Raw genomic sequence first — 57,671 nt, forward strand, 5'->3', positions numbered from 1 at the left:
GGTTTTTCGGAACATACTGATAAAAGAACTCACCGACTCATAACCCAGTATTTCGGCCGTGCGCTGCACGGATTCCCCTTCCGCCAGACTCTGCAACGCCACAATCAACTGCCATTGCCTGCGCCACTGGCCAAAGGTCAGGCCCGTTTCGCTTTTCACCAGTCGCGCCAACGAACGCTCGCTCATGGCGACCTCACGCGCCCAATCGCCGATGGTCGAGCGGTTGGAGGGGGCCTGCGCCAGCGCCTTGGCGATGGCACGCAATGGGGCAGCCGCCGGAAGGGGCAAATACAGCTGCTCGCAACGCGCCATTTCCAGTTGTTCGAGCAATACGCCGGTCAAGCGTGCCGTGGGTGAGTCAGGCGGGTACGCCGGGTCCTGCTCACTGAGATGAAAGATCAGTTCGAGAATCAACGGCGACAGCACCAACGTGCAGCATTGCTTCGGAAGCACAGCCACCTCCGGCTCAACCAGCAGAAAACACACTTGCCCATTCGCTGTGACCCGGTTGCTGTGCGCAACGCCAGCGGGGATCCACACGCCGAATCCCGACGGCACCATCCACACCCCATCTTCCACGGTACACACGATGCCGCCGCGACACGCCACGACCAACTGGCCCTTGCGGTGCTTATGGACGGGAAACTCCTTGTCGTTCTGCTGTGTCGTGAGCATCAGCGCCACGGCGGGCTGACAAAGGTCGTCCAGTTCGAACTGCTCCTGTGACTGGCGCTGAACGTCCTGCATTGGCATCTCTCACATTGGCTGGATTTGACTATTAATTGGCAGTGTAGTCGATATCGGCACATCAGGTTGTTGCGTAGCATTCTCATCAAGTACCGCCCGCGCCCTGCGGGCCTATCGATATCCGGTGATGAAGATGCTGAGTGAACTGTCCATTGCGAATCTCTACATCCCTCCGTTGCTGGCCTATCTGGTCGCGTCGGCACTGGCCTACCAAGCGTTGAAACATTGGGTCGGTGGTCCCTTGGCGTGGACCTGGCATCCCAGCCTGTCGCGCTTTTTTGTGCTGCTGATCATTTTGGCCACGCTGTTTCTGACGGTTTAAGTGAGGCCGCCTATGTCTGCCGTCAAATACCTGAAGACCTGCGCGACCCTGGCTTTGGGCCTTGTCGCCCTGGCCTTGTGCATACAGCTGTGGCGTGCCTACGTGCTGGCGCCCTGGACCCGCGATGGGCGAGTCAGCGCTCAAGTTATCCGCATAGCCCCGGAGGTGTCCGGCCAAGTCGAACATCTGGCGGTGGCTGATAATCAATGGGTGTCCAGAGGCGATCTGCTCTACCGCATCGACCAGCGCGACTATTTGCTGGCCCAGCGCCAACGGGCGGCGGAGCTGGCCGAAGCGCAAAGTGTGTTTGAGCAACGCAACGAACAATTCAAACGTCGCACTCGCCTAGGTGACGCCATTGCCCGTGAGGAAATCGACAACGCCGCCCGCGTACTGAATGTCGCCAAGGCTCGCCTCGATGCCGCACAGGGCCAATTGGCCAGGGCCCGGCTGGATCTGGACCGCACCACGATACGTTCGCCGGTGGACGGCTACGTGACTCAACTTCGTTTGCAGCCGGGCGATTACGCGGCACAAGGCGAGACCAATATCTTCGTGGTCGATAGCCACAGCTTCTGGGTCACCGGCTACTTCGAAGAGACCAAGCTTTCGCGTATCCGCAAAGGCGCCCCAGCGTCGATCAAGCTGATGGGGTTCACGCCATTACTCCAGGGGCATGTCGCCAGCATCGGGCGCGGGATCGCAGACGGCAATGAGCTGCGCAGCGACAGCGGATTACCTCAAGTCAGCCCGACGTTCAGCTGGATACGCCTTGCCCAGCGCGTACCTGTACGCATCGAACTGGATAACGTGCCGACAGAGGTCGAACTGGCCGCCGGGATGACCGCGAGCGTTGAAATTGTCGAGGCAACGTCGGCATCGCATTGGCGGTTCATAAGCTGGCTTCAGGAGTACATGTAATGGTGGGGCATCTGCGGCGCGTGCTCGACTCACTGCCTTTACCCTGGACGGCCGATACGTTCGCTTATGTGTGGCGCAGCATCGCCGCGGCGACGCTTGCGCTCTGGCTGGGTTTTGAGCTGCAACTGGATTCGCCGTTTTCGGCTGCGTCCACCGTGCTCCTGCTGGTGCATCCGGTGCAAGGGGCGGTGGTCGGCAAGGGTTTCAACCGTATGGTTGGAACCCTTATCGGCATCACTGCGGCATTTATCCTGCTGGGCATGTTCGCCCAGCAGATGCTGCTCTTCATTCTGGGTGTCGGTCTGTGGCTTGGCTTATGTGTGGCGGCAATGACGGTGCTGCGCCATTACCAGTCAACGGCGGCGGTCGTCGCCGGGTACACCGTGTGCCTGGCGTTGGGCCCCGCCATTGTCGCCCCCGAACAAGGCTTCGATCACATCGTGACCCGAGGCACCGCCGTGGTGATCGGTGTATTCAGCCTCAGCCTTATCGCCACGCTGGGCAGTCGTAAAACCATTGATCGCAAGCTGCTGGACACGCTTGTCGACGTGTCTGCCCGCGCTGCACGTCAACTGTCTGATCGATTCGCGGGCGAGGACACGCCTGAGCTGGTCTCACGACGCGCGCAGCTCTCGATGGACATCGGGCGAGTGGATGATCTTCTCGGCATCGGCTGGGGTGAGTCCGTGCTTATCCGGACGCGTCTGCCGGTTATTCAAACCGGCCTCGCCCAGCTGCAATCGGCGGTTATGGACAGGCGCCTGAACGATCGCGATGCTGCGGGGCATTGGTTGAACCGGATCAGTACCCCGCTCTGTCACCTGGGCCAGGCGTTGACCGACCGAACCCTCGATTTCACCGCGGCGGCGGATCGGGTGAAACAACTCATCAACGTGCTTGTAAGCGCAGGATCGGTTGACGACCTTTCAGCAGAGTCTGCCCGCGCGCCGTTACAAATGGAGCGTCTGCGTGAACAGCTGGCGGACCTGCACGACGCCCTGCGCAGCTTCTCCAGCCTTGAACGCAACACTCAAGCGCGCCACGCCGTGGCCGGGTTTCATCGCAACTATCAGGACGCCATACGCAACGGTATCCGAGCCTTGGGCGCCACCCTGGTCGCCGGCGCCGTGTGGTACCTGAGCGCCTGGAATCAAGGCCCCACCCTGCTGGCGGTGCTGGGGCCCTGCTGCACCCTGTCGGCTGCAGGGCCCGACCCGGTTCAAGGCGTCATCGGCTTCATTAAAGGGACTCTTTACGCCACGTTGGCCGCAGTGGTGTGCAAATTCTTACTGATGCCGTCGATCAATGGCTTTCCACTGCTCGCAGTGATGCTGGCGATGTTCTGGTCATTCGGCATTCATGCCACCACCCGACCTCGACAGGCCCTCACCGGGATTGCCTACCTGATTGCGTTCAACACGCTGGTCAGCACCGGCGCGACCGCTCATTACGACTTCGCCGAATTCATCAACCAAGTGCTCGCCTGGTTCGTCGCGATGGGTATCTGTCTGCTGGCGTTCAACGTCGTTCCCAAAAAGCCCCAGCACACTGTGCAGGCACTTAAACAGTCGCTGCTTACCGCCACGCGCCGGCTTCTGCGTCGAGGAGCAACGCTCAATCATCGCAAGTGGCAAGCGCAACAGCAGCACCGCATCGTCTCCTTGAAAAGCCTGTTGGGCGCCGACCGTCAGGGTGACTGCGAGGCTGGCTATTTATCGCTCCAACTCAGCCGTGAACTCGCACGGCTACAACGACACATACGTCGCCTGGCCCCCGGCTCGCCAATTGCTCGCTGCGCGGCCACGGCCACCAGAAGGCTGGCCCAGTCGGCTGACCACACCGCCATCAGCGCCGCTCAAGCACGCAGAGCAGCCAAGTCCATGCAGCGCCTGGGCGCCGAGCAGTGGGCAGCACGTTACCGAGACCTGGCCTGGTTGCTGGAGCAATACGAAAACGCAACGACCGCCATCACCTGAAGGTCGGCCGCTTTCGCGGTATTGCCGACTGCTTATTCCCACTCACGAAGGTACTTGCAGAATGAACACGTTATTCAAGTGGATCGCGCTCGCTTCAATCATCACCCTGCCGGTGTTTGCCCACGCGGAAGGCGGCGCTGATGCTTTGACGCGCTGGCATGAGCAAAACAAGACGACTCTGCCAAAAGACCACAAACACCAGCACAGCCACCTGCCGCAGACGTAAGACCTTGCCCTGATTTGCCCCTTCACCGCCCTGCAACTGGACGCCCCCCGGCCAGATGAGTATCATGGCGCCCGCATCGCATCCGTAGCTCAGCTGGATAGAGTACTGCCCTCCGAAGGCAGGGGTCGTGGGTTCGAATCCCGCCGGGTGCACCAGATACACATGAAAAAGCCCCAAGTCGAAAGACCTGGGGCTTTTTCATGTGTGTTGGGATCACATCCCCCTTCAAACCCGCGCCGGCGACACAATGATCTTCACGTTGTGTTCCTTGTTTTTAACCAATTCCTCAAAACCTTCCCCCACGATCTGTTCCAGCTGAATACGCCCCGTCACCAACGGCGTGATATCCAGCCGCCCATCGGCGATAAACGCGATGACATCCGCGAACTCGCCGTTATAGGCCAACGCGCCGAGTACCTGTTTCTCCGTGGCCACCAACTCGAAGAAGTTGAATTCGCTGGGTTCTTCGAAGATGCCCACCAGCACGCACTTGCCGGCTTTGCGGATCAGGTCGATGGCAAGTTTGGCCGTGTGTTTGTTGCCGATGCATTCAAAGCTGACATCCGCGCCGAGCCCGCCGGTGAGGCGGCGGACTTCGGCCAGGGCGTCGCATTGGTTGGGATCGAGTACGTGGGTCGCGCCTACCTCCCGGGCCTTGGCCTTGCGGGCTGCGGACATTTCCAGGGCGATCACTTGCGCCGCGCCCGCTGCTTTGGCGCACATGATGGTGCACAGCCCGATGGTGCCGGCGCCGACCACTACGACGTTTTGCCCCAGCAGGCTACCGGCCTTTTTCACCGCGTGCATGCCCACCGCCAGCGGCTCGATCAGTGCACCGGCTTCGGCGGGGAAGTTGGCGGGCAGCTTGTACAGCAGGTTGGCAGGTACGTTGACAAGTTCGGCGAAGGCGCCGTTGTTCATCAGCCCGGTGAACGCCAGGTTTTCACAGATGTTGTACAGCCCGTGGGTGCAGTAGTAGCAGGTGCCGCAATGCTGGCAGGCATCGGCCGCCACCGGTTCACCGACGCTGAAGCCCTCCACGCCGGCGCCGATCTCAACGATTTCGCCACAGAACTCATGACCGAGAATGCACTGGCCCTTGATGCCGGTCAGCGGGTGTGGCGCGTCGACCGGGATAAACACCGGGCCGGCCACGTACTCATGCAGATCGGAGCCGCAGATGCCGCACCATTGCACGCGGATCTGCACCCAGCCGGCGGGCGGCGCGTCGGGCAGGGGCACATCTTCCACGCGGATATCGTGGCGGCCGTGCCAGACAGCGGCACGCATGCTGCGTTGCGGATTGATCGTTAGGGTCATGGCAAGGCTCCTTGAAACGGCAGTGAGTGACGAACCCCGACGGGGTTGCGAGGGCCAGAGCAAGGCCGGTGCCATCTGCGCGAAAATCCTCGAACAGGCGTTTTTTAGAGCGATCCGTGGCACAACCCCCGCTGGCCGCAATCACCGTCGAATGAGACGCCTTGAATCAGCCCTCTGAGAAAGCGCTGAGCAATTGGGACGCTCCGTCTCATCGCTGCGTGCCTGTATGACGTTTTGTCGGGCCATCTGTATCTAACGCGCCGTCTTCGGCGGCCCTACCATCGTGCGCATCCAGCCACTCGCGACCACGCGCCCACGGCTGGCGTTACCTACAGGAGTTACCCCATGCCCGAACTGTCGAGCCTGCTGGCGTTTGGTCTGATTTGCCTCGGGATGGTGCTGACGCCAGGCCCGAACATGATCTATCTGATCTCCCGCTCGATCTGCCAAGGGCGGGTCGCGGGCTTGATTTCCCTGGGCGGCGTGGCGTTGGGTTTTGTGGTTTATATGCTCTGCGCGGCGCTGGGTATTACCGCTCTGCTGATGGCGGTGCCCTTTGCGTATGACGCGCTCAAGCTCGGCGGCGCATTGTATTTGCTGTACCTGGCCTGGCAAGCGGTGAAGCCCGGTGGTCGTTCGGCGTTTCAGTTGCGCGATCTGCCTCGGGACGGGCCGCGCAGGTTGTTTATGATGGGCTTTGTCACCAACCTGCTGAACCCTAAAGTCGCGGTGATATACCTGTCGTTGCTGCCCCAATTCATCGTGCCCGACGGCCACGGCAGTGTGCTGGCGCAGTCCCTCGTGCTGGGGTTTACCCAGATCATGATCAGTGTGAGCGTTAACGCGTTGATCGCCCTGTCGGCGGGCTCCATCGCCACGTTTCTGGCGGCCAAACCACTATGGCAATGGGTACAGCGCTGGTTGATGGGGACGGTGCTGGCAGGGCTGGCTGTGCGCATGGCGCTGGAAGGGCGGCGCTGAAGGCGCAGCGTAAAAAAGCCCCAGGTTGAAAGACCTGGGGCTTTTTCGTGGGCCTGGTTTCAGCGCGGCTGCAGCGCCTCCAACCGCGCCGGCAAATCCTCCTGGGGAAAGCGCTGGTGCAGCGCCAGCAGTTTTTCATCCGCCGCTCGGGTTTGGCCTGCTGCGCGCAGGTTCACAATTTCCTGCAACCCTTGCTCCAATGTCGGCAACGCCGGCGGCGCGCGCTTGCTCAACGGTTTGGCCGCTGGGGCCTGGGCCAGCGAGCCGGTGATTTCGGCCTGGGCACTCTCGGCCTTGGGTGCTACAGCCATACGTGCCATCGGCGCAGGGGCGGGTGCCGGAGGTGGAGCTTGGTCGTGGAGCGCGGAGAAGGTCGCGGGGGACACTTCGGGTTGCGGCACCGGCGAGCGCATGACCACGCCGATCATCAGCGCAACACCGGCAACCGTGGCGAACGCCATTTGCCAGCGTGGTCGTTGGCAGGCCTGCAGCCAGCGTTGCCACAGGTTCGGTTGCGGCGTCGGGGCTTCGCGGCGGGCGGCGTTGAGGATGAAGGCATCGAGGGACGCGGGCGGCTCGCCGGTGACGTGTTGACGAAAATGCTGGAGCAGTTGGTCGTCAGGTGTGTGTCGGGGGTCAGTCATACAGGTACCTCCTCAGCCAGCAGGCGACGCAGTTTCTGCTGGGCGTAGCGCAAGCGACTTTTTACGGTTTCCAGCGGGGTTTGAGTGAGCGCGGCGATTTGCGGTACGTCGAGGTCGCCATGCAGGCGCAGCAGGAACACTTCGCGCTGGTCCTCGGGCAAGTCTTGCAGGGCCGCGTCGAGACGCGCCTGGTCGCGGCTCAGGCTCAATTGCTGCTCGGGGCCGGGGCCGTGGTCGGGCTGGGCATGCAGTTGCTCATCGTAGCTGTCGTGCAGCGGGTTGTGGATGCCGTGCTTGCGCCAGTGGTCGATCAGGCGGTTGCGCGCAATCTGGAACAGCCACGTGCGAAAGCTCGCCCGGCCTTGTGGCGAAGTGGCGCTGCGGATCAGGCTGAGCCAGGTGTCCTGGTAGATTTCCTCGGCCAGCTCGGCCTTGTTGCTCAGGGACACGAGGAAGCGATACAGGCCTTGGCGATGCCGGGCGTACAAGACTTCGAACGCAGCGGCGTCACCGGCTCGGTAGCGGGCCAGCAGCGCTTCGTCGCTGGAGGGGTCATCTGGAACAGCCATGTAGGGGGCGCACTCCTTTTGTAAAGTTAACGCGGTTCAAAGGTGGGAGGGAGCTTGCTCCCGATGGCGGTGTATCAGTAACAAATATGTTGTGTTCGAGCTCAGGGCTTGAGGCTTTGGGCCAGCTCCACCAGTTGCACGAATTCGTTGCGCAGGCCAAACGGGTCGTCGCCTCGTGCCGAGCGGGCCAGTGCGGCGGTGTCTTTCAACGTCATGCCGCCAGTGTAGCGGCCATCGCCCTTGAGTTGCTGGGCGAACGCAGCCACTGCCGCCGCAAAGCGCAAATCGTCGCTGCCCTGGGTGGTTTGGCCAGGGATTGGCCGTTCGATCAAGCGGCTATCGCCACCTGCGGCAGGCTTGTAGCGCACGCGCAGCATTGCCAGTTCATCGGCTTGCCCCTCGGCCGCAGGCGCGCCGGCATAGCGTAGCGGTTCCAACCAGCCTTTCTCACCCTTGGGCACAATTTCGTACAACGCGGTGAGCGTATGGCCGGCGCCGATCTCTCCCGCGTCCACTTTGTCGTTGTTGAAATCCTCACGCTTCAGGGCACGATTTTCGTAGCCGAGCAGGCGATATTCACTGACCCGCGCCGGGTTGAATTCCACCTGCAATTTCACATCCCGCGCGACCACCGCCAGGGTCGAGCTGAGCTGGTCCACCAGCACCTTGCGCGCTTCACGCAAGGTGTCGATGTAGGCGTAGTTACCATCGCCGGCATCGGCCAGTTGCTCCATCAGGTGCTCGTTGTAGTTGTCCACGCCAAAGCCCAAGGTCGTGAGGGACACACCGCTTTTTCGCTGCTGCGCGGCCATCTGCTTGAGGCTGTCGAAGTCGCTGACGCCGACGTTGAAGTCACCGTCGGTGGCCAGCAGGATGCGGTTGATGCCGTTGTCGATAAAGCCTTCGCGGGCCATCTGGTAGGCCAGTTCGATACCGGATGCGCCGGCCGTGGCGCCACCGGCGGTGAGCTGGTCGATGGCGGTACGGATCGTAGCCTTGTCGCGCCCGGACGTAGGTTTGAGCACCACGCGGGACTCGCCGGCGTAGACCACCAGCGACACGCGGTCCTGCTCGCGCAATTGATCGACCAGCAATTTCAAGGTGCTTTGCACCAGCGGCAAGCCTTCGCGACGGTCCATCGAGCCGGACACATCCACCAGGAACACCAGGTTGGCCGGGGCCAGCTGCGCCACCGCGCGGTCGCTAGCCTTGATGCCGATACGCAGTAACTGGGTGTGCGGGTTCCACGGGGTGGCGGCGACTTCGGTGGTCACACCGAACGGTGAGCCATCGGTAGGCAGCGCATAGTGATAGGGGAAGTAATTGACCATTTCCTCCAGTCGCACGGCACCTTCGGGCGGCAGGCTGCCTTGATTGAGGAAACGCCGTACGTTGGCGTAGCTGCCGGTATCGACATCGGCGCTGAACGTGGACACCGGCGTTTCAGCCACGCGGTGCACCGGGTTATCCGCCAGGTTGGCGTAGTGCTCACGGGGTTCGCTGCGGTAGTCCATCACCTTCGATTCCTGCATCGCCAGGGGGGCGGGCATCGGCGCGGACATCGGCATGGGTTTGCTCAGTGCGCCTTGCACGGTGTCGGCTTCCAACCGGGAGATCGGGCCCGTGTCGGCGGGTGGCGTCACATCCTGGGAGGACGGCACTCCACAACCGGTGAGCGCCACCATCAGGGTAACGACAAAGCCTTGGGTAGCAGGACGCAGGAATAGCGAAGGACGGGACATGGGCTGAACCTCAAGTGTGAATGATCCGTTCACAAGGTCAGACGCACGTCATGAGGGGTTCGGGTTAAATCGCAGAACCGGTGACGTAAGCCTCCACTCACACTTGGTTAAACACGCGACGTGAACCAGGATTATCCCAAGACCACCTATCGGAAGCCCCGCTCCCTATCAGACGTTTGCGAACAACAGGGAGCCTTATCAACCGGAACCGACAACATGACGTACATAAGCCAGAGGACCGCACGTTCGGTTGACTATGCTGGCGATGCCTCGCCGCCTGCCACACCGCGCAAACCCTCCTACAGCACCGATCAAGCCGCTGACCAACTGCTGCGCATGGGCCGGCATTGGAGCGACCGTAATCTGGACGGCACCACCCGCCTGTCCTACCGATTCTTTACCCCCTCGCAAGCCAACCACCGCACGCCCGCCGGCGCCAATGAGTTCAGTACCGTTCAAAAGCAGCAGGCCAGGCTGTCCATGCAAGCGTGGGCTGATGTGGCGCGACTGTCGTTCACCGAAAAGGCAGCTGATGCCGAAGGGCACCTGGTGCTTGGAAATATTGCCGACAGCGGCTTGTCGGCGTATGCGTCCTACCCCCCAGGCGCGCTCGAAGGCGCACATGCCTGGTTCGCATCGGACGGCAAGAACCGGCCTTTTTCACACGGCAGTTTCAGTCGACATTTATTGACTCATGAAATCGGCCACACCCTCGGCCTCGCCCATCCTGGTCACTACAACAACAGCGGCAGTTACGCCCGGCACGCCCGTTATGCCGAGGACACTCGCGCCTACAGTGTCATGAGCTATTGGTGGGAAGGCCACCGAGGGCACGCTCACCGAAAGAACCAGCAAACCTACTATCCCAGCGCACCGATGATGGATGACATCAGCGCCCTTCAGAAGCGCTACGGCGCCAATCTCACTACCCGCGACACCGACACGGTCTACGGCTTCAACTCCAATTCCGGGCGCGACTTTCTCAGCCTTCACTCAGCAGCCGACGCGCCGTTGTTTTGTGTATGGGACGCGGGTGGCAACGATACGTTGGACTTCTCCGGCTTCCATCACGACCAGATCATCGACCTGCGGGCGGAGCATTTTTCCGATGTCGGCGGCATGCAGGGCAATGTGTCCATCGCCAAGGGCGTGACCCTGGAAAACGCCAGCGGCGGCACGGGCGACGACCATCTGATCGGCAACCATGTGGACAACCGCCTCACCGGCGGCCGGGGCGCCGACACGCTGACCGGTGGGCGTGGCCGCAACACGTTTATCTACACCCACGCCAGCGATTCCACGGTGCAGCGGCCGGACCTGATCATGGATTTCAAGAGCGGCCAGGACACACTCGACGTGTCCGCCGCATTGAAAAACGCCAACGTCAACGGCCTGACGTTTGTCTGGCGCTTCAGCGGCCGTGCCGGCGAAGCGGTAATCGACTACAACCCGCAGACCCGCCTGCACAGCCTGGCCATTGACCTGGACGGTTCCGCGCAGGCCGACCTGCTGATCACGAGCCACGGGGCAATCAAGCCTGGGGACGTGATCAGCCATACAGCGCGGGCTCCCGCGACGCCTATGCCACTGATTCCGCAGGCACCCGCCCCTGCCCCTGCATTGGCTAACCGGCAGGCACCGATTGCGTCACAGAACGTACCCAGCGCCGCCCTCAAAGGCACGCCCATGCACACGTCCGCGAAGGCCGTGGGCAGCCTGCGCGAGGTGAGTGTGATGCGTGACTCATGGGGGTACGAGCGCGTGCATCAGCGCTCGCTGGGCACGGGGTCGCTGATCGATGGTGGCAACAGCGTGCTGACCAATCAGCACGTGCACGCGGCACTCGCCAAGGGCAGCAGGCTGGAACTCTGGTTAGGCTGCGAGGAAGACAGCAGCGGCCGGCTAAAGGTGGCGCGCAAGGTGCCGCTGAGCGTCACGCCCCAAAGCAGCGACGCGCGGCTGGATTACGCAACACTGCGCGTGGACCTGCCCGCCGAGGCAAAAACCGCGCTGGCCCGCCAGTTCACGCCGCTCAGGCTGGCGACAAACCACAGCGCCCTGCCGGGGCAGAAGATCTTCATGCCCAACCACGGCCAGGCGTCCCTTGGCATCTCATTCCTGAACGCCAGCGGCCAGCCGACGACGCTCAAGGCCTACCACCAGGACAGCGTCGGGCAAACCTCGTTCTACCATGATGCCTTTAAGGTTCCCGGCACCTCCGGCTCACCGCTGATCAGCGTCGAGACCGGCGAAATCGTCGCGCTGCACAACGGCTCGATTATCGGCACGGTGGACGGGCGCCGCGAATCCCTGGGTCATGCCACACCCATCGACCTGATCCAAAGTCACCGCGAGGCCCTGCAACGTCCTTCCAGCAGGCCGACCTGACGCGCCGGGTCAGTCCGTGCCGTACTTGGGGTTGCGCGGACCATACAGAATCCCCGCTCGTTGCCCCGGCGACAGCAGGCGCGCGCTGGTGATACCGGCAATCGGGTGCGCGGCGTCGGTAGAGCTGTTGATCACCTGCTTGACCGCCGCGGTGATCAGCATGCCGATCAGACCACCGCTGTTGTTGTTGCCTTCTTCGCTGGAAGCGCGTGCGGTGCCGGTCCACAGGGTGGTGCCGGTGCGCAGGTCCACCAGTTTGGCCGAAGCGGTCACGGCGGTGTCGCTGGAGATCAGCATGTACTTGGTGCCGTACTCGGTGACGGTGATGTACAACGCCGCGTCCGCGCCGAAGATGTCATGCAGCTTGGTCGGCGGCACTGCCTGGATATCGTTGGCGGTGGTCAGGCCGTTCTGGCGGAAGGTTTCGTCCACCAGAGCAATCGGCAGCACGTAGTAGCCGGCTTCGGCCAGCGGGTACGTCACCTGCGATACCAGGCTGTAGGACGCCTGCACTTCCGGCGACTCATTGAGCGGCGGCAGCACCAGGATTGACTTGGGCCGCGCTTGTTTATACGCCGTGTAATCGACGGTCTTGGGGGCCGCGCAACCGCCGAGCAAGGCCAGGGCCAGCAGGGCGCCGGTGAGTTTTAACAGGCTCATTTAGTCGCGACTCCGGTCTTGGCGTTTTTCAGCAGAAAGTCCATGTAGGCGGCGGATTCGGGGAACAGCGCCTTCTCGGTGCGAAACTCCTGCACCATCTGGTCATCCTTGCCCATGCTCAGGTACAGCATGCCCAGGTGGGCGTGGTAACCCGGCGGCGCCTTGCGGCCACTGGCGTTGATCTTCTGCAGGTCGCGCTCCAGTGCTTCCACCTGTGCTTCCTTGGGCTCGCCCTTGAAGTATTCGTAGACCTGCGGCTGGTAGCTTTCCCATTGATACAGGGGTTGGGGCGCCGTCTGGCACCCGGCGACCGCTGCGATTGCTGCCAGCATCAGCGCTGACTTAACTGCCTTGCTCATCCGTGTACTGCTCCTTGAGGTGCTGCTGATCAGTTGCGCGGGTTCCAGGCACCGGCGTTGATGCCGTCGACCAGGCGATTGATCGCTTCGCGCATGGCCAGGTCCAGGACCTTGCCATTGAGGGTGGAGTCGTAGCTGGCGGTGCCGCCGAAGCCGACCACTTCACGGTTGGACAGTGCGTACTCACCGGCGCCCTGGGTGGAATACACCACTTCGGAGGTGTTGATGTTGACGATATTCAACGCGACTTTGGCGTAAGCCACCTGGGTCTTGCCACGGCCGAGGATGCCGAACAGCTGGCGGTCGCCGGTTTCTTTGCGGCCGAACTCGGTCACATCGCCGGTCACTACATAGTCCGCGCCCTTGAGCTTCTGCACGGTGCCTTTGATTTTGGCTTCCTGGGAAATTTCGCCCATGTTGTCGCGGTCCAGCACGCTGAAGCGGTTGGTCTGCTGCAAGTGGGTGATGAGGATGGTCTTGGCCTGGCCGCCGAGACGGTCGACGCCGTCGGAGAAGATGCCGCGCATGTAGCTGGAGCGGTTGTCGAACTTGCCCACGGCAATCGGCACACGCACGCCGGAATAGGCGACGTTGGCGCTGGCGACTTGTTCCACCGGCATCGCGCGGTTGCTTTCGGTGGCGCAACCGGCCACGGTCAGCAGCGCTGCGGCGGTGAGGCCGGACAGCAGGGTTTTGCAGAGTGTTTTCACAAGGTGCTCCTAAGTGGAAAATCGGGTGCAACCGATAACGCTAGCGGGACGGAATATCGCGCAGGTCATCGACAATGAAACGGCTCAATAAACCGGTATAGAACGTCTCGACGCTGGAGTTGCCCGTGTTGGTCAACACCCCGGCCAAGGTCTTCATGTTCTGCCAGTCACCTTGGTATCCGCGCGGCATCAGCCCCTCGCGCACCTGGGAAAAATGCAGCACCTCGGCACCGGCCCTCTTGACCTTCACCTGGTAGTTGAAGTCGACACTGGCGAGGATGGTGTTGTCGTCAACGATGGTCGTGATGAAACCGCCCTTGGAGTCTTGAATGCGACGGGTGTAGACCACGTTCACATCCAGCAGGTAATCGGCTTTGTCTTTGCTGGTGGCGTAGCGCTTGGCCTTGAGCAGACGGTCGACCAGATCGACGCCCAGTTGCTGGCGCACTTTGTCATCGGGCAGGAAGCGTTCGTTCTTGCCCACCACCTCCACATCGAAAGTGTCGAGCCAATACGTGGCGGTTTTGGGAATGGTCACCGGCACCGGCGAGATGTAGTAATCCGGCTTGGAGGCGCAGCCCGCCAGGAGGCAGACGGCGAGGAATACGGCAAATGCGCGCATGTCTGAATTCGTCCCTGAAAAGTATCGTGCTTTAAACAGTGGCGGCATTTTACGGAGTTGAGAGGGGTTCTCAAGATGTTTCGTGCAGGAGTGAGCTGGCTCGCGAATAAACAGAGAACACCGCAGGCATTGAACATGCCTGCGGTTTGGTTACCGACCTCAGCTCACTTGATCAGGTCCGGCCGAGAGGCCCTAAGCATGGCCTCGTTGACCGCGCCCTGCACGGAACAGGTGATCATGCCTTTGCTGGTCTTGGCCAGGTCACTGGGCGCGGGCTCGACCATCAAGATCCGCTCGGCCGTATCGGTAACCAGCTTGCCCGCGGTGTCGCCGCCCTCTGGCACCCAGGCCGATTGCTTATGCGACCAGATCTGCGGGCGGGCATAGATCCCGTTGGCCTTCTCCAGTTCGGTGCCCGGCGCTTTGCTCAGCTGTGCGTAAAGTGCGTCGGGCGCCTGCTCGGTGTAGAAGCCCCAGCCGATAATGCGCGAGCCCATCAGGTCCTGGTCTTCGGCGAAAAAGCCGGTCAGGGTTATGCCGTCGAGTGTCAGCGGCGTATCGAACATCCAGCGTTGGCCCATATCGGTCTTGGTGCCGCCGCTGAAGGTGAGCTTGCCGCTCTCCAGCCCATGGGGCACACGCTCCTTGAGGCCTGGCTGGTTCACCACCGCCAGGGAGTTCTGGTCGCACGCGAGGAAACCTTGCAGGGCCGGTGCTGCGGCGAAGCTGCTGGTGCAGGTCGCCAGCGCAGCGAGCGATATGAACAGACGATGCAGTTTCATTGAAAGCTCCTTGAATCCAAAAAAGCTTAGGAGCGAGCTTGCTCGCTCCTCGCAGTTAAAAGGCGTAGCGCGCCTTGAGCATCACGCCATCGGCATCAAAACCACTGCGCGCCTGGCGGGTGTAGCTGGCGCCGACGGTGAAGTCCGACACTTGGTAGTTCACGCCGACGCTGGCCTCATAGCTGTCACGCGCCACCGACGCACCGGTCACGGTAAACGCCGAACCGCCGGCCACGAAGCTGGAGGTTTGCGCCACGCGATCGCCCATCAGGTCGTGGTAGGCCATCAAGGTCGCTTCCGGCTGCAGGCTGCCCGCGCCCATCGGCAGGTGGCCGGCCAGGCGTACGCCGGCGCCCAGCTCGCCCACCTCGTAACGCTGCGAACGAGTGCTGAGGGAGGCCGATGAACCTTTCTCGTCGTAGCCATCCATGCGCACGTTGGAATAACGCGCAGCCACACGCGGCTCGATCACCACTGCCTGCGACGGCTTGAAGCTGTAGCCGCCGATCACACTGGCCGACAACACATTGCTGTCATAGCTGCCCTTGGCGGTGGTGCCGGCGATGTGGCGCTTGCTGTCGTTGTCGTTGTGGCCATAGCTGAGGCTGGCGTCGGCGAACCAGTTTTGCAGCGACCAGTTACCGTACAGCGACAGCGCGTGGCCTTCGACGTCGGTCTTGTTGCCCAGGTCGGAGTGGAGGTTGGAATTGAGGTAGCTGTACGCCACGCCCAGGATCGTGGTGTCGTTCATACTGCCATCCACGCCGACCGCCATGCCGCTGCTGTTGGCCGAGTAGCCGTTATCGCCGCCACGGCCATCCTGGTCCATGTTGCTGCTCAGGCCCTGCACCCACACGCCGCCGACCTGATGGCTTTCACGCTGGTCGGTGAGGCGGTTGAAGATTGCACCGTTGACCACGGTTTGACCGGACAACGCCACATCGAGGGCGCCGCGGTTGACGTCCGGCTTGAGCTGGTCACCCACCTGCGCCAATTGCTGCGCGGTGCCGGCGTTGGCCAGGGCCTGGAACACTTGGTCGTCCTGGCCGAGCTGGCCGAGTACGCCGTTCTTGAACGTGTTGACCGCCGTGGCCGACGCCGCACTGGCGCCCACACCGGCCAGGTCCTGCTGCACTTGCTGGTTGTCCTTGACCGCCACCACGGCCTTGACCGTTTGCGCATCGGCCGAGTAGCTGAGCACGTTGAGCAACGACGAAGAACTGGCCACGGACAGCCCATTGTTTTGCACGCTGGTGGCTTGCAGCAGGGTGTATTGGGTGCCGTTGTGAGTGCGCGCGAAATCGCCCGGTTGAGCGCTGACCGTAAGCTTCGACGACGGTGCAAAGCGGGCGACGCCGTTGACGGTGAGGTATGGCGTGGTCGGCACGACGCTGTCGGACAGGTGCATATCGATGCCCGCGCCGCTGGCGACGTTGAGGTTGCCGGTGATGGCGGTACCTGGGGCAGCGAGGTTCAGCGAGCCGGAATTGACCGAGACGGGGGCGATGATGCGCTGGCCGCTGAAGCCGGCCTGGCCGTCGATGTTGACCGCGTTGAGGTTGAGCAGGTCGCCGACGATATTGCCGCCAGTCCAGTTCAGGGCAGCGAGGTTGGCGGCGTCGATGGCGGTGCCGGAGTTGCTGCGGATTTCGCCGGCTTGTTGGTTGATTTCAAACGTCGCGACCTGCTTGGCCGCATCGACCTGAATCGCTGTGCCGTCCGCTGCGACGAGGCCACGGTTGACGATACCGCGCGCGCCCGTGGCGCTGTTTTGCGCAAAGCTGGCGCCGGAAAAGTCGAAGGCATTGGCAGACGCGCCCTTGGCTTCAATGATGCCGGTGTTGAGGATGTAATCGACGGTGCCGGCATAAAATGTCAGCCCCTTCGCCTCATTGCCATTGGCGGAAACCAGTCCGCTGTTTTCAATCCGCAGGGGGTTGGTGGCGGTTTCCACTTCCACGCCCCAAGCGCCGTCGCCTGTTGCGGTGATCGAACCCGAGTTGAGCAGCTTGCCACCGATAGTAGTCGGCGTTCCGCTGTTGACGTCGAGGACCAAGCCAATCGCATCCGGGCCGGCCATATCGATCACACCGGTGTTGGAAACATCACCCGCAATGGTAGTGCCATGCAGATAAATGCCTTCACCGCCACCCAGGTAACCAGGAGTCGTTACAGTACCCACCGGTGGCGTCGAGCGGATAGTGCCGGAGTTGATGACGCTGCCGCCAATCGTGGTGGCGCCGATCTCAAGCCCTTCATAACTGCCGTTGCGCATCAGAACGTTGCCCGCCTGAATCACATCTCCCGTGACAGTGCCGGGGTTCAAATTGGCGGGGCCCGTCCAGAACATCGGGTCGATAGCGATTGCACGAATAGTGTTGCCTTGTGATTCCAGCGTGATATCTGCGCGATTGATCAACGAACCCTGGATATGAGTATCGGCGACACCCAGCCCGGCTGGGGGCGAATGGGTCGGCGTGGTGATCTGCGTGGTCTGCCCGGTGAGGATCAGCGACTCGTTGTAGGTCTCGCTGACAAACTGGGTCTTACCTGCGCCAAGGTCAACTTCCACCGCCAGCACCTGCGTGCTGATTGCGCCAACCATGATTGCCAACAGACTTTTCTGGAACGGCTTACGCGTCATTTCAAACTCCATGAACTACAGGTCAAAGCCGCCAACAGGCCCGGCGGCAGTAGGTGTATCGAACGACGGGATCAAAGGTCCCGGATGCATGCCCTCGGCGCGTTTGCCGAACGCGCAGGCGCGCGCCTTAGCACCGCACAAGGCAGTGGCGAAGAAGGGAATAAAGGGGGGAAAAGCTCACATCAATCCTTAATGTCTTTGAAAACGCTGCAGTCCATGCAGCCGACCGCGTGCGGGTAGGCGCGGTAAAGACCTTCAAATGTACGAAAAGGTTCAGGTTTGTGTCGGAAAGTTGTGCGGTCGGTCACAGGGTGACGAGGTAAGTGGCGTTTGCCGAGGGGTCTGCATCCCTGCGTAATTGCCCCCAGGCTCGAAAGCTTTATGGAAAAGTCGTCCCAATGCGCGCGCTCTTTCGAGAACCCAGCAACGGCACCCGAAAGACATCCAGCATCAGCACCAGGATCAGCACGCCGCCGACGTAGAGAGCATGAACACGTTTACGCGGCACATTGGGCGCGCCGCTGTAGCGACGGGCCCCAGCCGGGTATGAGACAGGCCATCAGGAAGGCCTGGAGGGAGAGTTTTGCGGGTTTCATCAAAGGTCCTTTATCCGGCGACTGCCTACTTAAGCTCTTGCACCAGATAACGCCCGGAAATCTGCGTAATACCGGTGAGCGCCCGGCGCAGCGCCTCAGGGTCTGTGCGGTAGGTGAGCGGCGTGTAGCCATAGACATTCTGGCCATTGAACGGCGTGATCGCCTCACTGGTGCGCCAGACCATTTCATCGCCGCGATTCATCTGCGCCAGGACGTTGAGGGTGGGATAAATCACGCTGCTGAAACCTTGAGTCAGGCGAAAGCCCCACTCGGCCACGGTCAGCTGGATCTGCGCATCGGCGGGTTCATCGTCGCCCACCACCTTGAGCGTTGAAGTCTTGCCCAGCGCGTCGATAAAGCCCTGTTTGAGCAGCACGCCCAGATCGATTTTTTCTGCCTCCATCACCGTCAAAATGGCCACCGGCGTCGGCATCTCAGCCAACTGCCCAAGCTTCATGCCGGCGGCAAACCCGGCGCCGCTCAACGCTGCAGTGCCCACCTTGGACGCACCGCTGGCCATGCCGACGCCCGCACCAACCCCAGCCCCCAGGGCCGCGCTCCACGCTTGCTCACGGCCGAAGTACACCATGTTCTTTTCCCACTTCACGGGCAGGACTTTGACGGTCTTGATCTGCGCACGGTTTTCGGGGGTGAGGGGGTGGCTGACACAACCGCCGAGGATGAGAGTGGTGAGGAGGATGAAGAGGAGATTTTTCACATCAGTCCTTTAATGTTCACAGGTGAATAGCGGGGCCGGCAGAGCCTTGGGCTTCGGCCGGCGCCAAACGCGTTAACTTATTTGTTTTCTTTGACAAGGGTACCCAAGGACGCATCCTTGACCAGATAACGGCCTTCCAGGTCGCTCAGCACTTTGAGACTGTTGCGCGCCACGGCGAAACCCATTTCAACTTCCTGCTTGAGGTAAACCACCTCACCGGCTTTGACGTCGATTGGCATGTCCGCCCAGTTTTCAGCCTTGGAGCTGATCACGTGCTTGCCCGGCGTCACGAAAAAATAGATGTACTGGTTACCGCGGTTGTAACCCATCTCCGAGTCGGCTTCCTTGTCATCCAGGAACACGTTGAACCGTACCAGCATCCCGACGTTGCTCGGGCGCACGACATACACCAGGCCTTTATCGGCCACGGCGGCCTTGGGCAACGAATAGCTCGCGACGTCAGCCTGCATCTTCTCTACAGAAGGCGTCGAAGAACAGCCAAACAGGGTGGCCAGGGACAGAACGACAGCGGCTTTGCAGAACAACTTGATCATGTATTTCTTCCTTGTGGGTAGCGGGTCTTATCATTGATGCACTGGGTCGTGGCCAGCCTGTCGGCGTTGTATGGCGCGAGACAAGGCATTATGCCACTACTCTGATGCCTTGCGCGGTTTTGGGTGAGGGGCTTATAGTCCGGCCGTCGTCCAACAGGGCGATCGGATTTGGCGATCCGTTGACCGTATGCGAAAGCTATCTGCTTGATTGCAGGGGCTTCCGTACCCGCATCGCTGCTCTATGGCAGCTGTGCGTGGGAGACCTCCGGGTCTGCCGGAACTCGGTCCCGGTTCGCCAACCTGCGTACAGCTGTCACCCATTCGTTTGGCGACGATAGGCGACAGCCTCACTCTACTGACCGAGGTTGTACCCATGAACAGATACATGCCCCTAACCGGCCACGACTGCACCGTCCCTGCGCTGATCATCGACACCCAGGCGCCCCTCGACGTCCTTCACGATGCCGCCGCGCATCGCATTCGGGCCGTCACCCAACTGCTGGAAAATCTGGCCTTCCGCGAACAACTCAGCAGCGATGCCGTAGTACTTTCAGACTTCGCCCACTTGCTGGCCATTCCGCTGCGCGATGGGTGCGATTTGCTAGATGTCATCAGTCGCAGGCTTAACGCCGATCTGTCCTGAGTGAAAATAGGGCGGCCTTAGTGTCGCCCGCTTTGTGCGTGAGTAGTACAACCAAATAAATCAACTAGATAAATCCGCCCCCTTTACTCACGCTTAAATAACAAGCATTTCAATTGAATAAATCCGCCTATTTTCTAGTTTGAACTACTGACCACATGGATTGACCAGCTGCAATATTTCCGGATGGCTCGTATATACGATGCTGGGATAGCGCGAGACATAAATTGCCTCGCTGGTCCGCCCGGTGGCTGTCACAAAATTACCCTCTGGCCCCACGTATGCTTTTTTCCCTTGCGGCACCATGACATCGAGCATGAGCTTTTTTTTCTTCATATCCGGTTTACTATGCGCATCCATTGGCCAAATCTGCAGCGCATAATCTTTGGTGAATAAATAGAAATTCGGTGACGTATCTCTGGACTCGTAGAGGTGAGCACACATGACGTCACTGGCCAACACTTCTAAGTCGGGCTTATAGTGCTGACTGCTATAACTGGCAAATATCAGCTTTGTTCGCGTCTGTACCGCAAGTGCATCCTGTGGACGACACGGCGCCATGTCACCATAAGGATAGGAGCACCAACTTACCTGACTCATTATGACAATATCCTCAGCCTTTATGGAAAGGTCCTTCTGGATAGAAATCTGGTCTTCGGGCTTTTCGTAGGGAATTCCTGCGCAGCCTGTTAATAGAGTGAGCTTGAACAGGATGACTAGGTAAAGACCTTTTCGGTATACGTTCCAATACTTCATTGTCGAATTTCCTTTTCTATTGTCATGACTTTCCTGCCGCTGATAAATGGATAAACTTGAATCAGGAAAAATAGAGGTCAGACCACCAATATACATTGATGCATTAATCGCGGTCTGCCCCCTATTTTCATTCTTTTAAGATTCACACCCAATAGGTGCGAGGCCGTTCGAATAATACTCGAACAGCAGCGCGATGTGGCCCTACACAAAAAACCGCCCTCAAATCAGGGCATAAACCAGAAAGCAAAAAACACTTTCAGATGAGGGTACTTCCCAGTGTTCATAGGTTGATCACAGAACCAACTTCTGCAAGTGAACCACGAGTACCAGCGAACCCATTAACTTCAGTTTGCGAGAGGTGATGTAACTCGACTGATTTTCCATCATACCCAATTGGTGCTCGACCCGAGGCAATCCTCTCAAGGTTTGAGTCTTGAACAGTTTTACCTCGTACTCTCCAGGTCGATAGGGCCTCTGGATCAAAGAGGTCGTTACGTTGATAGACAGTCCTATCTAAAACTGTTGTTTTATTCCAAAAAGCACCAGCTTTAGGCGTTGTACTTGCAACATCACTACCCGCCGTCGTGCCCGTACCAGCAGAACCCGTCCCTTTTGGACCATCAGCCTTTTAAGCGTTCTAACAACTCGACCATCGCCTGTGGATCACGCTCCACAAGCTCTTCAACCAAATCTTCCGCTGCCCAATGCAGAATCATGTCCCCTCCCCCACCATCCTTGCAGAGGATGAGATCAGCTGACAAAGAAGAGTCAACAACATTGACTTCTCTATCACTGAGTGCCCTCAAACCGCCATAACCATCATAAGGAATGACCCAGTAAAAGCGCTCGTTCTCTATCCAGTAAATCCCAAACACCTGCACGGGCTCTTCTCGCCCAATTTCTCGAATAATCATTCCACATCACTCAATAGTCCTACCGGGCTGCAGCAAAGGGGGCAGCTGCTGCGGCGTGGTAATTTTCATATCGTATGCTTTACCGGTTGCGGAGTTGTATTGATAGTGGAGGGTTATATTTTCTCCGCTAGGCAGACGGTGACTTACTTCCATTTTTTTTCGTCCCTCACTCCGCGGAAGGTCTTTATCACCAGCTAGTTTTGATCACGACCGGCTGAAGGATTTTCTATCACCCTGTTCCACAAAGTCTCTCGTTCAGATCTCTTGGCACCGTTGACTGATAGCTCTTTGCTGTTGAATGCGTTGCGTAGTCTGGAGCAGAAAATTCATCGGCAGCATTTTCTCGACCATAATAATCTCTATTTACTCTAGAACTTTCAGTAATAGCAACCGGGCTATATGGATCATCCACAATAGTAGGTTTACCGCCACTGAAACCACCAGAACCGCCACCTTTTGCACCGTCAAGAAAGCTCTAAGAGTTCAACGGATCCCAAAGCACTCTCTTTACATACGCTATTGATTCCTCTTCAGTATCGAAGTCTTGGACTTCATAATCATCATTCAAAAGCATTTCTCTCCAACGCACACTGTTATCTTCGAACGCTGCAGCCAGCTCAGCTTTCATCTCATCCAGCTTTCCACTTGATATCAAGCCTCTTAGGTATATATTTTTAGCAGCTTCCTCCTGAAAACCAAAGTCTGCAGAAAATATAGTCTTTAGCATATAGCGAATATTTTCATACATTATAATGTCCACTCTATTTTGGCAACGGCGCTGGAAAAATAGTGATAGTCTCCAAACATTTTTGCCAGGATTAAAACAGGAACACTAGCGTATCCAGCGAGGGAATAATCAACTTCTTTACCGTCGAACCTTACATCGAGAGTATATGTGCCTGGCTCCATAAAATTAACTGGAGGATCACTGAAATGCCAGTTATCTACATGATGTACATCTCCGAGCACCCACCTATCGCAGACAGTTATATCTTGTCGCATTAAGTAGTACCTCATATCAGCCCCTCAGTAAATGAACAGATCTTTCAACTCTGATTTAAATAAATCTGTCCATTTTTCGCCGTTCACTTCCTCACAGCCCCTTATCAATCCAGCTTTCATTGCACGGATCTAGACCTCACGCTTTAAATAAAATCTTTCTCAGCATGACTTGCCTCTCAGCCTGGATTCCTACATCAGCTGTGAAACACTGCTCGCAAGCAACAATCTTCAAAACACTACCCAAATTTTCCACGGAAAAACAGTCGACATTCATCAACTCTTTTTCGTCCACGTCTAATGAGTTAAGCAGAGACTTACTAACCCACATTGGCGAACCAACAGCCTCTATATAACCTTTCCTTAAAACCCAGCGCCCAGGATTATTTGATATATCTACAACCTCTTGGGTAAGCGGGAAAGGTAATCCATTGCTTTTTTTAGGTAGATGGGAGTGCTCAACATTGGCCGCTTCGAAGAGTGTGATATTCTCGGCATTTTGCCACCGATCATACTCAGCATCGTAAACTCGAGCCTGAACGAAAGCTGGCTCATCTATTAGTGCAGCAATCAAAGAGTGCGCCATCTCAAGAGAATTTGCGAGGTTCTTTATATCTAATCGGCACAGTTCTTTATCCGCCACAAGCGAAAACTCGATAGAACCACCCGCCAACTCAACAAAAAAACTCTTGCGCTTATTTTGTTTCAAGTAGCGCAAAACTTCACCAAATAACATTTTTTTGCCGGTGAATCCATCAATTACCTCGAATTCCTTAAAGTCATTGAGCTGTTGCACCAATCGCACCCATACATTTGGCGAGCTATCGTACAAGCCTTCACTAAAAACAACTTCAATGTCAAACATATGATTAGCCGCCAAACTCTTTGATAATGACAGTAATATTACGCTGCTTACCATACTCTATAAGCTTACTCGAATCAGCCAACCCACCAGGCTGAACTCGTATATCCAGAATCTTCGTCGCTGGGATACCATCCACAGTAATTTTCGAACTTTGCAAGTTATCTATATGCGTTCTCATATCATAAGACCACCCTTTACCACGCGTATCAATTGTTTTCAAACTTACTACATTATTTTCAAGCTGAAAGTCAATGACCGGAAAATTATTGGATTTAAATGGTTGTCCTGTCTTGGGATTTATTAAATTATCCGTTCGAGCCCAGTCCTTATAATCTGTGTCTGTTAGCGTTGACTCAATCTGCCTGCCCCGAGCACGAGGCTCAAGATCCCAGACGTTTTTCCCGCCTTCCGGCATGAGATCCGGTTTAGAAGGTTGGGGCTGCTTTTTACCACTGGCAATGGCGCGTTTGTACGCCAAGGCACCAGCAGCTGTACCTAAGCCAACGGCAAGAGCGACTTTCAGATCGTTAGTGATCTCTTGCGCCTGCGCGTCACTAAGGTTCCATTTCGATTTAAGCGTATCGACCATAGCTCCTACAGTATGCTCAGTCGTCGCTGTTGCTAGCATCTCCTGGAATTCAAAGTTTGAGTTAATGAGGTTCTGTACTGCTTCTCGAGCCTTCGGCGAGCCATATTCCACAATATCTTTGATGGGGTTCAGGTCTGCCATGGTATTGGCGACTTCTTTCGATCGTGCCGCACAAGTCGAAGGATCAGCCTTACAGCCCGCTATCGCTTCAATATCCTGCTGAAGACTTAACTCCTTAAATTTACGAGTGGTGTCTTCAATGCAGGAGGTATCCGTGCACGCGGCTATTTTCTTGGCGGCTCTTTCAAGTTGATTGTGATTTAGATAGTTGTATTGCGTTCCGTTCTGAGCGACCCAACTGCCCTTCTCAAGCTTGGACGCATCGACATCCCCTTGTGCTGCTGCAGCTAGCACACCGACGATTTGCGAACTCATCGTAAGCAAGTCATCGTCGCCTTTGACCAAGGAGTCCAGATGAGTGACTAGAGCCTCGCTTGCTCCTGCTGCCAATGCTCCGGTTTTGAAGTCTCCACCAGTGGCCTCCGCTAACAGCCCACCTACCATGGCATGAATCGCGACCTTTGGTGCCGAACCATCTGCGAACACATTTTTCGTGTAATTACCCAACAAATTAAAACTGGCAGCCGCCAAAGTGTTAAACAACGCATTTTTAAGCGCATCGCTGGCACTGCCACCTTGCCCGAGCGCTTTGCTCAACAACATGGAAGTGCCACTTTGCAGCGTTTGGTTAGCCGCAAATTGGCCGACACCCCGCCAGCTATTCAGTATTCCTGGCGTTGTGATTTTCCCTGTTGCCGTGTTTGTTTCGGTTCCAGTCCAATCACCAAAATATTCCGCCGTCAGACCGGCTGTAGCACCGGCAATGACATACCCCTTCATAGCATCCGAAGAAGTAACATCCTTGAGCACAGCGCCTAGGTTGCCCCGATTGTTGACTACGCTGACAGTCGCGTTCGTAGACGCGCCCGCCGCTACAGCACCAGCGACAGCGCCCACAGTGCCACCACCTGCCGCGACTGCTGCTAGTGGCCCAACCACTGCTGCCATCACAATCGCAATAATGATCTGCGAAGCAGGCCCCAGGCCCGAGTTGCTGTACTTGAAGCTGTCGTGGATCTCCTTGACCTGCCTCCAGTCCACATCGCCACGCTTCTCAGCATCCTTGATCCAAGCTAACTGTGGATCGGCCTTAACCATCGCATCAATGGACTGGCTGACTGTCTCCTGATTGACCTGGTTAATGTCGATCTTCAAACCGGCGACAGCTTTGATTGCCACATTGCCTTCGGCGATCAGCTGACTCTGGCGGACGGTCTCGTCGGTGTTGCCCTTGCCCTTGGAAGAAACCCAGAACGCGTTGTTATTACTCTTCTCATGGCTCTCTTGATGCAGATCCTTGACCGCTTCAAAAGTAATCGCGCCACCACTGTCCAGAGTGATGTCCTTGCCGCTTTGAAGCTTGGCAAGTTGATAGGTCTGATCTCCTTCACTCTTGAGTATCAGGTCGCCGCCGGTCTTGATTTCAGTACCGACGTTGGTAATACGAGTGACCTCGTCGCGCTGGGTTTTCTTGGAACCCCAGCCGCTGTTTTTCTTCATGTCATACAACGTATGCGTACTGTTCTCAGCCGCCAACAAACTCAACTTATCCCCGCTATACAGATAAGCCTCATTCCCCGCGCTGATCCTGCTCGCCACGATCGTGGTGTCACGCCCGGCCTGGCTGACAAAATCCCCACCCGCCGTCAGTACGCTGGCCACTTGGGTGGTCTGCTCGTCTGCGGTCTTGATGCGTTTCTTGCCGTGCTTTTCCTTGCCATCGACGTTGTGCATGTCGCTGACGGAGGCGATGTTGAGGTCGCGGCCGGCGGCGATGTTGAGGTCTTTGCCGGCGGTGGCGGTGCTGCCGATGATGTTGACGTCTTGCCCGGCTTGCATGTTGATGCTGCCGCCCGCCGTGACGCTGGCGGCGAGGTTTTTGACGTCGGTGGTGATGCTGGATTTCTCGCCGCCGTCGCGGATCTCGTGCTTGACGCTGGTGTCGCTGGCGGCGATGAGGTTGAGGTCGCGGCCTGCGGTGAGGTTGGCGTCATTGCCGGCAGTGAGGGCACCCCGGTTGGTGAGGTCGCGGCCAGCGTCCATGGCCAGGTTTCCGCGGGCGACGATGGTGCCGCCGCTGCCGTCGGTGAGGGTGCGCATGCCGACGCCGTCACGCACTTGGATAGCAGTGGTGTCGTTGGTGATGTCGCCTCGCAGGGCGGTGAGGCTGACTTGCTTGCCGCGAATCTCACCGGCCATGGCGTTGCGGATGCTGTCCTGGGCCAGCAGGCTCAGGTTGTTGCCGGCCTCGACCAGGCCGCTGGTGTAGAGGCTGCCGCTGCTGACGGCGGAGAGGTTGTTGCTGGCGCGCAGGGTGCCGACGTTGATCAGGTCACCGCCGGTGACCAGGTTGAGGTCGCGGCCCTGGATCAGGCTGTTGCCGCGTACGTTGCGCGACTCGGCCTGGGCCAGGTAGAGCACGGGCACCAGGACGGTCTGGCCGTCGACCACGCGGTTTTCCATCCACACGATGTCGTGGGTCAGGGCGCCGACTTGCTGGCTGGTGAGGGTAACACCCAGGCTCAGGCGCAGCGCATCTTTGCTGGCCAACGCGTTGTCCATCAGGTAGCGGAACTGGTCGGCGTCGCTGTACAGGCCGCCGGCGAGGAAGCGTTGGCCGGTTTGGGCGAGCACGGCGTCGCGGATCAGGCGGGTTTCGTATTGGCCATCGCCGAGGCGGCGCCAGGCGTTGTCTGAGCTGAAGCCGAGTTTGCCGAGCATGTAGTCGGAGCTGAAGAAGCCCGTGAGGGAGGCGAACTCGGGGTTGGTCTCGATCAGGTAATGGCTGGTCGGGTCAGGATTTTTAACGAACAGGCCGTACTCGCCCTTGGGCAGTTGGAAGTTAGGCGAGGTGGTCGGGTCGACCGGGGCGAAGGCGGTGCCGGTGTAGTCCACGGGCACGAAGCCGCCGCCGGGGGCCGCGCCTGCTACGGGCAGGATGCTGCCGGCGGCCTTGGCGCTCGGGTCGTTGGCGTGTTTGCTCAGGTTGATGTTGATGCCACCGACGGGGATGCCGGTCTGGTCGTCGCCGAGGGTGCCGGTCAACTGGGCCAGGGTGTTGTTGTGCAGCGTGCCGTTTTGCAGGGTGCGGGCGACGTTGAGGTTGACCGTGCCGCCGGCTTGCAGGGTGGCGTCGTAGCCGGGGCCACTGTTGTTGGTCCAGGTGGTGACGTCGCTTATGTGCTCGAAAGGATAGCTATTGGGTGAGCGGTTTTTCAGCTCTTCAAAGCGCGCCTTATCGAAATGCCCAGCCGCCGTGGCCGCATTGAAAGCGGGAACGTCGACCCATTGCATGCGTTCAAATAAATCGTCGGAGACACGTCCTGGCGTGGTGACGACAATCTTGCGCTGCCCTGTGCGAGTGGCGGCACCCTGGTTAAGCAGGTCACCGGCGGCAATACTCAGGTCGCCATTGGCAGCCATCAGGCTGTAGCGATTCTGCACATTGTCGCCTTGCAGCAGCATGTTTTTGCCAGCTACCAGGCGCGCCGCTGCCGAATCCTTGGTCGCCGCCTCAAGGTAGGTCTCGTAGATGGTGATGATGCCTTTTTCCCACCAATCTTTTTCGCCGCAGTGCTGGCCACAGATCCAACTCAAGCTGCCGGTGGTCAGCGTCTGCCCGAGTTCGAATTCATCTTTGGCGTTTTCGATAAAGCCCGCATTGATACCGATCGAGCCTTCGCTTTCCACGGTGCCGGAACGGTTACTGAACAGCGCGGCACGGCCGCCATCGCGCGCGGCGAAGCTCAAGTCGCCTTTGCTGTAGACGTCGCCATGAAGGTTGCTGAAACCATTGGCGCGCAGAGTCAGGTTGCCACCGCTGAACAGCAGCGAATCGGCCGCGTTGGTGATGCCATTGACCGCAGTGAGATTTACCGCACCCTGGGCGCCGAGGGTGCCGCGGTTATTGATCTGCGCCGCGGCGATATCCAGTTGCTGACGCGCAGTGAGGAAACCGAGGTTGTCCAGGGTGCCGCCCAGGGTCAGGCGGGTATTGTTGGCCGCCAGGCGGCCGCCGTTCTGGCTGAGGTTGTTCGCCGCCACGGTGAGTGTCTGCAGGGCCGACACGCGGCCGCTGTTGCTCATGTCGCCAGTGGTGATGCTCAGGTCACCGTCGCTGAGCAGTTCGCCGCCGTTGTCCAGGCTTGCCACATTGAGGACCAGGCCCTTGCCGCTGGCCATGCGGTCGCCGGCCTTGAGGGCCAGGCCTTGAGCACTTTTGTAGGTAAGCACTTCGTTGAGTTGCAGGCGACCGAGCCCGTCGACTTTGCCGAACGCCCAGTCGGCGGTGCCCATGCCGTTGATAGTGCCCTGGCTGCCGTTGAGGCTGGCGGTGTTGATGCGAAACAGGCCGCTGCCGGCGTGCTGCAACAGGCCGGCCTGATTATTCAGGCTGGTGGCGTCGAGGCTGAAGGCCGTGCTGCCGAATTCGAGGGTGCCGCCCTGGTTGTTCACCGCGCCGCTGAGGTTGAGGCTGCTGCTGGCACCGCCAAGCGCGCGCAGTTGGCCGTTGGCGCTGTTGTCCAGGTTGCCACCGTTGAGGCTCAGCCCCTGGTTGGCTTCGATCAGGCCGCCCTGGTTGGTGAGGGTGTCGCGTGAGGTCAGGTTGAGCAGGTTGCCGCTGACCTGGCCGCCCTCGCTGTTGTCGAGGGTGGCGCCGCTGACGGTCAGCTGTTCTTTGCCGAACAGTTTGCCGCCACGGTTGGCCAGCGCTTCGACGGTCAGTTGCAGGTTGCCGACCAGGCTCGCCATCAGGCCGCCGCTGCCGTTGTCGACCTTGTCGGCGGTGACGGTCAGGCTGTCGCCTTGCACCGTGCCGCCCTGGTTATCCAGGCTGGTGGTGTGCAACTCGGTGAGGGCGCCGCCGCTGAGGATCAGACCCTTGCGGTTGCTCACATCCTGGCCGCTGAAGCTCAAGCCCCCGGCGCCGGCCAGCAGTTGGCCGTCGTCGTTGTTATTCAGGTGCTGGGCGGTGATGTCCAGGCGCTTGCCACGCAGGGTGCCGCCGCTGTTGTCGAGGGTGGTGAGTTGCTTGACCAACACACTGCGCTCGCCCGCGTCGATCTGGCCGCCGACGTTAGTCAACAGGTCGCTGACGTTGAGCACCACGTCGCCGCCATCGCTGACCAACGCGCCTTTGTTGCTGTTGGTGAAGCGCTGCGCCGTCACATCGACGGTTTGGCCGAGCAGGATGCCGGCACTGTTGTCGAAACGCTCGCCGCGCAGTTGCAGCAGGCCTTCGCTCTGGATGCGGCCCTGGGCGTTGAGCAATTGGCCCGGGCCTTTGAGCAGCAGGCTTACGCCCTGGGCGCCACCGGCGAGCAAGCCGGCGCTGCGGTTGTCGAGGCCGGAGGCGCGTACGTCGAGTTGGTCACCCAATACGCGTCCGGCGCGGTTATCGATATCGCCACCGGCGACGTCGAGCAGCAATTGTTTGCCGACGATGACGCCGCTCTGGTTATCCAGGTTCGCGGCGTGCAGTTCGATATTGCCCTGCCCGGCCTGCACGCGGCCCTGGGCGTTATTGAGCTGTTGCGCGGCGGTGAGGGTCAGCTTGCCGGTGTCGGCGCTCAATACGCCGCCGGCATTGCTGCCGAGGGTGCCGGCGTTGACGGTCAGGTCGGTGCTGGCCTGGGCGAAACCCTGGGCGTTGTTGAGGCCGTTGGTGACGGTGAGGTTGAGCGCGCCGCCGTCGGCCTGGATCAGGCCCTTGAGGCTGTTGTCGAGCTCGGTGGCATTGACGTTGGCGGTCTTGGCCACCAGCACGCCGTTCTGGTTATTGAGCTTGCCGGCGTTGAGCGTCAGCTCGTTGGCGATGATTTGCCCGCCGCTGTTGTTCAGGTCGGCACTGGTGAGTACCAGGCTGCCGCCGGCCATCTCGATACGGCCCTGGTTGTTCAGGGATGCGCTGTTGAGCGTGGCGGCCTGGCCTTCACCGAAGCGAATCAGGCCGCCGAGGTTGACGATGGCCGGCGAGTTGATCGCCAGGCTCTGTTCGCCGTACAGGCGCGCGGTGGCGCCCTGGTTGGTCAGTTTGGCGCTGCTGACGTCGACGGTCTTGGCCTGGATGATCGCGCCCTGGTTGGTCAGCGCCTGCGCGGCGGTGATCGCCAGGGCGCGGCTGGCCAGCAGGTTGCCGGAGGTGGTGACGGTTTGCGCGTTGACCACCAGGTCGCCGGTGGTATTGCGGCTGTTGTCGGAGGCGACGCCGGCTTCGACGATGCCGGGGTTGGTGACGGTCGCGGCGTTGAGTTCAATGCGCTGACCGGCCGCCACGCTCTTCTGGTTGACCAGGGCCTGGGCGCTGGTGATCTGCACGTTGCCGGTGGCGTAGACCTTATCGGTGAGGTCGACGTTCTGCGCAGTGACCTTGATGTTGCCGGCAGTGGCCGCCGCCTGCGCCATGCTCAGACGCCCATTGGCATCGAGCTGGATATCCCCACCACTGGCCGCCAGCGTGCCGTCGAGTTTCACCCCCACCCCGGCCTCGGTGCCCACCAGCTTGATCGCGCCGGCGTACATGCCGCCCAACGCGCTGGAGTCGATCGCCAGCTCGGGCTTGGCGCTGCCGTCGTCGGCGCGCGGTGTGGTTTTCAGGCTTTGGGCGTCCACATCGTTGCGCCCGGCGATTACGTTCAGTTCGCGCGCGTTGATCTGCGCGTTGATCTTGGCCGAGCGGGTGATGATGTCGAAGCGGTCGACGTTGCTGGCGTTCAAGCCTTCGCCGTCGATGGTCACCGCGCCGCCGTCGACCTGGTAGCTTTTCAGTTGGCCGTTCGCGTCAAGTACCGGTTTGCCGGTGGTGAGGGTGACGTTCGGCGTGTTGATAAAGCCGCAGCCGCTGCAGGTGACGCCGTACGGGTTGGCGACGATGACTTTGGCCGACTGCCCCGCCACTTCGGTGTACCCGCGCAGTTGGCTGGGGTTGCTGCCGGTGACTTCGTTGAGGATGACGCTGGCCGCGCCGCCTTTGAGGTTGGGGTTACCGACGATGTAGCCGCCCAACTGGGTGTTGGCCATGGTGCCGCTGGCGTTGTTGAGGATCACGCCGTTGGGGCCGACGTTGTATTGCTGGAACTGGTTATGAGACAAGCCTGCGCCGTTGGGCGTGGCGATGTTCACCACCGGCACGCCATTGCCCGCCGCGCCGACAGTGGTGCCCGGCGCGCTGACCACGATGCCTTCGGCCTGGGCCAGCAGCGGCTGCCAGAACAGCGCGTTGGCCAGGATCAACGCCAGCCCGCGCTTGGGCAGGCCGAAGAACGCGTCACGCGGCTTCAAAGCGGCGGAAGGTTGGCGGGCCAGGAAGGCAAATTGGCGAACATCCATTGTCAGATTCTCATTGCGGCGGGGCGTTGAATTACAGGAAGAAGTCCATACGGAAGTAGATCGGCGCTTCGCGCTCGCTCACTACGGCCGGTCTTTCCAAAGAATGGGCAAAGGTCACGCTGGTGCTGACGTGCTTGCCCCGGGCGAACAGCTCCAGGGAGTTGCTGGACACGCGGCCATGCACATCGCCGTTGTAGCGGTCGTTGCTGATCACGCCCTGGTCGTAGCCGACGCTGGCGCCGTACTCGGCAAAGGCCGGGCGCATCCAATCCAGGGTCACCGGGCGCGCCCAACGCACCTCGTTGCGCCAGTAGCCGCCGCTGTCGCCGGTCAGTTGCTGATCCTTGAAACCGCGTACCGAGGCCGAGCCGCCCAGGCTCACGCGTTGCGGGCTGAACAGAATGTCTTCGCTGCGCTGACCGGTGGCCAGGCTGGAAAAACTCAACGACTCGCCCCATAGCGTGAACGGCTGCAAATAGCTGACGGTGGCGGTGTATTTGCGGTAGCGCGAATTGGCCTGGCGGTTGCCGAACTGATCGCGCTCTTCTTCAGACTGGGCATCGAGCAGGCCGATGCCGTTCTGCATGCCCAGGTCGAGGTTGACGAACGCATTGCCGATGCGCCGACCGTGGTTGATGCCGAACTGGAGTTCGCTGAGGCGGTTGCTGCTCGGCGCGGTGCGCACGTCGAGGACGTAGTTGTTGGTACGCAGATGGGCCAGGCCGACGTTCACCGAGGTCTTGCTCACGTCGTCGCGGTGGATCACCCGCTCGGCGCGCAGCTGGTGGTTCTCGTTGTCGCCATTGAGCTTGAATTTGGTGCTGTCGGTCTGGCCGTACGTGCGGTAGTCGCTTTCGCTGTAGGTGTAGCTGAAGTTCCACCAACCCCATGGCACGTTGTAATAGAGCATGCTGTTTTTCGAGGTTTTCTGGTGGTCGCTGACCGCATCGTGGCCGCCGCGCAGCATCAGTTGGTCGCCCAGGCCCAGCGGGCTGTCCCATTCCAGGCCGGCGCCCCACTGCTGTTCGCCGGTGCTTTTCTGGCCGTCGTTGTTACGCGACAGGCTGGCGCGCCAGGGCTTTTGCGGGGTGTTCTTGACCACCACGTCACTGCCGCCGATCTGCTGGCCTGGGGTCAGTTCCATCTGCGCCTGCTTGGAGGGCAAGCGGTTGAGTTGGTCCACCAGTTGCTCGATTTCGCGCAGGTTCAGCGCCTCGCCGACCTTGCCGGGAAAGGCCATGGCCAGTTCGCGGTCGGTCACGCTGCTGCCCTCGGCGCTTTTCAGCGCTTCGAGTTTGCCTTCGACCACCAGCACCTGCAGGTGGCCGCTGGACAGGTCTTGCTGCGGCAAGTAGGCACGGCTGGTGACGCGGCCTTTGGCGATGTAATAGTCGGTGATGACCTTGAGCAGTTCATTGAGCTGCGACACGCCCAGGCACTGGCCGATGTAAGGTTTGAGCAGGCGCGCGCGGTCGGCGACGGACAGGCTGTCGGCGCCCTTGAGTTCGATGTCTTGGATCGGGAAGCAACGAGTGTCTGCCGGCGTCGTCGGAGCGGCGGGCTTGGTCTGTTTGCCGGGCAGGTCCTGAAGCTCCTGCAGGCGACGGCTCTGTTCTTCGAGCAGGCGATTCTGCCGGTCGCGGATCAGGTCCTGATCGCCGGGCGTAGGCGCGGCGGACGCACTGTTCACGCTTAAACAAGCGAGCAGGAAAGTGCACAGCGATAACCGAATCCGTGGCAATAACAGGGGCATGTTCGATCCGTCGAAAAATCAAGGGGGCGCAAACTAACATCGAACTTGCTCTAACCCAAGCACAGGGGTTAGTTGCACGCTCGCACTTACTTAACGCCTAACCTATTGATTATTAATAATAAAAAAACATCAAAAAGAACTAACGCCATTCGCTGGAGTGATTATTCCGACCAGTGGCGATTCTTTTTGAATATGAGCCGAGCACCTTGATAAATAGCCATTATTTCGCCATCAAGGTTCCGCCGAGATAGGTTAGTACCGAGAAAGCAGGAAAAGTTCGCGGGCGTTTTGTGAATTGGATCCCATTTGTCGGGATTGCGCTGCAAGGCAGGAAACGCTCACCGGCAGGGCCACCTGTTTTTCGTGCCCCCTTGCAGGTACAGGTGTCTACACAGCTTCGGCGTAAACATAACCTGAGAAAATGAGGTTGTTGTGGTGAGCAGGCTTGCCCCGCTCACCACAACAAGCCCGCTCACCCCATGACTGCACGGCCGGAAGCTATCCACCCAGGGGATTCAGCCGATGTCCTGGCCTTTTTCCTGGCCGGGCACGAGGGTCAGTGGCGGGCGTTCCACGTCACGGGAGACGTGCGATTTAACTTCGCCCACACCGCCGTCTTCATCGTTGTGAATCACCAGTACGCCCGGACGGCGCAGTTGTTCCAGGTCGCCCGCGCCCAATTTGAAGCTCTCACTGAGATGCTTGTCGCTCAGGCCGCTGGTTTGTGCGCGGCGCTGGGCGAATTTGCGGCCTTTGCGTTGCTGATAGCGCGCCCAGGAGACCAGGATCACCGCGTTGAACAAGGCGATCCACAGGTAGATCTGCAGGGTGTTGAGCGCTGCGAAAATCGGTGCTTCGATCCGCGGGCCGCCATGGGTGTCGAGCATCGAAGTGATGCCGCGCGCGAGCAACCAGATCAAGCCGGCCCAGGCCATCAGGGTCAACAGCACGTCGATAATCCACATCACCAGGCTTTGGCGAGTTCTGACCAGGTTCATGATCACGCCTCCTCACTGACAGGTTTGATACCACGGTCCGGGCTCACCCAGCGCGCGCGTTTCTGATGCTGGTTGAACAGCACCTTGGGGAAACTCACCAGCGTGGTAAACAGGCTGACCAGCCAGAACACCATCGGGTACCACACCGTCCAGAACAGGGTTTTCCATAGGTCTTTCTCGTAACGGCGGTCGATGATAATGCTGACCGCGAACTGCAGCAGACACACCATCGCCAGCACCAAACCGGTAAACGCCGGCGGCATCAGGGCGTCGACGGCGATTGCCTGCGGCAGCGGAATAAACTTGCCCACGCCCCAGAAAATCACCGACAGCAGGAAGGTAAACGCCCAGCCGGTGGACAGGCAGTACTCGAACAGCAACGGCCACAGGTAGCGGTGACGCCATTGCCAGATGCCGCGGATGTTCTTGAACAGCACTTCGGCGCCGCCCTGGGCCCAGCGCAAACGCTGCTTCCACAGGCCGCCGACGGTTTCGGGCATCAGGATCCAGCACAACGCGCGCGGCTCGTAGAAAATGCTCCAGTGGTCCAACTGCAGCTTCCAACTCACGTCGATGTCCTCGGTGATCATGTCGGTGCTCCAGTAGTCGATGCGGTCCAGCGCTTTCTTACGGAACGCCACCACCACACCCGACACCGTGAAGATCCGGCCGAACACGCGCTGGGTGCGCTTGATCAAACCGATGATCGACGAGAACTCGCCCACCTGCACACGGCCGATCAAAGTCGACCGCGTGCGAATCCGTGGGTTGCCGGTAACAGCGCCCAGCCGGGGGTTATCGAGCATCGGCGCGACCAGATAAGCCGCCGCGTTTTTGTCGAGCAACGCATCGCCGTCGATGCACACCAGGTATTCGCTGCGCGCCGCCACCGCACCCATGCGCAGGGCCACGGCCTTGCCCTGGTTCTGTGCCAGGTGCAGCACGCGCAGGCGTGGATGCTCCAATGCCAGGGAATCGAGCACCGCTGCGGTGTTGTCCTTGGAGCCGTCGTTGACCGCGATCACTTCAATGTTCGTGTACAGCTGGCCGAGCGCCGCATGGATGGTATCGGCGGCGTTATCCCCTTCGTTGTAGCAAGGGATGATGATCGAGATCAGCGGATTGCCGGCCAGGATCGGCGCCGGAGTGTCTTCCTGCCAGGGCCAGTGGCGTTCCCAGTGCAGCCAGAAGTACAGGCCGCCGGCAATCCACAGCGCTGACATGAACAGCGGGTAGAAGAATACGAAGTCCATCAGGAACTGCCCGGTGACCAGGAAGATCAGGCCCAGAGGCACGCCCAACACCAGCGCCAGTACGAATAAAGCCAGGATTCTGTCGAACATGGTCAAGGGTTCCATTGGTTGGAAAGGGCCGGACGCACGGTCTTCAGGTCCGGAGAGTTTTCCAGGAAGTTGTCCGGGTAATAACCAAAACTCGTGACCCCCTGGCGTTTGAGCACACCCATCCATTCGGCCATTTGCGCACCGTTGATATCGGTGGCGTCTTTGGTGCGCCAGTCTTTGGCCTGCAGTTCAAACACCGTGCGCTCCAGTGCGCCGGGGCGCTTTTTAACGGTGGCTACCAGTTTTTCCAGCCAGGCATTGGAGGTGTTTACCTGCTGTCCTTCCATCAACGGCATGGCCATCGGTGCGGTCCAGTCGTAAGCCTGGAGGAAATCGTCGAGGTTCTGCGCGAACCAGGCTTCGCTCGGCGGGTTAAGCATCGGCTCGGCGAAGATGTTGCGCGCGGTCAGCACCTGCGGGCCGCGGATGGCGCGCACCTTGGCGGTCAGTTCGTGGGTGAAGTCGATCAGGTAGCGGCTCTTGAAACGCGTCCAGCGCTGCATCACCGCCGGGTCGGCGCGCAAGGCCGCAATGCTATCGGGCAAGCCGTTGGCGGCGTAGGTCTTGAGCGCGGCGGGACTGGCGTCTTCGAAGTCGTTGAACACCGCATCGTCGTGATAAAGGATGCCGTCGATCGGCCCCACCCGCGCCAGGTCCTCGTAGATCTCGCCGATGATTTTGCGCACGGCCGGATCGAATGGCGACAGGCGCTGGTACTGGTCGGGATCGAGGCCGACGCTGCCGGTTTTCGGGTCCCAGCGCGTTACACGTGGGAGCTTGGGGTCAAGGGCAAAGCTGAGCACCGGCATCCAGGCATACACGCTGGCATGGGCGCGGGTACGCAGCTGCCAGGCAACGCGGTTGAACAGGTCGGCGCGCATCGGCAAGTGGCGGTTAGGGAAATACAGTGAATGCACCAGGCCGTCGCCCTTGGGGTCGGCGAAGGCTTGCAGGAACACTGTGCCGGCGCCCATATCCACCACGCGCTGCACCAGTTGGTCGAGGTTGCGCGCCTGCTGGGCGGCGTCCGGGTCGTACACGTTGTCCAGGTCCACATGCAGCACGCGCAACGGCGCCTTGGCCTGCACGGCCACGATGCTGTTGGCGAAGTGCTCGCCGTCCGGGTCGGAGGCCACCAGAAAGCGCGGGCTGCTCATCAGGTCGCCGAGGTTGTCGAGGCCGTCTTCGAGGGTGAGGGCCATCTGGTAACCCTGCTCGCCGACCACCGCCAGCGACGTGCCGTCGGCTGCGCCATACGGCCATACCCACACCCGTGGCGCCTTGCCGGTGACGGCGCGGATCTTGTTGGAGATCGCCACCACGTCGGCGCGCATGCGCGCCTGGAACTGCGCTTCGGTTTCGTAGCGATGGGTCGCCGGATCGTAGCGGCGGGTGGTCGCGGCCGGCTCCAGGTTGCCCTGGGGGTTGGCCAGGATGCCTTTGTGATTGGCGTCGGTGTGCGCGGCGATTTCCACCAGGCCCGATTGCGACACCTCGCGAATCTGCTCCCAGGTGAGGAACTCACCCCGGGGCCGCGGCATGCCGGCGAAGTCCACGGGTTTGTTCAACGGCGTGTCGATCCAGTAGCCCACCGGCGCCAGCAATGCCGGCCAGTGATAGGCGCGCAGAATCGGCATCACGCGGGTATAGAAGCTCGAATAGCCGTCGTCGAAACTCAGCATGATCGCCTTGGGCGGCAATGCCGGGCCGCCACGGCGGGCGGCGAGGATCTGGTCGACGCTGACCGCCTGGTAACCGTTCTCGCGCAGCCAGGCCAATTGTTCGATCAGCCGCTCGGTACGCACCGCCACCACGGCCTGGTCGGGATCGCGGTCCGACACGTCGTGGTAAGCGATCCCCAGGAAATGGTTCTTCGGCCACGCCGCTTCGTTGGCCGGGGTCGGCCGCTCGGCGGGTGGGGTGAAGGGCGCGGGTTGCTGGGCGCAGGCGCTGGCCAGCAATACACCCAGGAGCAACAAGCAACGGCTGAGAACAGTCATGGTCAGGCTCTTTTAGAAACGGTAAGTGAGGTCGACGAGCAGGCGCAGATCGCGTTCGCGATCACCGCCGTAGGGTCGGCTGATCAGGCTCAGGTTGGCGCCGACTTCCAATACGTCGTTCCAGCGAAAGCGTTGGCCATAGCCGATCAGGCCGACGCCACCGGTGGAATAATCCCGCTGGCTGTAAGTACCCGCACCGACTTGGAACTGCTGACTCCACTGGGTCTCGTAGCGGTGGTAGAGCACATGGTTGACGTTGACGGTGGGCAACACGCTGAAGTCCGACTTCGGGTTGAAATACACCGTGTCTTCCTTGCTGTTGCGGCTGGTGGCAACTTCCAGGCCCAGGTCCACTTGCACCTTCGGCGAGCTGTAGAGGCCCTCGCGGCCGGTGAGCACTGCTTCGACGCGATCATTGCCGTCACTGAAATGGGACGGGCTGACGGACAACTTCCACTCGCGACTTTCGTTGGCGCGCCAGCGGATAAAGCCGCTGCCGCCATTGGCGGTGATATCGGCGTTCAACGCCCGCAACGGAGTGGTGGCGGCGAGGTAATCGAGGCTAGCCCCGTATTGCCAATGGTCGTTGAGGTCATGGGCAAACGCCACGCGCGCGCCCTGCTTGGAACCAAAGCCGTAGGAGTGGTTGGACACCTCGGCTTCCAGGGTCAAGTCACGGGTGCGCCGTTCCACGCCGACGCGCTGCCAGCGGTGCTGACCGGTGCCTTCTTCAAAGTCGGCGGTGGCGTAACCGGCACCGGCGAACAGGCGCCAGTCTTCGTCGATGGGCGGCGTGTAGATCACGCTCTCGATGCCCCAGTCACGGCTGCCGGCCACCGCACCGGCGTCGCTGTCATTGCCGCCACCGTAGCTTTTGCCGGTGTAGGCTTCGACGCGCAGTTCGGCCATGTCATGCACATTGCGCAGGCGGTTGAGGCGCTGCACCTGGCGACTGTCGGGGTTGCGCGCGACCACGTCGTCGGTGAGCACGTCGAGCTGGCGCCACTCCTGCAAGTCCATGGCGGTGTAAGCCTGGGACACTTCCAGGCCGATGTCGCGCGGGGCCTGGGCTTCGGTTTCCTTCAGGATGCCTTCGGCGCGGCGCGGCAGGTCGCGGGCGCGGTACATGTCGGCCTGGGCCAGGCGCAGGCCGACGTTGCCCGGGGCCTTGGCCACCAGTGCATCCAACCCGGCCTCGCTGCCCGGCAGGTCACCGCCGTAGACGCCGGACTGGGCGGCCAGTTGTTGGGCGTCCATCCATGAATCGTTGGGGTTGCCGATGGGCAGGCCCTTGAGTTCAACCCGGGGTTTCTGGCTGTTGGCCAGGCCATTGGCGACTTCACGCGCTTGCTCGCCCTGATCGCTCTCCTGCAGGGCGTAGAACAACGCGGTGGTGTCTTCGACACGGTCATCCGGCTCGGCATCGGCGGCGCTCAGGGCCTGACGGTATAGCGGCTCGGCCTTTTCCGGCTGGCGTTGGTCCAGGTAGGACGCCGCCACCCAGCGCACGGCGTAGGTGGGTAATTGCACGCCTTCGCGGGTCAAGGTTTCGTATTCGCGCACCACATCCGCCGTGCGCGCCCGAGCCTTGAGGGCGCCCAGGCGATCGATGCGCCAGCGCACCACTTCATCGTGGGCGCTGGCGTCGGGGGTCCAGCGTGCGAGCAGGTTGTCGTAAGCCTGCAGCGCACGGTCGGCGATCACGTAGCGCTCCTGTTCGCTGCGGGTGGCGAACTCGGCCATGCGCACACGCTCGGCGGCCAGGTCGCCTTCCAGGCGGCGTTGGGTAACCGCATCCAGCAGGCCCGGACGCTGGGCCGACAGGCGCAACGCAGCCTCCGGCAAGCGAGCCTTTTGCAGGGCAACGATGTACTCGCGAGCAACTTCGGGTTTATCGCCGGCGCGCATAAAAGCCTGGTCGAATTCGAACAGGGCGTCGTAGTTCAAGCCGGCACGGGTCAGCGCATAACCCAGGGCCATGCGGCGGTTGGGGTCGTCAGGCTTGGCGGCCACCAATGCACGGGTGCTCTGCACCGCCTCGTTGGCCTTGCCGCCATCGGCCTGGGTGAGGGCCAGGCCCAGTTGCAGGTCGATGTTGTTCGGTTCGCGCAGCAACGCCTGACGGTACACCGCCTCGGCCTGGGCCCACTGTTTCTGGTTGCGATAGGTGCGCGCCACCGTGGCGAGCGCCTGGGTGCTGAGGTTGCGATGCTTGCCCTGGGCCTCGTAGACCTGCAGCACTTCGGCGTCCTGGCCGGCCCAACCGGCAATCACCAGGTGATCGCTGACCTGGCCGGGCGTCTGGCGCTCGGCGGACAACTGGCGCAATTGCGTAAGGGCGGGGGTGAAGTTGCCATTGCGCGCCTGAATGATCAGCGCATCGTAGGCCGGGTCGGCCAGGGCGTAAGCGGGCATCAACAATTGGCTGCACAAGGCGACCCCGATAAGCAGTCGCAACCGGCCTGATGCACTGAGTGGAGGGTTTGGCAACATATCGTGAGCTTCCTTACAGGGAAAGCTGTAACGATAGGTAGTCCTGGGCGTTTCGCTTCAGGGTGCCGACGTCTCATGACCCGGCCTAGCTTTCCTGTGGGCACTATCGCCGAGCGCGGGGCGCAAAAGCGCAAATCAGAACAATTGTTCAGATTTGGATAAGGACGTGGGATTTATACGCGGGACGGGAGGGAACGCTGCGTGTGGCGAAGGAGCAATCTCCCTCGCCACAGCATACTCAGTGCACTGACGCGATTATTGCTCGCCGCTGACCGCGCCGACTTTGGACATCACAAAGCCGATGAACTGCTCGACGGTCATTTTCTGGCCGTTGAAGGTCACTTCATTGTTGGCGTAGTGCAGTTTGGACACCACGTCGTTGCCGACCAGGGTCGCCAGTTGTGCGCCCACGGCCGTGCCGCTGACCATCTCGGCGGCCATCTGGGCTTGCTGCTCGATGGCTTTAGGGTCGGTCAGGCCAACAGCCTGGGCCTGCAGGGCCGACACATCGGCGATCATTGGCTTGGACAGGGTCAGGTTGGCGTCCAGCAGCGACACCATCTGCTTGCCCAGTTCCACCGGCGGCAATTCCATCGACGCGGGTTTGGCCAGGTCGACCACCAGGTTGAACTTGCTTTCGCCGTGGGTGGTTTTCAACGACAGGTTTTCCAGCGCCAATTGCGGCTTGGCGGCCAGCAGTTGGTTGACGTTGGCTTCGGCCAGGGCCTGCTCGGCTTCGGTCAACTGCAATTCAGGCGCGGGTTCGCCAGCGGCGGCGGCGGCTTGAACCGGCTGCAGCTTGTCCTGGTAGAGCTTGGTCAACACCAGCATGGCGGGGACGTCGACGTTTTTCATGCTCAGCGCCATGGCGGCCGATCCGACGGGTTTGCCCTTGTAGCCGATCTCGTCGATTTTGTAGTCGACGCGGCCGGCCAGGTTGTTGTCCTTGGTTTCGCTGGAGTCTTTCTGCTCAAAGCCTTTGAGCGAGATCACGTCTTTCTGCACGCCGACGGTGAACTTGGCGTCCGTCAGTTCCACGGTGTTCTGCCCGGTGTAGAAACCGAAGGTGGACTTGGCCAGGTTGCTGGCCACGGTCAGGCCGGCCAGTTCGGCTTCGAACGGCGCGCCCTGGGCATCCACGGCGGCGACCTTGAGGCTGTTCATGAAACCGTCGGCCTTGACCTTCTGGCCTTCGGCGGTGCTGTCGAAATTCATGTTGGCGCCGGAGAAGCTCACCGAGGACTTGTCATCCTTGAACTCCAGGGGCAGCAGTTCGACATTGCCGTTGACCGCGCGGGTGTAGCTGATATTGGCCACGCCCTTGAGCGGCGACACGTCTTTGGCGGCGGCAAACCACTTCTCGGTGGTAGCGTTCTTTTCCAGCTGGTAATGACTGGTGGCCATGACGGGCAGCCATTTAAGCGTGACCAGGCGCGAGAACGGCAACGGGCCGTGTTCGATATGGTCGACGAACAGCAGCTCCGGGTTCGGGTTTTCTTCGCCGAACACCGAGCCCTGCGCTTTCAGGCGGTAATGCGCGGTGCTGCTGAACACGCCACGTTCCAGCGACACCAATTCAAGGGCGACGCTGCCGTCGACGCCGGCCATGGAGGTTTGCAGTTCCTTGTTGGCGTTCTGGATTGCGGTCTGCAACACCGGCTCCAGCTGCTTGCCGGTGTACCAGGCGCCGCCTGCACTGACGACGCCGACGGCGACAACAAAACCCAAAAGAACGACTGCTGGCTTATTCATGAAGTGACCTGATCAAATCCTGTGAGAAGTGGGCTGTCTTCCTTGAACCCTGTAGGGGTTGGCTCAAGCCCGCCGAAAACGGGGGAAGATTAGCACTGGCGGCCTTAAACGGCGCAACCTTTCAGAGGCATCAGATCGCTACTGGTTCACGAATACTCCAACTCGATTTCGTCAAGCTGGTGATCGAAGCTCTTCAAACGTGCTGTCCAGGTGTACACCAGCACCTCGAACTCGCGGTGGATCACGGCATTGCCGGGGGTGTCGACCTTGGGATCGCAGAAGTCCAGCTGGTAGCGTTCGCGGGCCATCTGCGTGGCGACATCGGACAATTCCCGCGCGTTATTCAGCCAATGCCGACCTTCGGCGATCTGCTTGTCGAGCACCACGCACTGTTTTTTCAGGGTTTCGAGACTTTTTTCCAACGGCGTGCCGGTGAGGTCGCCCATGACTTCCTGGAAGGTACGCCCCGGCTGCCAGTAGCTGCCCCAGAAGTAGCGGTCGAACACGGTTTCGACGCGGCGCAGCGCGACCTTGGTGTCCCAGATGGCCACGCGGGTCTTGCCTTGTTCGAGGAGTTTTTTCTTGACGCGTTGATTCTGGTAGGACGCCCAGGCCACCACGCCGATGGACAAGGTGCCGATCACCAGGCAGGCGCTGTCGAGGAACACCATGGCCTTGTCGAGGGGGTGGGCGAGCATGACGCCGTAGAAATACGCGGCCGATAACAGCACCAGTGCGAAGAGCACGCACCAGAAAGCGGGAGCATAAGGGTTTTTCATTATTGGAATCCCCATGAGCAAACGCGAGCAGTGTCAGGCGGGCGCCTGGCTCAACAGCCACGGCGCCCGCCTGTCAAAGCATAGCTATTCGCTCAGGGTTTGCCGGGCGCGGAGGCTTGCGTTCGTCCGCTTTCCCAACCACCGCCGAGGGCCAGGAACAGGTCGATCTGGCTCATGGCGACCTGGGTGTTGGCCGCCGCCAATTGGGCACGCATATCGGTGTAGGTGCGCGTGGCCTGCAGGTCGGCCAGGAACGACGCACGACCGGCCTGGAAGAAGCGGTGCGTCTGGTCCGCCGCCTGTTGCGCCGATTGCTCGGCCTCGGCCAATGCGTCGCGGCGCTGCAACACGGCGGTGTACTGGGCCAGGCCGGTCTGGGTTTCGCGGATCGCGTTGAGCACCACCCCATCGAAATGCGCCAGGGCGCCCTGGGTGGCGGCTTCGGCCTCATGGATGCGTGCGCGGGCGCCGTTGGTCGGTACGGTCCAACTGATCATCGGGCCGAAGCCCCAGCGGTTGGTCGCCGGCTCGCCGAGGTTGTCGAGCAGGCCCACGGTGCCGACGCTGGCGCCGATGGCGATGTCCGGGTACAGCGCGCCGGTGGCCACGCCGATGCGCGCGGTGGCGGCAGCCAGCTGGCGTTCGGCCTGGCGCACGTCGGGGCGGCGCTTGAGCAGCGTGGCGCCGTCGCCCACCGGCAGCAATTGGGCGATGTGCGGCAGCTCGGCACAGTCGCCGGTGCCCGCCGGCAGTTGCTCGACGGGTTTGGCCAGCAGCATCGACAGTCGATAAAGGCCGGCCTGGCGCGCCGCCTGGTAGCGCGGCATGTCGGCGCGCAGGGACTTGTATTGCGTCTGCGAGCGGGTCACCTGGGTTTCGTCGCCCCGGCCGGCATCGCGCAGGCGCTGAGTCAGCGTGGTGCTTTGTGCCTGCAGCTGCAGGGAATGGTTGGCAATCGCCAGTTCTTCGTTAGCGGCGCAGACTTGCGTGTAAGAGCGCACCACATCGGCCACTAGGGTGATGCGTGCTATATCGGCGGCGGCCTGGGTCGCGTCGGCGCTGGCCTGGGCGCTTTCGATGCCGCGCTGCAAGGTGCCGAACAGGTCGAATTGATAAGACGTGGTGATGCCCACGCTGCCGATATTGCCCACGGGGACCTTTTCCGGCAGCAGAAAGGCTTCGCCCGATTCCTGCAGGCGTTGCGCCTCGGCCTTGGCGCCGGCGCTCCAGCCCCCGGCGGATTCGGCCTGCTGCACCTGATACCGCGCGCGTTGCAGGTTGGCCGCAGCCACGCGCAGGTCGGTGTTGGAGGCCATGGCCTGGCGTACCAGCTCATCCAGGCGCGGGTCGTTGTAGAGCTTCCACCAGTCAGCCGGCACCGGCGCCGACACTACGTTCTTGCCATCGGCCGGCAGTTGCCCTTGCAGGTCGCCGCGCTTGACCGCGGCGGTGTCCGGCACCTGGTAATCCGGGCCGACCATCTGGCAGGCCGACAGCAGAGAACCCAGGGCAACGATGGCCAACAACTGCTTCATGGCCGGGCTCCGTCCTTGGGTTGGTCGTCAATGATCGACACCGTGGCGGTACGCCCGGCGATCATGCGAAAGTCCGCCGGCACCTCGTCAAAGGCAATGCGCACCGGGATTCGCTGGGCAAGCCGTACCCAACTGAACGCCGGGTTGACGTTGGGCAGCAGGTTGGAGCCACTGCTGCGGTCGCGGTCTTCGATGCCGGCGACGATGCTCTGCACATGCCCGTGCAAACGGGCGTTGTCGCCGATCACGCGGATGTCGACGCCCATGCCGACGTGGATACCGTCGAGCTTGGTCTCTTCGAAATAGCCGTCGATGTGAAACGAGTTGCTGTCCACCACCGACAACACCGGGCGCCCCGCGGTGACGAACTCCTGGGTGCGCGGCGCGCGGTCGTTGACGTAGCCGTCCACGGGGCTGCGGATTACCGAACGGTCGAGGTTGAGCTGCGCCGAATCCACCGTCACCTGGGCTTCGGCCAGGGCCGATTGGGCGCGGGCCACGCGAGACTGGCTTTCTTCCAACTGTTCGCTGGGCACCAGGTTGCCGAGGCCACGGTTGCGCTTATATTCGCGCTGGGCCTGCGCCAGGGTTTCCTGGCGGTCGGCCACGGCGGCCTGGGCCTGACGCAGCGCCAGTTTGAAGCGGTCCTGGTCGACCGCAAACAGCACCTGGCCTTTGCTTACCAATTGGTTGTCGTGCACATCCACGCGCTGGATCAGCCCGGACACGTCCGGGGCGATCTGTACGATGTCGGCACGGATGTGCCCGTCACGGGTCCAGGGCGCAAACATGTAGTACATGACCATGCGCCACACCACCACCACCGCAAAACTCACGATCAGCAGCGTCAGGACCACACGGCCAATAGTCAAAAAAGGTTTTTTCATGTCATCAGGTATCGACTGAGTGAGTCCACCGCGCCCAGCAACAGCGCGTAGAGCCCCACATTGAACAATGCCCGGTGCCAGACCAGGCGATAGAAGTGGAGGCGGGTCAATAACCCGTGCACCACCAGAAACAGCACGTACGTAATGCCCATCAGCACCAGCAGCGTGGGCAGGAACACCCCACTGATATCCAGATCACCGATCATAAAGGCGCTCCATCGGGCAGCGGCGCTTCCATCTCCGTGCCGCCAATAAATTCCACGCCGGGCAACAACGCCAGGCGCAGGCCCGCCAGCGCATGCAGCAGGTGCAGGCGGGTGTCGTCTTCGTCTTGCAGGCCCTGACCGTTGAGGGCACGGCGAGTGCGGTCGAGGGTCATCAGCAGACCGCTGGGCGCAGGCAAGCGTTCACCCGCTTTCAGGCAGGCCTTGAAGTAACCGCCCACGCCTTCCACCACTTGGTTGAGCAGCACACGCGGCACGCCGAGGATGCGCGGCGAGTAGGCCAGCAGGTCGAGCAGGTTGAGCGCCACGCGCAAGTCGCGCAGGGCGATGCCGGTGTCCTGGTTGATCAGGGCCAGGCGCGGCAGGTGCTGCATCAAGCGGTCAAGCATTTGCACCGCCAGGTGTCGGTGTTCAGCCAATGTGGCCGGCTCGGTGAGGCCGACGATGTCGTGCCAGCTGAAACGGGTCAGGCGCTTGGCGGCCAGCTCGGCGCCGAACGGGCGGGCGATCAGCGTCCACACAAACGCGAACAGCAGGCCCACGGGCCCGGCCAGGTTGACGTTGGCGAAGTTGAGGAAGTCGGCGTCATAGGCGCCCTGGATGCTGATAAACGACGAGGTGTTGACCAGCGTCAGCAGCATGCCCAGGTAGAAGCGCGGCTGCACGGTCAGCGTGCCGATGCAGATAAACGGCACGGCGAATGCCAGTACCAGCATCGGAAAATCGTGCAGGTTGGGCAGCACCAAAAACAGATAGAGGCTGGCAAACAGCACCGACATCGCCGTCCAGAAAAAGAACCGGTAGATCTGCGGCGCGGGGTCGTCCATCGAGGCGAAGAAACTGCACGCCACGGCGGCCAGGATCACCGCGCTGCCGCCGTCGGTCCAGCCCAGCAGAATCCACAGCACCGAGGCGACGATAATCGCGGTGACGGTGGAAAACGCCGAGTAGAACATCAGGCCACGGTCGAGAAACGGCGTGAGCCGGCCCAGGCGCCAGTGACGGTAGACGGCGCGCCAGGTGTCCTGGCTTTCGCAATGGATGGCGGCCTGCAGGCTGCGGCAGTCCTGCCACAGGTCGACCCATTCGCCGAGGCGGTACAGGGCGTTGGAAAACAGCAGGGTGTGGCGGTCATCCAGCGCATCGCCCTCGGGTTGTTGAGCTTCGATCCGGTCACGCAGGGCGCGCCAACTGTCCAGCGACGGGTTGTCGGTGCTGCTTTGCAGCCACTGGGCGGTGGCGTCCAGCAGCGGTTTGAGGCGTTCGAGAAACTGCGGCGCGCGCTGTTCGACGGCGTACAAGGCGTCATCCAACTCCTCCACCACCGGCAGCAGGTGGATCATGCGCCCGCGCAGCTCCTTGGTATTGCGCACCGTCTGCGGCCGCGCGCCTTCGTGGGGCAGCTGGCCGATCATCAGTTCCAGGGTGTTGAAGGTGGCGACCATGCCGCCGCGCAAAGTGCTGATTTCGTCAGGCTGCACCGTACGCGTGAGGAACCGCTGGCTGTAGACCTGTGCGTCGGCAAACCATTTGGCCACCGAACCGTCGAACACCGGCGCCAGGCGCCGCGGCCAGAACATCGCGCCGACCACGGCGGCCACCACGATGCCGAGGAAGATTTCTTCGGTACGCGCCTCGGCCACGTCCCATACCGCCAGGGGGTTGTCCACCACCGGCAGGGCAATCAACGGCAAGGTGTAGCCGGCCAGCATCAACGCGTAGTTGTTGGCGGTGCGCAGGTGCATGGACAGAAACAGCAAGGTGCCCGTCCACAAGGCGATCACCACCACCAGGATGTACGGCGACTGCACGAACATCGGCACAAAAAACACCGCCGCCGCCGCCCCCATCAGGGTGCCGATGGCGCGGTACAGCGCTTTGGAACTGGTGGGGCCGACAAACGGGCTGGAAACGATGTAGACCGTGGCCATCGCCCAATACGGACGGGGCATCTGCATCAGCATGGCGATGTACAGGGCGATCATCGACGCCGCAAAGGTGCGTACGCCATAGAACCAGTCGCGAGCAGGCGGGAAACCGGTGAAGAATCCGTTCAAAGCGTCGCCGCCTCAAAGGCACGCAACACCCGCAGCGCCGCCTCCATATCGGCCGGCGCGATATCCGCCAGCACGTCTTTACGCAGGCGCACCAGTTGCACCTCCACCGCCTGCACCAGTTCGCGACCACGTTCGGTGAGGCTCAAGGCCTTGGCGCGACGGTCATGGACATCTTCGGTGCGGCACACGTAGCCGCCGTTGCACAGCTGGTCGAGCAGGCGCACCAGAGATGGGCTTTCCATCCCCGACGCATGGGCGACCTTGACCTGATGCACGCCGTCGCCCAGACGGCCGATCATCAACAACGGCACGGCGCAGGCTTCGGAAATACCGTAGCTCACCAGCGTGGTCTGGCAGATTTTGCGCCAGTTACGGGCGCCCACCACCATGCTGCTGCTGAGGTTCATCTGGAGTTGTTCGAGAGAGTGAGGCACTGGATAGTTCGCATACAGTTAGTTTGCTAACTATCAATATGGTGGAAGGATCGAATTGCGTCAAGTTTTGAAACAATTTCGCGATCGATGGAGCGATTCAGCAGCAACACCGCAGGACGCATGTGGGAGGGTTGGGGACGTTCGCTCCACGGTGGCGCAACAATGCAGAGAGCCCACGCCGTTGAAATCCGCCAGTGGATGTTGGCGATTTGAGCCCAGATTTTTTTACCACTCACCTTTTTTTTTTACAAAACCACAATTTCCAAAAGATTTTTTTACACCCCTCGGCCATCGCGCAACATCAGATTCAACGCATCCACTACTTCCGCCCAATCGGCGTCGTCCAGTATTTCCTCACGCAAAAACGCTTTCTGGCTCTGCGTCCAGAAAAACGCATCTGCCAATTTCAGATCCGGCTTGAGTGGCGAGTGGGCGGTCACAAACCGCTCAATGCTGACCGGGTCATGCTCCAGGCCAAGTTGTTTGAACAACGATGGCAAGCTGTGCACGGGCGATTCCATGATGGGTTCCTTAAACAAGGTCGTTAACTGAGTCTAGCGGCAGCTTTCGGGTTGCGGTTGCGGCACAGCGCACAGCACAAACAAGCGCGCCCTGGCGCCGCCGCCATCCTGGCGACTCAGCTCGCGCCAGCCCACGGGCAGCGGCGCAAACTCGTCCGGTGCATCGTTGCTGCTGATCAGCCAGACGCGGCGAGTGTCGGCGGGCAGAGCCGACAGATGGTCGAGGTAAATGCGCCCGCCGTCCTGGTCGACCAGGGTGCCGAAGCCGTACGCGTTCGGCCGGGTCGGCGTGCCGTCGGGCTTGGGCGGGGTGTAGAGCTGCAGCTGAGCATCGGTCTGGTCGTAATACACGTAACTGAGGTACCACATCATGTCGCTGAGGATGATGCGGTCGTCTTCTTGATAGTGCTGGTTAACGAATTCCACCGGCACGTTGAATTGGTCACGCTCATCCACTGTGTAGTTGTTTTTGAGCCCTGCCAGCTCTGCGACGACGAACAGCACAAACAGCGCCGCCCCCAAAAGCGAAAGCCGTGAGGGCAGGCGGTCAATGGCCATGGCAACCACGATGGGCAGACCCAAGGCATAGACGGTGAGGTAACGCTCAATAAACACGGGAGAGATAAAAGACACCCCGTACACCAGCAACACCGGGAGCAGGAAAAACAGCCCCAGCAAAACGGCCGGCCGGCCGGGCTCGCGATCCAGCCATCCAGTGACCACCACTACAGCTGCCAGCACCAACGGGAAAGCCCAGAATAAAGGGCGCCAGAGTTCAAGGCCTTCGTCCTGCAGCAGGAACTGCCAGATCATCGACGGCAGCGACAGCATGTCCACCGGCTCTTCCCAGCCTATGTCACCTCCCACCTTGAGCTGGTCGACGTGTTGCACCAGGTCCAGCAGGTTCGGTAGCCAAGGCAGGTACACCAGCACAATGGCCGCGTTGGCCGCCCACCACGCCGGGCGCATAAGCAGACGCTCGCCACTGGCTTGCCTTGCGCTCACCACCCCCAGATAAGCCCAGTGCACCAGCACACACAGCGCAGTGAAGTAATGGGTATAGAAACCGGCGCTCATCAGCAGTGCGTACAGCACCAGGTAACGTGCGCGCGTGGGCTGGCGAACCCAATACACCAGTGCCAGGGTGGCGCCTAACAGCCACACGCCGAGCAGCGAATACATGCGCACTTCCTGGCTGTAGCGCACGGCCGTGGGCAACAGCGCCAGCATGACACCGGCCAGCAACGCGGCGCGGCGGGTGGACAGTTGTCGCGTGAGCCACACGCCCAGGCCCACGGCAATGACGCCGGGCAGCACGCTCATGCTGCGTATCGAGGCGATGCTGTCACCGAAGCACTCGATCCAACCGCGCAGCATGAAAAAGTACAGCGGCGGATGCACGTCATGGGCGGCATGAAACCAAAGGTCGTCCAGTGCGTACTCGCTCAGGAGCAGACTCGAACCTTCATCCCCCCAGATCGCGGCGGCGGTCAGGTTGTACAGCCGCAGCGCCACGGCGAATGCGATGACGGGCACCCACCACAGATGACTGAGCCCCACCACGCGCTGCCAACCCGACGCGTACTGACTGATGGAACCCCAAGCACTCGTTTTTTCGTACGGTTCTGATACCGACCGACGCATACCGCCTCCGCGACTACTGCCCCACTGCAGGACAACTACTGCGCATGCGCATTTGCCGCCACTTTAGGTCAAAAGCCTGCGAATCGCTTCAGTAATCGGACAAATCGGCAATTTGTGTAGGCCTTCACCTTAGTGATCGTAAGATCACGTTATTATTGCTGTCCTCCCAGCACCCAGGATCAAGGACACCTCATGCGCATCGGTTTTTTGTCACCTCTGGCACTCGCCCTGCTGGCTGCCACTTCCCTGCAGGCCCAGGCCAGCTCCGACGACTCGTGTTACCCCGACTGGCGCATTACCCGTGACACCCTGGACCCGTGCAGCAACCAGCCGTTCCTCAACCCCGGCAACGACAGCCGGGTCAACCTGCGCCTGCTGTTGGCCGACAAAAAAAACACCGCCCTGACCCCCAACGCCCTGAGCGAAGATGACCTGGCCGAGGGTTTTGGTCCGGTGCCATTCCCGGTGTATCGCCTGACGCTGCGCGGCAGCTCGGAAACCGAGCCGGATGACGGCGGCGACAGTTCGTCGACTGCCGAACTCGACAATCTGTTGCAGCCCCTGGGCATCAAGCGCGAGGACTACACCACCGCCGGCGAGGCGTTTGTTACAGGTGAAGGCAGCCGCTGCCGCAGCAACGACGATGACAGCGCCACCGCGTTTGTGCGTCAGGCGGTCAAGGCTGACATGCCGGCCGCCGAGCGCGAACTGCTGGTCAAGGCGCGCCTGCAACTGCTCACCACCTGCGAGTGGGATGGACCGGTCGTGGCGAATGCCCAGCAACTGCAATCGACCGACGGCCAGCAGCTGTACACCTACCTGCAAGCCGCCGCCGACTTTTACAGTGGCCGGTTTGCCGAAGCCGAGCGCGGTTTCAGCGCCGCCCGCAGCAGCGCCCTGCCCTGGCTCAAGGAAGCCGCCCTGTACATGACCGCGCGCACTGCGCTGAACCAGGCCCAGGCCGATACTTACGATGCCGACGGCGTGCCGAATCTGCAGCGTGTGGATAAGTCGGCACTGGCCAACGCCGAACAGGCCTTCGACAGCTACCTGAGCACTTACCCACAGGGCGACTACAGCGCTTCGGCGCGCGGTCTGCTGCGTCGCGTCTACTGGTTGGCCGACGACGGCGGCAAACTCGCCGAGGCCTATGCCTGGAGCCTGACGCAGGCCAGCGACGCGCAGCGCAACGTGTCCGAGGATGAGTTGGTGGAAGAAGCTGACCTCAAGTTACTGATGGTCAACAGCCAGCCGGTGAAAACGCCGATGATCCAGCTGGTCAGCGACCTGATGGTGATGCGCGGCGGCAACCAGCCGACCCTTTCCCGCGCAGACCTGGAAAAGCAAAAAGCCCTGTTTGCCAGCGAGCCCGAACTCTACGATTACCTGCTGGCGGTGTGCGCGCTGTACATCGAGCATCAGCCGGATGCCGCTTTGAAGCAGCTGCCGCAAAGCGTGCCGTCCAGCCTGAATTACTTCGCCTTCAGCCAGCAGACCCTGCGCGCCCTGGCGCTGGAAGCCAAGCAGGACTGGAAAGGCGCAGAGGCACTGTGGCTGCAACTGCTGCCGCTGGCCAAATTGCCGTTGCAGCGTGATCAACTGGAGCTGGCCCTGGCGATGAACTACGAGCGCAGCGGCCAGCTGGCCAAGGTATTTGCCGCCGACTCGCCAATCAGCGCCAAGCAGGTGCGTTACATCCTGCTGCGCAATAACGCAGGACCCGAGCTGCTGCGCCAGCAGATCGCCCAGGCCAGCGATCCGGTGGAGCGCCAGACCGCGCAATTTGTATTGCTCTACAAAGACCTGCTGCGCGGCCAGTTCGCTACCTTTGCCGAGGACTTCAAGCAACTGCCGACCCCGGCGCCCGAAGACAAGCTGAGCAGCAGCCTGGGTTATGTGTACAGCGAAGGCCAGACGTTGAAGCTGTTCCAGTGGAACGGCGAACAAGCCGCCTCCGGCTACACCTGCCCGGCCATCGCGCAAACCGCCGCGACCCTGCAAACCGAGGCCAGGAACCCCCAGGCCCTGAACTGCCTCGGCGAGTTCATCCTGCGCAATAACCTGGACAGCATGCCGCTGGAACAGGCGCGCACCGCCGGCAGCCTGGGCAGCACTGCATCGGAGTTCAAAGGAGCGACGTTCTCGCGGCTCGACGGTTACAAGCAGGTGATCAGCGACGCCAAGGCCCCGAAGACTGACAAGGCCTATGCCCTGTTCCGCGCCATCAACTGCTATGCCCCGGCCGGTTATAACAGCTGCGGCGGACAGGACGTTGAGCCGGCCGTGCGTAAAGCCTGGTTCCGCCAGCTCAAAAGCGGCTACGCCGACACCCAGTGGGGCAAATCGCTGCAGTACTACTGGTGAGGCACCTGTGGCTAGGCTTGCTGCTGCTGGCAAGCCCGGCCCTCGGCGCCGTCGACGCCCACGACTATGACGCCTTCTGGCTGTGGAGTGGCGTCGCTGCGCAACCGGTGCTCAAGCAGGCCAAGACCCTGTACATCCTTCAGGGTCAGATCAACGCCTCCCGCCGCGCGCCCCAGCGCGGTGTGCAATTGATCGCCCAAGGCATGAGCGTGCCGCGCCTGACCCAGGGCGAAGTCTGGGTGGTGTACCGCGCCCATACCCTGCGCTGGCCCGAAACGGTCTACACCCGCCTGCTCGGCCAGGTGCAACGCTGGCGCGACGCGGGCAACCCGGTGGTGGGCATCCAGATCGACTTCGACGCCCGCACCCAATACCTGCACGAATACGCCGACTTCCTGCGCGACCTGCGCCAACGCCTGCCCGCCGACCTGCAGCTGAGCATCACCGGCCTGATGGACTGGAGCAGCAACGCCGACCCGGCCGCCATCGCCCAGCTCAAAGGCGTGGTGGATGAAGTGGTGGTGCAGACCTATCAAGGCCGCCACAGCATCCCGGATTACGCGGCGTACCTGCCGCGCATGAATCGTCTGGGGTTGCCGTTCAAAATCGGCTTGATTCAAGGCGGTGAATGGCAGGCGCCGGGGTATCTGCAGGGCAATGAGTGGTTTCGGGGGTATGTGGTGTTTTTGCGCAATCCCTGAATACTCGGCTAAGGCACGGTCGCCTGCAGCGGATACACCGACTCCCACCCTCCTCCCAATGCCTTGTACAACCCAACCATGGCCAGCGACACGCCGGTGGAACTCTCCACCCATTGCTCCTGCGTCGCCAGCAACGCGCTCTGCACGGTGAGCACGTTGACGAAGTCCACCACGCCCTCGACGTATTGATGCTGCGCGGTAGTGAGAGCGATCTGGTTCTGGCGCACGGCTTCGGCCAGGCTGTCGCGGCGCAGTTGGCTGGCGTTGTAGCGGGTCAGTTGATCGTCGATTTCATGCCAGGCACGCAATACGGTTTGCTGGTAGGCGATTGCCGCTTCCTGTTGCTGGGCTTCGCGCAGCTCGAGCATGCCTTGCAGGCGCCCGCCATTGAACAGCGGCAGGCTCAGCTGTGGGCCGAAGGCAAAGGCGCGTGATCCCCACGAACCGAAATCCGACAGTTGCATGGCCTGGGAGCCGAGGCTGCCGGACAAGGTGATGCGCGGGTAAAAATCGCCCTTGGCCACGCCGATGCTGGCGGTGGCGGCATGCAACCGTGCCTCGGCCTGGCGGATATCGGGGCGACGTTCGGCCAATTCAGACGGCAGGCCGATGGCGACCTGGCGCTGGGCCTGTGGCACGCCGGCGTCCTTGGACAATTGTGCGTGCAGTGCTTGCGGCGGCTCGCCCACCAGCAGGCTCAGGGCGTTGATCAACTGGTCCTGGCGCTGCTGCAGGTCGGGCAGGCGCGCTTCGATGGCAGCGACTTGGGCGGCCGCTTCGGCCACATCCAGGTCGGTCGCCACGCCGTCGGCCAGGCGCAATTGCGAGAGCTTGAGACTGTGCCGCGCCACGTCGAGGTTTTGCTCGGTGACGGCGCGGGTATTCTGCACGCCGCGCAGTTGGATGTAGTCCTGGGCGGTTTCAGCCAGCACCGACAGCAGCACGGCGCGGCGGTCGTTCTCCGCGACTTGCAGCGTGGCGTCGGCCGCTTCGGTTTCGCGTTTGATGCGGCCCCAGAAGTCCAGCTCCCAGGCGGCGGAAAATCCGACATCCCATTGGTTGAACGCGGCGCGGCCGTTTTCGCCGGACGGGTCGTTGAGGCCTTTGGCGCTGTTGCGTTTGCGCTGGTAGGCGCCGGTGGCGTTGGCGCTGGGGTAACGCTCGGCGGTGGTCACCTGGCGCACCGCGCGGCTTTGTTGCAGACGGCTGCTGGCCAGTTTCAAGTCGAGGTTATCGCTGAGGGCGCGCCGGGTCAGGGCCGACAATTGCGCGTCGTGGAACACATCCCACCAACGCTCCTGCAACGGATCGCTGACGGCATGGCTGGCAGCCTGACGGCCTTGGGGTTCGGTCCACTGCGCGGGCTGCGGGCTTTGGGGGCGCTGGAAGTCCGGGCCGACGGTGCAGGCGCTCAGGCTGACGAGGCCGAGGGTGAGCCAGGCGAGGTGTCTCATTGCTGGGCCACCTCGCGCTGTGGTGCTGCGGCTTGGGTGTCGACGCTGGCTTCCACCGACATACCGACCCGCAGACGCTCGGTCAGCGGCTGATTGGGCTCAAGCACGATCTTCACCGGAACACGCTGCACGACTTTGGTGAAGTTGCCGGTGGCGTTGTCCGGTTTGATCGAGGCGAAGGTCACTCCGGTGGCGGGCGCCAGGCTTTCCAGGTGGCCGTTGAGCACTTCACCGTCGAGGCTGTCGACGCGCACCTGCACAGCCTGACCGGCATGCATGTGGGACAGCTGGGTTTCCTGGAAATTGGCCACCACATACGCCTCGGCCAACGGCACCACCGCCAGCAACTTGCTGCCCGGTGTCACGTAGGCACCGACCCGCACAGCGCGCTCACCGACCATGCCATCCACCGGCGCGACGATGCGTGTGTAGGACAGTTGATAACTGGCCATTTCCAGCGCCGCCTGGGCGCGTTTGAGCCCGCCCTCGGCGGCATCGCGCCGGGCCATGAGGATTTCCACCTGTTTGCGCTCGGCCGCCAGCACGGCCGTGGCCTTGGCCAGGCGAGCGGTGGCCTGGTCGATGCGGGTCTTGGCCTGCTGGGCGTTCTGCACGGTGCCGGCGCCGACACCGGCCAGATGGTTGTAGCGGTTCAGTTCGTGTTCGGCGAAGGCCACTTCGGCGCGATCCGCCGCCACCGTGGCCTGAGCCTGGGCGATCACCGAGGTTTGCCGCTCCAGTGTCGCGGTGGCGTTTTTCAGTTGGGCTTGGGCCACCAGTGTGTCGGCATCGGCGGCCTGAGCGGCAGCGCGAAAATCGCGGTCGTCGATCAGCGCCAGCAGTTGCCCGGCTTTGACGCGCTGGTTGTCTTCGACCAGCACTTGCTTGATAAAACCGGCCACGCGCGGTGCGACCAGGGTGAAGTCGGCGGCAACGAAGGCGTCGTTGGTGGTCTGCTGCCGGCTGCCCAACAGGCCAGGCGCGGCCAGGTACACCAGCACACCGACGGCGAACAGGGCGATTACGGACACGGCAACTTTGTCTTTGCGTTTCATGGGGAGTCCTTTGAACTAGGTCGGTGCGCGCGGCGGAAAGATCCGCGTGGGCATCCAGAAAATCAGCAGGATCAGAGCCGCCGCGACCGCAGCCATGACGTAGTACAGATCCGACGAGGTGAGCACCACGGCCTGTTCGTGCAGGCGGTGCGCCAGGCCCAGTGCATCGGCATCGGCCAGCGGCGAGTTGCCGAGGCCGTCCACCAGTGTGCTCGAGTGGAAATGCACGCGGCGGGTGGTCAGCACCTCCAGCACACCGGTGGCGATCACGGCGGCCAGGCCTTTAACGGTGTTGAACCAGGCCGAGGCGAACGGCCCTTCCACCGGTTGGATACTGCCGGTGGAGAGCATTAATAACGGCAACACGGCCATGGGTTGCCCGAAGATCTGCAGCAGGTACAGCACGTAGAAGTCGTCGCGGATCCACGCCGATGTCAGATGTGCGCTGCCCACGCAGGACAGCACCAGCAGGCCCAGGCCCGTGCCCAACACCCAGCGGCAATCGATCCAGCGCAGGTTGCACAGCGCCGCCACCAACGGCAGTGCGATCAATTGCGGCAGCGCCATCAGCAGCATCAGCGGTGCGGTTTGCAGTGGCCGGTAACCCTGCACCTGGGCGAGAAAACTCGACGGAATGAGGATCACCGAGGTCAGCACCATCAGCACGCCCGCCAACACGATCAAGGCAAACGCGAGGTTGCGCAGGCCCAGCATCTGCAGCTTGAAAAACGGCAGCGGATGCGACCATTCGTTGAACAGGAACAACACCAGCAACAGGCTGCCACCACTGAGCAGGAAGGTGATCAGACCGGACTCGAACCAGTCCAGGCGATTGCCTTGCAGCACGCCGATGACCAGCATGCAGATCGCCGGGAAGCCCAGCAGCAGGCCGCGCCAGTTGAACTGCTTGAAACGCTCCAGGCGCAACGGGTCCTGCGGTAACCCGTAAGCCACGGCAACCATCGCCAGCAGGCACGGTGCGACGATTTGCCAGAACGCCCACTGCCAGCCGACGTATTCGGTCCACAGCGCCGCCAGCGGCGTGCCCAGGCTCGGGCCGAAGGTGGCGGTGAGTGCGTAGCCGGCCAGGCCGTACAGCTTGACGTTCGCCGGCAGGAAGCGCAGCGCTACGGTCATCAGCATCGGCGGCAATGCACCGCCCGCCAGGCCTTGTACGGTGCGCAACAGCAGCAGGCTTTTGTAGTCGGGCGCAAAGGGGCAAAGGATGCCCAGCACCGTGAACAAACCGATGGCGCACAGCGTGAAGCGGCGCAGCGAGAACGTCACCGCACACCACGGCGCGAAAGCCATGGCCGCCACAGAGGTAGCGGTATAAGCGGCGACCAGCCAAGTGCCTTCGTCAAAGCCGATGTACAGCGCACCGCGGATATCAGCAAGGGCAATCTTGGTGACCATCTCGTTGAGACCGGACACCAGCACCGCCAGCAATACGCCGACCAGGCCGACGATGATGCGCCGGCCGAATACGGGCGGGGTAATGGCGGTGGGTTGGGCTGCAGCCGCGAGGGTGGGGGCAGCGAGGGAACTCATGAACAGGTAACTCGGCGTAGGAAATACCCGAGCAGTTTAATCAGACTAAAACATGACAAAAAGTTACTTGTCGGCAGCTTATAAGTGCGCTGAACGCAATCCTTGATCCGACAAAAATCTCCAGGTGGGAAGGGGTTTGGTCTCGACGCTGTATGACAGGCATAGAGTTTTCATCTGATCGACCGCTATCGGGGGCAAGCCCCTCCCACATTTTGAGCCGGGTCTTTCAGTTAATACTGAGGAGGGCGTTTGGATTCGCATACTGGCTCTGGTTTTTTAGTCATTACCCCTCTCGCCTTAACTGACTGGCATTAGGGCAAGCCCTTTCCCACATTTTGACCCTGCATGATTTGGAGGTCAGGTGGGTTGCGCTTCTAGCCAGGTGGCGTGGCAGCTTTCGCGCAGGGTCTCGCGCAGCCATTTGTGCGCCGGA

The 57,671-nt window shown here is 61.1% G+C and carries 46 protein-coding genes and 1 tRNA gene (2 of these 47 running past the window's edge); 10 read left to right on the forward strand and 37 right to left on the reverse strand.

Annotated features, from left to right (window positions below; all coding sequences use genetic code 11):
• Window positions 1-747, reverse strand: the 5' portion of a protein-coding gene (locus OSC50_RS23725) for an AraC family transcriptional regulator (protein ID WP_266245391.1). It extends 78 nt beyond the left edge of the window; 747 of the gene's 825 nt are visible here — the first part of the coding sequence; the start codon lies at window positions 745-747; its stop codon lies off the left edge, out of view.
• 133 nt (window positions 748-880) lie between these two features.
• Here OSC50_RS23725 and OSC50_RS23730 point away from each other — a divergent pair, with 133 nt between their 5' ends.
• From OSC50_RS23730 to OSC50_RS23750, 5 genes are all read left to right on the forward strand, one after another.
• A complete protein-coding gene (locus tag OSC50_RS23730) occupies window positions 881-1,069 on the forward strand; it encodes a DUF1656 domain-containing protein (RefSeq protein WP_181081442.1) in 189 nt (62 codons plus the stop codon).
• A gap of 12 nt (window positions 1,070-1,081) precedes the next feature.
• Window positions 1,082-1,990: an efflux RND transporter periplasmic adaptor subunit gene (locus OSC50_RS23735; protein ID WP_266245387.1), complete on the forward strand. Its 909-nt coding sequence runs from the start codon at window positions 1,082-1,084 to the stop codon at window positions 1,988-1,990.
• Window positions 1,990-3,966 carry an FUSC family protein gene (locus OSC50_RS23740; RefSeq protein ID WP_266245385.1) on the forward strand — a complete coding sequence of 659 codons (1,977 nt, stop codon included), beginning with the start codon at window positions 1,990-1,992 and terminating at the stop codon, window positions 3,964-3,966. The genes OSC50_RS23735 and OSC50_RS23740 overlap by 1 nt, the downstream gene beginning before the upstream one ends.
• Window positions 3,967-4,027: 61 nt before the next feature.
• Window positions 4,028-4,192, forward strand: coding sequence for a hypothetical protein (locus OSC50_RS23745; RefSeq protein WP_266245383.1), 165 nt, complete (start codon window positions 4,028-4,030; stop codon window positions 4,190-4,192).
• 78 nt (window positions 4,193-4,270) lie between these two features.
• A tRNA-Arg gene (locus OSC50_RS23750) sits at window positions 4,271-4,347 on the forward strand.
• A 70-nt stretch (window positions 4,348-4,417) separates the two neighbouring features.
• Here OSC50_RS23750 and OSC50_RS23755 read toward each other — a convergent pair.
• Window positions 4,418-5,482 (reverse strand): 2,3-butanediol dehydrogenase, encoded by a 1,065-nt coding sequence (locus tag OSC50_RS23755; protein WP_253511962.1) that lies wholly within the window; start codon window positions 5,480-5,482, stop codon window positions 4,418-4,420.
• A gap of 375 nt (window positions 5,483-5,857) precedes the next feature.
• On the opposite strand from OSC50_RS23755, the gene OSC50_RS23760 reads away from it, so the two are divergent.
• Window positions 5,858-6,493 carry a LysE family translocator gene (locus OSC50_RS23760; RefSeq protein ID WP_181081433.1) on the forward strand — a complete coding sequence of 212 codons (636 nt, stop codon included), beginning with the start codon at window positions 5,858-5,860 and terminating at the stop codon, window positions 6,491-6,493.
• Window positions 6,494-6,552: 59 nt separating this feature from the next.
• On the opposite strand, the gene OSC50_RS23765 is transcribed toward OSC50_RS23760, so the two are convergent.
• The 3 genes from OSC50_RS23765 to OSC50_RS23775 form a co-directional block, all read right to left on the reverse strand.
• Window positions 6,553-7,137 carry a hypothetical protein gene (locus OSC50_RS23765; RefSeq protein WP_266245381.1) on the reverse strand — a complete coding sequence of 195 codons (585 nt, stop codon included), beginning with the start codon at window positions 7,135-7,137 and terminating at the stop codon, window positions 6,553-6,555.
• Complete coding sequence (locus OSC50_RS23770) at window positions 7,134-7,706, reverse strand: RNA polymerase sigma factor (RefSeq protein WP_266245380.1); 573 nt, start codon at window positions 7,704-7,706, stop codon at window positions 7,134-7,136. Before OSC50_RS23770 ends, OSC50_RS23765 begins: the two co-directional genes overlap by 4 nt.
• 101 nt (window positions 7,707-7,807) lie before the next feature.
• Window positions 7,808-9,448: a vWA domain-containing protein gene (locus tag OSC50_RS23775; RefSeq protein ID WP_266245378.1), complete on the reverse strand. Its 1,641-nt coding sequence runs from the start codon at window positions 9,446-9,448 to the stop codon at window positions 7,808-7,810.
• Between the two features lie 216 nt (window positions 9,449-9,664).
• On the opposite strand from OSC50_RS23775, the gene OSC50_RS23780 reads away from it, so the two are divergent.
• Entirely contained in the window at window positions 9,665-11,836 is a 2,172-nt protein-coding gene (locus OSC50_RS23780) for a M10 family metallopeptidase C-terminal domain-containing protein (RefSeq protein ID WP_266245376.1), read from the forward strand.
• Between the two features lie 9 nt (window positions 11,837-11,845).
• Here the strand turns inward: OSC50_RS23780 and OSC50_RS23785 are convergent, their stop codons facing one another.
• The 8 genes from OSC50_RS23785 to OSC50_RS23820 form a co-directional block, all read right to left on the reverse strand.
• Window positions 11,846-12,496 carry a DUF799 domain-containing protein gene (locus OSC50_RS23785; protein WP_266245374.1) on the reverse strand — a complete coding sequence of 217 codons (651 nt, stop codon included), beginning with the start codon at window positions 12,494-12,496 and terminating at the stop codon, window positions 11,846-11,848.
• On the reverse strand, window positions 12,493-12,855 hold the full coding sequence (locus tag OSC50_RS23790; protein ID WP_094066098.1) for a DUF4810 domain-containing protein: 363 nt from the start codon (window positions 12,853-12,855) through the stop codon (window positions 12,493-12,495). The genes OSC50_RS23785 and OSC50_RS23790 overlap by 4 nt, the downstream gene beginning before the upstream one ends.
• A 29-nt stretch (window positions 12,856-12,884) precedes the next feature.
• Window positions 12,885-13,565: a CsgG/HfaB family protein gene (locus OSC50_RS23795; protein WP_034136417.1), complete on the reverse strand. Its 681-nt coding sequence runs from the start codon at window positions 13,563-13,565 to the stop codon at window positions 12,885-12,887.
• 40 nt (window positions 13,566-13,605) lie between these two features.
• A complete protein-coding gene (locus OSC50_RS23800; protein WP_266245368.1) occupies window positions 13,606-14,187 on the reverse strand; it encodes a hypothetical protein in 582 nt (193 codons plus the stop codon).
• A gap of 164 nt (window positions 14,188-14,351) precedes the next feature.
• Window positions 14,352-14,969 carry a hypothetical protein gene (locus tag OSC50_RS23805; RefSeq protein ID WP_266245365.1) on the reverse strand — a complete coding sequence of 206 codons (618 nt, stop codon included), beginning with the start codon at window positions 14,967-14,969 and terminating at the stop codon, window positions 14,352-14,354.
• Between the two features lie 55 nt (window positions 14,970-15,024).
• Entirely contained in the window at window positions 15,025-17,613 is a 2,589-nt protein-coding gene (locus OSC50_RS23810; protein WP_266245363.1) for an autotransporter family protein, read from the reverse strand.
• 621 nt (window positions 17,614-18,234) lie between these two features.
• Window positions 18,235-18,927 carry a hypothetical protein gene (locus OSC50_RS23815; protein WP_181081417.1) on the reverse strand — a complete coding sequence of 231 codons (693 nt, stop codon included), beginning with the start codon at window positions 18,925-18,927 and terminating at the stop codon, window positions 18,235-18,237.
• A 77-nt stretch (window positions 18,928-19,004) separates the two neighbouring features.
• Window positions 19,005-19,397, reverse strand: coding sequence for a DUF2846 domain-containing protein (locus OSC50_RS23820; RefSeq protein WP_177449824.1), 393 nt, complete (start codon window positions 19,395-19,397; stop codon window positions 19,005-19,007).
• Between the two features lie 469 nt (window positions 19,398-19,866).
• Here OSC50_RS23820 and OSC50_RS23825 point away from each other — a divergent pair, with 469 nt between their 5' ends.
• Window positions 19,867-20,124, forward strand: coding sequence for a hypothetical protein (locus OSC50_RS23825; protein ID WP_034112924.1), 258 nt, complete (start codon window positions 19,867-19,869; stop codon window positions 20,122-20,124).
• 144 nt (window positions 20,125-20,268) lie between these two features.
• Here the strand turns inward: OSC50_RS23825 and OSC50_RS23830 are convergent, their stop codons facing one another.
• The 20 genes from OSC50_RS23830 to OSC50_RS23925 all read right to left on the reverse strand — a co-directional run bounded on the left by OSC50_RS23830 (window position 20,269) and on the right by OSC50_RS23925 (window position 50,113).
• The gene (locus tag OSC50_RS23830) at window positions 20,269-20,877 is read right to left on the reverse strand and encodes a hypothetical protein (protein ID WP_181081416.1); all 609 of its coding nucleotides are present in this window, start codon (window positions 20,875-20,877) and stop codon (window positions 20,269-20,271) included.
• Between the two features lie 280 nt (window positions 20,878-21,157).
• Entirely contained in the window at window positions 21,158-21,292 is a 135-nt protein-coding gene (locus OSC50_RS23835; RefSeq protein ID WP_243269837.1) for an HNH/ENDO VII family nuclease, read from the reverse strand.
• Between the two features lie 205 nt (window positions 21,293-21,497).
• Complete coding sequence (locus tag OSC50_RS23840; RefSeq protein WP_266245357.1) at window positions 21,498-21,791, reverse strand: hypothetical protein; 294 nt, start codon at window positions 21,789-21,791, stop codon at window positions 21,498-21,500.
• A 475-nt stretch (window positions 21,792-22,266) separates the two neighbouring features.
• The gene (locus OSC50_RS23845; RefSeq protein WP_181081414.1) at window positions 22,267-22,539 is read right to left on the reverse strand and encodes a hypothetical protein; all 273 of its coding nucleotides are present in this window, start codon (window positions 22,537-22,539) and stop codon (window positions 22,267-22,269) included.
• Between the two features lie 390 nt (window positions 22,540-22,929).
• A complete protein-coding gene (locus OSC50_RS23850) occupies window positions 22,930-23,655 on the reverse strand; it encodes a hypothetical protein (RefSeq protein ID WP_266245354.1) in 726 nt (241 codons plus the stop codon).
• A 4-nt stretch (window positions 23,656-23,659) separates the two neighbouring features.
• On the reverse strand, window positions 23,660-31,693 hold the full coding sequence (locus tag OSC50_RS23855; protein WP_266245352.1) for a two-partner secretion domain-containing protein: 8,034 nt from the start codon (window positions 31,691-31,693) through the stop codon (window positions 23,660-23,662).
• Window positions 31,694-31,724: 31 nt separating this feature from the next.
• Complete coding sequence (locus tag OSC50_RS23860) at window positions 31,725-33,446, reverse strand: ShlB/FhaC/HecB family hemolysin secretion/activation protein (RefSeq protein WP_266245350.1); 1,722 nt, start codon at window positions 33,444-33,446, stop codon at window positions 31,725-31,727.
• 515 nt (window positions 33,447-33,961) lie between these two features.
• Window positions 33,962-34,444, reverse strand: coding sequence for a poly-beta-1,6-N-acetyl-D-glucosamine biosynthesis protein PgaD (gene pgaD / locus OSC50_RS23865; protein ID WP_266245348.1), 483 nt, complete (start codon window positions 34,442-34,444; stop codon window positions 33,962-33,964).
• A 2-nt stretch (window positions 34,445-34,446) separates the two neighbouring features.
• Window positions 34,447-35,787: a poly-beta-1,6-N-acetyl-D-glucosamine synthase gene (gene pgaC / locus OSC50_RS23870; RefSeq protein ID WP_266245347.1), complete on the reverse strand. Its 1,341-nt coding sequence runs from the start codon at window positions 35,785-35,787 to the stop codon at window positions 34,447-34,449.
• A gap of 2 nt (window positions 35,788-35,789) precedes the next feature.
• Window positions 35,790-37,787: a poly-beta-1,6-N-acetyl-D-glucosamine N-deacetylase PgaB gene (pgaB, locus tag OSC50_RS23875; RefSeq protein ID WP_266245346.1), complete on the reverse strand. Its 1,998-nt coding sequence runs from the start codon at window positions 37,785-37,787 to the stop codon at window positions 35,790-35,792.
• Between the two features lie 12 nt (window positions 37,788-37,799).
• Window positions 37,800-40,280, reverse strand: a complete 2,481-nt coding sequence (gene pgaA, locus OSC50_RS23880) for a poly-beta-1,6 N-acetyl-D-glucosamine export porin PgaA (RefSeq protein ID WP_266245344.1) — start codon at window positions 40,278-40,280, stop codon at window positions 37,800-37,802.
• A gap of 255 nt (window positions 40,281-40,535) precedes the next feature.
• Window positions 40,536-42,032, reverse strand: coding sequence for a YdgA family protein (locus tag OSC50_RS23885; RefSeq protein ID WP_181081761.1), 1,497 nt, complete (start codon window positions 42,030-42,032; stop codon window positions 40,536-40,538).
• A gap of 146 nt (window positions 42,033-42,178) precedes the next feature.
• Complete coding sequence (locus OSC50_RS23890; RefSeq protein ID WP_181081762.1) at window positions 42,179-42,811, reverse strand: NADH:ubiquinone oxidoreductase subunit N; 633 nt, start codon at window positions 42,809-42,811, stop codon at window positions 42,179-42,181.
• Between the two features lie 92 nt (window positions 42,812-42,903).
• Entirely contained in the window at window positions 42,904-44,346 is a 1,443-nt protein-coding gene (locus tag OSC50_RS23895) for an efflux transporter outer membrane subunit (RefSeq protein WP_181081763.1), read from the reverse strand.
• A complete protein-coding gene (locus tag OSC50_RS23900) occupies window positions 44,343-45,233 on the reverse strand; it encodes an efflux RND transporter periplasmic adaptor subunit (protein WP_181081764.1) in 891 nt (296 codons plus the stop codon). The genes OSC50_RS23895 and OSC50_RS23900 overlap by 4 nt, the downstream gene beginning before the upstream one ends.
• Window positions 45,230-45,439, reverse strand: a complete 210-nt coding sequence (locus OSC50_RS23905; protein WP_010214247.1) for a DUF1656 domain-containing protein — start codon at window positions 45,437-45,439, stop codon at window positions 45,230-45,232. The genes OSC50_RS23900 and OSC50_RS23905 overlap by 4 nt, the downstream gene beginning before the upstream one ends.
• A complete protein-coding gene (locus OSC50_RS23910; protein WP_253509902.1) occupies window positions 45,436-47,514 on the reverse strand; it encodes an FUSC family protein in 2,079 nt (692 codons plus the stop codon). The genes OSC50_RS23905 and OSC50_RS23910 overlap by 4 nt, the downstream gene beginning before the upstream one ends.
• Entirely contained in the window at window positions 47,511-47,921 is a 411-nt protein-coding gene (locus OSC50_RS23915) for a MarR family winged helix-turn-helix transcriptional regulator (RefSeq protein ID WP_181081766.1), read from the reverse strand. The genes OSC50_RS23910 and OSC50_RS23915 overlap by 4 nt, the downstream gene beginning before the upstream one ends.
• 302 nt (window positions 47,922-48,223) lie before the next feature.
• The gene (locus tag OSC50_RS23920; RefSeq protein ID WP_253509901.1) at window positions 48,224-48,469 is read right to left on the reverse strand and encodes a DUF2789 domain-containing protein; all 246 of its coding nucleotides are present in this window, start codon (window positions 48,467-48,469) and stop codon (window positions 48,224-48,226) included.
• A gap of 33 nt (window positions 48,470-48,502) precedes the next feature.
• Window positions 48,503-50,113 (reverse strand): glycosyltransferase family 39 protein, encoded by a 1,611-nt coding sequence (locus tag OSC50_RS23925; protein WP_253509900.1) that lies wholly within the window; start codon window positions 50,111-50,113, stop codon window positions 48,503-48,505.
• 192 nt (window positions 50,114-50,305) lie between these two features.
• Here OSC50_RS23925 and OSC50_RS23930 point away from each other — a divergent pair, with 192 nt between their 5' ends.
• Both OSC50_RS23930 and OSC50_RS23935 read left to right on the forward strand, forming a co-directional pair.
• The gene (locus OSC50_RS23930; protein WP_181081769.1) at window positions 50,306-52,477 is read left to right on the forward strand and encodes a PA5441 family protein; all 2,172 of its coding nucleotides are present in this window, start codon (window positions 50,306-50,308) and stop codon (window positions 52,475-52,477) included.
• Complete coding sequence (locus OSC50_RS23935; protein ID WP_181081770.1) at window positions 52,474-53,178, forward strand: DUF3142 domain-containing protein; 705 nt, start codon at window positions 52,474-52,476, stop codon at window positions 53,176-53,178. The genes OSC50_RS23930 and OSC50_RS23935 overlap by 4 nt, the downstream gene beginning before the upstream one ends.
• 8 nt (window positions 53,179-53,186) lie before the next feature.
• Here the strand turns inward: OSC50_RS23935 and OSC50_RS23940 are convergent, their stop codons facing one another.
• The 4 genes from OSC50_RS23940 to OSC50_RS23955 form a co-directional block, all read right to left on the reverse strand.
• On the reverse strand, window positions 53,187-54,632 hold the full coding sequence (locus OSC50_RS23940; protein WP_266245333.1) for an efflux transporter outer membrane subunit: 1,446 nt from the start codon (window positions 54,630-54,632) through the stop codon (window positions 53,187-53,189).
• Window positions 54,629-55,687, reverse strand: a complete 1,059-nt coding sequence (locus OSC50_RS23945; protein ID WP_181081772.1) for an HlyD family secretion protein — start codon at window positions 55,685-55,687, stop codon at window positions 54,629-54,631. Before OSC50_RS23945 ends, OSC50_RS23940 begins: the two co-directional genes overlap by 4 nt.
• A gap of 15 nt (window positions 55,688-55,702) precedes the next feature.
• The gene (locus OSC50_RS23950; RefSeq protein WP_253509898.1) at window positions 55,703-57,238 is read right to left on the reverse strand and encodes an MFS transporter; all 1,536 of its coding nucleotides are present in this window, start codon (window positions 57,236-57,238) and stop codon (window positions 55,703-55,705) included.
• 357 nt (window positions 57,239-57,595) lie between these two features.
• Window positions 57,596-57,671: the 3' portion of a LysR family transcriptional regulator gene (locus OSC50_RS23955; protein WP_253509897.1), read on the reverse strand. 845 nt of this gene lie beyond the right edge of the window; 76 of the gene's 921 nt are visible here — the last part of the coding sequence; its start codon lies beyond the right edge, outside the window; the stop codon is at window positions 57,596-57,598.

It is taken from the genome of Pseudomonas quebecensis, from assembly GCF_026410085.1.
In the GTDB taxonomy this organism is placed as follows: Bacteria; Pseudomonadota; Gammaproteobacteria; order Pseudomonadales; family Pseudomonadaceae; genus Aquipseudomonas; species Aquipseudomonas quebecensis.

Bases quoted from the DNA above. Each gene is read 5' to 3' on its own strand.
- OSC50_RS23915 (WP_181081766.1), bottom strand. From the start codon at position 47,921: ATGAACCTCAGCAGCAGCATGGTGGTGGGCGCCCGTAACTGGCGCAAA.
- OSC50_RS23745 (WP_266245383.1), top strand. From the start codon at position 4,028: ATGAACACGTTATTCAAGTGGATCGCGCTCGCTTCAATCATCACCCTG.
- OSC50_RS23755 (WP_253511962.1), bottom strand. From the start codon at position 5,482: ATGCGTGCCGCTGTCTGGCACGGCCGCCACGATATCCGCGTGGAAGAT.
- OSC50_RS23950 (WP_253509898.1), bottom strand. From the start codon at position 57,238: ATGAGTTCCCTCGCTGCCCCCACCCTCGCGGCTGCAGCCCAACCCACC.
- OSC50_RS23830 (WP_181081416.1), bottom strand. From the start codon at position 20,877: ATGAAGTATTGGAACGTATACCGAAAAGGTCTTTACCTAGTCATCCTG.
- OSC50_RS23930 (WP_181081769.1), top strand. From the start codon at position 50,306: ATGCGCATCGGTTTTTTGTCACCTCTGGCACTCGCCCTGCTGGCTGCC.
- OSC50_RS23735 (WP_266245387.1), top strand. From the start codon at position 1,082: ATGTCTGCCGTCAAATACCTGAAGACCTGCGCGACCCTGGCTTTGGGC.
- OSC50_RS23760 (WP_181081433.1), top strand. From the start codon at position 5,858: ATGCCCGAACTGTCGAGCCTGCTGGCGTTTGGTCTGATTTGCCTCGGG.
- OSC50_RS23860 (WP_266245350.1), bottom strand. From the start codon at position 33,446: ATGCCCCTGTTATTGCCACGGATTCGGTTATCGCTGTGCACTTTCCTG.
- OSC50_RS23730 (WP_181081442.1), top strand. From the start codon at position 881: ATGCTGAGTGAACTGTCCATTGCGAATCTCTACATCCCTCCGTTGCTG.
- OSC50_RS23790 (WP_094066098.1), bottom strand. From the start codon at position 12,855: ATGAGCAAGGCAGTTAAGTCAGCGCTGATGCTGGCAGCAATCGCAGCG.
- OSC50_RS23945 (WP_181081772.1), bottom strand. From the start codon at position 55,687: ATGAAACGCAAAGACAAAGTTGCCGTGTCCGTAATCGCCCTGTTCGCC.
- OSC50_RS23775 (WP_266245378.1), bottom strand. From the start codon at position 9,448: ATGTCCCGTCCTTCGCTATTCCTGCGTCCTGCTACCCAAGGCTTTGTC.
- OSC50_RS23840 (WP_266245357.1), bottom strand. From the start codon at position 21,791: ATGATTATTCGAGAAATTGGGCGAGAAGAGCCCGTGCAGGTGTTTGGG.
- OSC50_RS23905 (WP_010214247.1), bottom strand. From the start codon at position 45,439: ATGATCGGTGATCTGGATATCAGTGGGGTGTTCCTGCCCACGCTGCTG.
- OSC50_RS23845 (WP_181081414.1), bottom strand. From the start codon at position 22,539: ATGTATGAAAATATTCGCTATATGCTAAAGACTATATTTTCTGCAGAC.
- OSC50_RS23920 (WP_253509901.1), bottom strand. From the start codon at position 48,469: ATGGAATCGCCCGTGCACAGCTTGCCATCGTTGTTCAAACAACTTGGC.
- OSC50_RS23785 (WP_266245374.1), bottom strand. From the start codon at position 12,496: ATGAGCCTGTTAAAACTCACCGGCGCCCTGCTGGCCCTGGCCTTGCTC.
- OSC50_RS23765 (WP_266245381.1), bottom strand. From the start codon at position 7,137: ATGACTGACCCCCGACACACACCTGACGACCAACTGCTCCAGCATTTT.
- OSC50_RS23825 (WP_034112924.1), top strand. From the start codon at position 19,867: ATGCCCCTAACCGGCCACGACTGCACCGTCCCTGCGCTGATCATCGAC.
- OSC50_RS23940 (WP_266245333.1), bottom strand. From the start codon at position 54,632: ATGAGACACCTCGCCTGGCTCACCCTCGGCCTCGTCAGCCTGAGCGCC.
- OSC50_RS23780 (WP_266245376.1), top strand. From the start codon at position 9,665: ATGACGTACATAAGCCAGAGGACCGCACGTTCGGTTGACTATGCTGGC.
- OSC50_RS23855 (WP_266245352.1), bottom strand. From the start codon at position 31,693: ATGGATGTTCGCCAATTTGCCTTCCTGGCCCGCCAACCTTCCGCCGCT.
- OSC50_RS23770 (WP_266245380.1), bottom strand. From the start codon at position 7,706: ATGGCTGTTCCAGATGACCCCTCCAGCGACGAAGCGCTGCTGGCCCGC.
- OSC50_RS23895 (WP_181081763.1), bottom strand. From the start codon at position 44,346: ATGAAGCAGTTGTTGGCCATCGTTGCCCTGGGTTCTCTGCTGTCGGCC.
- OSC50_RS23890 (WP_181081762.1), bottom strand. From the start codon at position 42,811: ATGAAAAACCCTTATGCTCCCGCTTTCTGGTGCGTGCTCTTCGCACTG.
- pgaC (WP_266245347.1), bottom strand. From the start codon at position 35,787: ATGTTCGACAGAATCCTGGCTTTATTCGTACTGGCGCTGGTGTTGGGC.
- OSC50_RS23810 (WP_266245363.1), bottom strand. From the start codon at position 17,613: ATGACGCGTAAGCCGTTCCAGAAAAGTCTGTTGGCAATCATGGTTGGC.
- OSC50_RS23805 (WP_266245365.1), bottom strand. From the start codon at position 14,969: ATGAAACTGCATCGTCTGTTCATATCGCTCGCTGCGCTGGCGACCTGC.
- OSC50_RS23850 (WP_266245354.1), bottom strand. From the start codon at position 23,655: ATGTTTGACATTGAAGTTGTTTTTAGTGAAGGCTTGTACGATAGCTCG.
- pgaB (WP_266245346.1), bottom strand. From the start codon at position 37,787: ATGACTGTTCTCAGCCGTTGCTTGTTGCTCCTGGGTGTATTGCTGGCC.
- OSC50_RS23925 (WP_253509900.1), bottom strand. From the start codon at position 50,113: ATGCGTCGGTCGGTATCAGAACCGTACGAAAAAACGAGTGCTTGGGGT.
- OSC50_RS23820 (WP_177449824.1), bottom strand. From the start codon at position 19,397: ATGCAGGCTGACGTCGCGAGCTATTCGTTGCCCAAGGCCGCCGTGGCC.
- OSC50_RS23900 (WP_181081764.1), bottom strand. From the start codon at position 45,233: ATGAAAAAACCTTTTTTGACTATTGGCCGTGTGGTCCTGACGCTGCTG.
- OSC50_RS23740 (WP_266245385.1), top strand. From the start codon at position 1,990: ATGGTGGGGCATCTGCGGCGCGTGCTCGACTCACTGCCTTTACCCTGG.
- OSC50_RS23800 (WP_266245368.1), bottom strand. From the start codon at position 14,187: ATGCGCGCATTTGCCGTATTCCTCGCCGTCTGCCTCCTGGCGGGCTGC.
- OSC50_RS23885 (WP_181081761.1), bottom strand. From the start codon at position 42,032: ATGAATAAGCCAGCAGTCGTTCTTTTGGGTTTTGTTGTCGCCGTCGGC.
- pgaD (WP_266245348.1), bottom strand. From the start codon at position 34,444: ATGAACCTGGTCAGAACTCGCCAAAGCCTGGTGATGTGGATTATCGAC.
- pgaA (WP_266245344.1), bottom strand. From the start codon at position 40,280: ATGTTGCCAAACCCTCCACTCAGTGCATCAGGCCGGTTGCGACTGCTT.